The sequence below is a fragment of the Pseudomonas sp. YNh genome (assembly GCF_037993085.1).
In the GTDB taxonomy this organism is placed as follows: Bacteria; Pseudomonadota; Gammaproteobacteria; order Pseudomonadales; family Pseudomonadaceae; genus Aquipseudomonas; species Aquipseudomonas putida.
The window spans coordinates 57,672-100,229 of the sequence record NZ_JBBMRJ010000022.1; the positions used below are offsets into that span (position 1 = coordinate 57,672).

39 protein-coding genes (1 of these 39 cut by a window edge) are annotated in these 42,558 nt (G+C 54.8%); 26 read left to right on the forward strand and 13 right to left on the reverse strand.

The features are described from left to right. The 13 genes from gyrB to WF331_RS20810 form a co-directional block, all read left to right on the forward strand. Window positions 1–1,946 carry the 3' portion of a DNA topoisomerase (ATP-hydrolyzing) subunit B gene (gene gyrB, locus WF331_RS20750; protein WP_016497346.1) on the forward strand. Its footprint begins 475 nt before the window's first position, so only the last 1,946 of its 2,421 coding nucleotides appear in the window; the start codon falls outside the window, past its left edge; its stop codon occupies window positions 1,944–1,946. Window positions 1,947–2,782: 836 nt separating this feature from the next. Next, window positions 2,783–3,421 (forward strand): TnsA endonuclease N-terminal domain-containing protein, encoded by a 639-nt coding sequence (locus WF331_RS20755; protein WP_011953077.1) that lies wholly within the window; start codon window positions 2,783–2,785, stop codon window positions 3,419–3,421. Then, the gene (locus tag WF331_RS20760; protein WP_340623252.1) at window positions 3,402–4,850 is read left to right on the forward strand and encodes a transposase; all 1,449 of its coding nucleotides are present in this window, start codon (window positions 3,402–3,404) and stop codon (window positions 4,848–4,850) included. The genes WF331_RS20755 and WF331_RS20760 overlap by 20 nt, the downstream gene beginning before the upstream one ends. Then, entirely contained in the window at window positions 4,847–5,359 is a 513-nt protein-coding gene (locus tag WF331_RS20765; RefSeq protein WP_340623253.1) for a hypothetical protein, read from the forward strand. Before WF331_RS20760 ends, WF331_RS20765 begins: the two co-directional genes overlap by 4 nt. Next, window positions 5,356–6,315: a TniB family NTP-binding protein gene (locus WF331_RS20770; RefSeq protein ID WP_010951429.1), complete on the forward strand. Its 960-nt coding sequence runs from the start codon at window positions 5,356–5,358 to the stop codon at window positions 6,313–6,315. The genes WF331_RS20765 and WF331_RS20770 overlap by 4 nt, the downstream gene beginning before the upstream one ends. A 75-nt stretch (window positions 6,316–6,390) precedes the next feature. After that, window positions 6,391–8,307 carry a TniQ family protein gene (locus WF331_RS20775; protein ID WP_010951430.1) on the forward strand — a complete coding sequence of 639 codons (1,917 nt, stop codon included), beginning with the start codon at window positions 6,391–6,393 and terminating at the stop codon, window positions 8,305–8,307. A gap of 56 nt (window positions 8,308–8,363) precedes the next feature. Then, on the forward strand, window positions 8,364–8,723 hold the full coding sequence (locus WF331_RS20780) for a histone-like nucleoid-structuring protein, MvaT/MvaU family (protein ID WP_010951431.1): 360 nt from the start codon (window positions 8,364–8,366) through the stop codon (window positions 8,721–8,723). Window positions 8,724–9,368: 645 nt separating this feature from the next. Then, complete coding sequence (locus WF331_RS20785) at window positions 9,369–10,211, forward strand: TIGR04255 family protein (protein WP_010951432.1); 843 nt, start codon at window positions 9,369–9,371, stop codon at window positions 10,209–10,211. Beyond that, a complete protein-coding gene (locus WF331_RS20790) occupies window positions 10,208–10,891 on the forward strand; it encodes a transcriptional regulator (protein ID WP_126404318.1) in 684 nt (227 codons plus the stop codon). Before WF331_RS20785 ends, WF331_RS20790 begins: the two co-directional genes overlap by 4 nt. Window positions 10,892–10,893: 2 nt before the next feature. Beyond that, complete coding sequence (locus tag WF331_RS20795) at window positions 10,894–11,763, forward strand: hypothetical protein (RefSeq protein ID WP_016497350.1); 870 nt, start codon at window positions 10,894–10,896, stop codon at window positions 11,761–11,763. A 310-nt stretch (window positions 11,764–12,073) separates the two neighbouring features. Further along, window positions 12,074–12,997, forward strand: coding sequence for a hypothetical protein (locus WF331_RS20800; RefSeq protein WP_010951435.1), 924 nt, complete (start codon window positions 12,074–12,076; stop codon window positions 12,995–12,997). Window positions 12,998–13,217: 220 nt separating this feature from the next. Beyond that, entirely contained in the window at window positions 13,218–13,427 is a 210-nt protein-coding gene (locus tag WF331_RS20805) for a hypothetical protein (RefSeq protein WP_003298409.1), read from the forward strand. A 14-nt stretch (window positions 13,428–13,441) separates the two neighbouring features. Continuing rightward, window positions 13,442–13,648, forward strand: coding sequence for a hypothetical protein (locus WF331_RS20810; protein WP_003298411.1), 207 nt, complete (start codon window positions 13,442–13,444; stop codon window positions 13,646–13,648). Window positions 13,649–13,791: 143 nt separating this feature from the next. Here WF331_RS20810 and WF331_RS20815 read toward each other — a convergent pair whose 3' ends face one another. Together WF331_RS20815 and WF331_RS20820 are read right to left on the reverse strand one after the other, a co-directional pair. Further along, window positions 13,792–13,920, reverse strand: coding sequence for a hypothetical protein (locus WF331_RS20815; protein ID WP_003253468.1), 129 nt, complete (start codon window positions 13,918–13,920; stop codon window positions 13,792–13,794). Window positions 13,921–14,042: 122 nt separating this feature from the next. Continuing rightward, window positions 14,043–15,740 carry a phosphoethanolamine transferase gene (locus WF331_RS20820; protein WP_003298414.1) on the reverse strand — a complete coding sequence of 566 codons (1,698 nt, stop codon included), beginning with the start codon at window positions 15,738–15,740 and terminating at the stop codon, window positions 14,043–14,045. Between the two features lie 490 nt (window positions 15,741–16,230). Here WF331_RS20820 and WF331_RS20825 point away from each other — a divergent pair, with 490 nt between their 5' ends. From WF331_RS20825 to WF331_RS20835, 3 genes are all read left to right on the forward strand, one after another. Beyond that, window positions 16,231–16,569, forward strand: coding sequence for a zinc ribbon domain-containing protein (locus WF331_RS20825; protein ID WP_079732563.1), 339 nt, complete (start codon window positions 16,231–16,233; stop codon window positions 16,567–16,569). Between the two features lie 54 nt (window positions 16,570–16,623). Further along, on the forward strand, window positions 16,624–17,529 hold the full coding sequence (locus WF331_RS20830) for a cation diffusion facilitator family transporter (RefSeq protein WP_010951438.1): 906 nt from the start codon (window positions 16,624–16,626) through the stop codon (window positions 17,527–17,529). A gap of 157 nt (window positions 17,530–17,686) precedes the next feature. Then, window positions 17,687–18,037 carry a DUF3147 family protein gene (locus tag WF331_RS20835; RefSeq protein ID WP_011953105.1) on the forward strand — a complete coding sequence of 117 codons (351 nt, stop codon included), beginning with the start codon at window positions 17,687–17,689 and terminating at the stop codon, window positions 18,035–18,037. A gap of 32 nt (window positions 18,038–18,069) precedes the next feature. On the opposite strand, the gene WF331_RS20840 is transcribed toward WF331_RS20835, so the two are convergent. Continuing rightward, window positions 18,070–18,396 carry a DUF2790 domain-containing protein gene (locus WF331_RS20840; RefSeq protein ID WP_010951440.1) on the reverse strand — a complete coding sequence of 109 codons (327 nt, stop codon included), beginning with the start codon at window positions 18,394–18,396 and terminating at the stop codon, window positions 18,070–18,072. A gap of 689 nt (window positions 18,397–19,085) precedes the next feature. Between WF331_RS20840 and WF331_RS20845 the strand changes: the two genes are divergently transcribed. Then, window positions 19,086–19,760 carry a heavy metal response regulator transcription factor gene (locus WF331_RS20845; protein ID WP_003253457.1) on the forward strand — a complete coding sequence of 225 codons (675 nt, stop codon included), beginning with the start codon at window positions 19,086–19,088 and terminating at the stop codon, window positions 19,758–19,760. Beyond that, window positions 19,757–21,175, forward strand: a complete 1,419-nt coding sequence (locus tag WF331_RS20850) for a heavy metal sensor histidine kinase (RefSeq protein ID WP_010951441.1) — start codon at window positions 19,757–19,759, stop codon at window positions 21,173–21,175. The genes WF331_RS20845 and WF331_RS20850 overlap by 4 nt, the downstream gene beginning before the upstream one ends. A 57-nt stretch (window positions 21,176–21,232) precedes the next feature. Here WF331_RS20850 and WF331_RS20855 read toward each other — a convergent pair whose 3' ends face one another. Beyond that, a complete protein-coding gene (locus WF331_RS20855) occupies window positions 21,233–21,820 on the reverse strand; it encodes a hypothetical protein (RefSeq protein ID WP_010951442.1) in 588 nt (195 codons plus the stop codon). 266 nt (window positions 21,821–22,086) lie between these two features. Here WF331_RS20855 and WF331_RS20860 point away from each other — a divergent pair, with 266 nt between their 5' ends. Beyond that, window positions 22,087–22,308, forward strand: a complete 222-nt coding sequence (locus WF331_RS20860) for a hypothetical protein (protein WP_010951443.1) — start codon at window positions 22,087–22,089, stop codon at window positions 22,306–22,308. An 82-nt stretch (window positions 22,309–22,390) separates the two neighbouring features. Here the strand turns inward: WF331_RS20860 and WF331_RS20865 are convergent, their stop codons facing one another. Genes WF331_RS20865 through WF331_RS20875 form a run of 3 tightly spaced genes read right to left on the reverse strand, consistent with a single transcriptional unit; the run spans window position 22,391 to window position 25,207 of the window. After that, window positions 22,391–23,845, reverse strand: a complete 1,455-nt coding sequence (locus WF331_RS20865; protein WP_010951444.1) for a phospholipid carrier-dependent glycosyltransferase — start codon at window positions 23,843–23,845, stop codon at window positions 22,391–22,393. Further along, the gene (locus WF331_RS20870; protein ID WP_010951445.1) at window positions 23,839–24,822 is read right to left on the reverse strand and encodes a glycosyltransferase family 2 protein; all 984 of its coding nucleotides are present in this window, start codon (window positions 24,820–24,822) and stop codon (window positions 23,839–23,841) included. The genes WF331_RS20865 and WF331_RS20870 overlap by 7 nt, the downstream gene beginning before the upstream one ends. Beyond that, a complete protein-coding gene (locus WF331_RS20875) occupies window positions 24,788–25,207 on the reverse strand; it encodes a GtrA family protein (RefSeq protein ID WP_010951446.1) in 420 nt (139 codons plus the stop codon). The genes WF331_RS20870 and WF331_RS20875 overlap by 35 nt, the downstream gene beginning before the upstream one ends. A gap of 257 nt (window positions 25,208–25,464) precedes the next feature. On the opposite strand from WF331_RS20875, the gene WF331_RS20880 reads away from it, so the two are divergent. The 4 genes from WF331_RS20880 to WF331_RS20895 all read left to right on the forward strand — a co-directional run bounded on the left by WF331_RS20880 (window position 25,465) and on the right by WF331_RS20895 (window position 29,627). Further along, on the forward strand, window positions 25,465–26,433 hold the full coding sequence (locus tag WF331_RS20880) for a LysR family transcriptional regulator (RefSeq protein ID WP_010951447.1): 969 nt from the start codon (window positions 25,465–25,467) through the stop codon (window positions 26,431–26,433). Between the two features lie 210 nt (window positions 26,434–26,643). Continuing rightward, a complete protein-coding gene (locus WF331_RS20885; RefSeq protein WP_009395904.1) occupies window positions 26,644–27,951 on the forward strand; it encodes an OprO/OprP family phosphate-selective porin in 1,308 nt (435 codons plus the stop codon). 298 nt (window positions 27,952–28,249) lie between these two features. Further along, entirely contained in the window at window positions 28,250–29,275 is a 1,026-nt protein-coding gene (locus WF331_RS20890) for a hypothetical protein (protein ID WP_010951450.1), read from the forward strand. A gap of 127 nt (window positions 29,276–29,402) precedes the next feature. Then, window positions 29,403–29,627, forward strand: a complete 225-nt coding sequence (locus WF331_RS20895; RefSeq protein ID WP_010951451.1) for a hypothetical protein — start codon at window positions 29,403–29,405, stop codon at window positions 29,625–29,627. A gap of 92 nt (window positions 29,628–29,719) precedes the next feature. On the opposite strand, the gene WF331_RS20900 is transcribed toward WF331_RS20895, so the two are convergent. The 5 genes from WF331_RS20900 to WF331_RS20920 form a co-directional block, all read right to left on the reverse strand. Next, window positions 29,720–31,717 (reverse strand): heavy metal translocating P-type ATPase, encoded by a 1,998-nt coding sequence (locus WF331_RS20900; protein WP_041476521.1) that lies wholly within the window; start codon window positions 31,715–31,717, stop codon window positions 29,720–29,722. A 202-nt stretch (window positions 31,718–31,919) separates the two neighbouring features. Next, a complete protein-coding gene (locus tag WF331_RS20905) occupies window positions 31,920–32,243 on the reverse strand; it encodes a DUF2790 domain-containing protein (protein ID WP_003253432.1) in 324 nt (107 codons plus the stop codon). Between the two features lie 162 nt (window positions 32,244–32,405). Continuing rightward, window positions 32,406–35,567, reverse strand: coding sequence for a CusA/CzcA family heavy metal efflux RND transporter (locus tag WF331_RS20910; RefSeq protein WP_010951454.1), 3,162 nt, complete (start codon window positions 35,565–35,567; stop codon window positions 32,406–32,408). Between the two features lie 24 nt (window positions 35,568–35,591). Then, window positions 35,592–36,842 (reverse strand): efflux RND transporter periplasmic adaptor subunit, encoded by a 1,251-nt coding sequence (locus WF331_RS20915; RefSeq protein WP_010951455.1) that lies wholly within the window; start codon window positions 36,840–36,842, stop codon window positions 35,592–35,594. A 68-nt stretch (window positions 36,843–36,910) separates the two neighbouring features. After that, complete coding sequence (locus tag WF331_RS20920; RefSeq protein WP_135002145.1) at window positions 36,911–38,182, reverse strand: TolC family protein; 1,272 nt, start codon at window positions 38,180–38,182, stop codon at window positions 36,911–36,913. A 404-nt stretch (window positions 38,183–38,586) separates the two neighbouring features. Between WF331_RS20920 and WF331_RS20925 the strand changes: the two genes are divergently transcribed. From WF331_RS20925 to WF331_RS20935, 3 genes are all read left to right on the forward strand, one after another. Beyond that, a complete protein-coding gene (locus WF331_RS20925; RefSeq protein WP_003253422.1) occupies window positions 38,587–39,930 on the forward strand; it encodes an OprD family porin in 1,344 nt (447 codons plus the stop codon). Between the two features lie 489 nt (window positions 39,931–40,419). After that, entirely contained in the window at window positions 40,420–41,094 is a 675-nt protein-coding gene (locus WF331_RS20930) for a heavy metal response regulator transcription factor (RefSeq protein WP_003253420.1), read from the forward strand. Between the two features lie 117 nt (window positions 41,095–41,211). After that, complete coding sequence (locus WF331_RS20935) at window positions 41,212–41,535, forward strand: hypothetical protein (protein WP_010951457.1); 324 nt, start codon at window positions 41,212–41,214, stop codon at window positions 41,533–41,535. Window positions 41,536–41,636: 101 nt separating this feature from the next. On the opposite strand, the gene WF331_RS20940 is transcribed toward WF331_RS20935, so the two are convergent. Beyond that, window positions 41,637–42,164, reverse strand: a complete 528-nt coding sequence (locus WF331_RS20940) for a hypothetical protein (RefSeq protein ID WP_340623254.1) — start codon at window positions 42,162–42,164, stop codon at window positions 41,637–41,639. Window positions 42,165–42,558: the final 394 nt, after the last annotated feature.

Here is a 42,558-nt window from a genome sequence, read left to right on the forward strand (position 1 = left end):
TCGGTGAAAGCGAAACCACCGGTACCCACATCCACTTCAAGCCGTCGGCTGAGACCTTCAAGAATATCCACTTCAGCTGGGACATCCTGGCCAAGCGTATTCGCGAGTTGTCGTTCCTCAACTCGGGCGTTGGCATTCTGCTGAAGGATGAGCGCAGCGGTAAGGAAGAGTTTTTCAAGTACGAAGGCGGCCTGCGTGCCTTCGTCGAGTACCTGAACACCAACAAGACGCCAGTCAACTCCCAGGTGTTCCACTTCAGCGTTCAGCGTGAAGACGGCGTGGGCGTGGAAGTTGCTCTGCAGTGGAACGACAGCTTCAACGAAAACCTGCTGTGCTTCACCAACAACATTCCACAGCGCGACGGTGGCACCCACTTGGTGGGCTTCCGTTCTTCGCTGACCCGTAGCCTGAACAGCTACATCGAACAGGAAGGCCTGGCCAAGAAGAACAAGGTGGCGACCACGGGTGACGACGCCCGTGAAGGCCTGACCGCGATCATCTCGGTGAAGGTGCCGGACCCCAAGTTCAGCTCGCAGACCAAAGACAAGCTGGTTTCCTCGGAGGTGAAAACCGCCGTGGAACAGGAGATGAACAAGTACTTCTCTGACTTCCTGCTGGAAAACCCGAACGAGGCCAAGGCCGTCGTTGGCAAGATGATCGACGCCGCTCGTGCGCGTGAAGCGGCACGGAAAGCCCGCGAGATGACTCGCCGCAAAGGTGCGCTGGATATCGCCGGCCTGCCAGGCAAGTTGGCGGACTGCCAGGAGAAGGACCCTGCCCTTTCCGAACTGTACCTGGTGGAGGGTGACTCCGCAGGTGGCTCGGCCAAGCAAGGTCGTAACCGTCGTACCCAGGCGATCTTGCCGCTGAAGGGTAAGATCCTCAACGTCGAGAAAGCACGCTTCGACAAGATGATCTCGTCCCAGGAAGTGGGCACGCTGATCACTGCGCTTGGCTGTGGTATCGGCCGCGAAGAGTACAACATCGACAAGTTGCGTTATCACAACATCATCATCATGACCGATGCTGACGTTGACGGTTCGCACATCCGTACCCTGCTGCTGACCTTCTTCTTCCGTCAGTTGCCGGAACTGGTCGAGCGTGGCTACATCTACATTGCCCAGCCGCCACTGTACAAGGTGAAAAAAGGTAAGCAGGAGCAGTACATCAAGGACGACGAGGCCATGGAAGAGTACATGACCCAGTCGGCCCTGGAAGACGCAAGCCTGCACCTGGACGAGTCGGCCCCAGCGGTTTCTGGCGTGCAGCTGGAAAGCCTGGTGAACGAATTCCGTAGTGTCATGAAGACCCTCAAGCGCCTGTCGCGTTTGTACCCGGAAGAGCTGACCGAGCACTTCGTGTACCTGCCTGAGGTGACCCTGGAGCAGTTGGGTGACCACGCGGTGATGCAAGCCTGGCTGGCCAAGCTGCAGGAGCGTCTGAACTCCAGCCAGAAGTCTGGCCTGGCTTACAACGCGAGCCTGCGTGAAGACAAAGAACGCAACGTATGGCTGCCGGAAGTGGAAATCACCTCCCACGGCCTGGCCAGCTACATCACGTTCAACCGTGACTTCTTTGGCAGCAATGACTACCGGACCGTCGTCAACATCGGTGCCAAGCTCTCCAGCCTGTTGGGTGAAGGTGCTTACGTACAACGTGGTGAACGCCGTAAGGCAATTGTCGAGTTCAAGGAAGGCCTGGACTGGCTGATGAATGAGACCACCAAGCGTCACACCATCCAGCGATACAAAGGGCTGGGTGAGATGAACCCGGACCAGCTGTGGGAAACCACCATGGACCCGACCGTTCGCCGTATGCTCAAGGTCACCATCGAGGATGCGATCGCTGCTGACCAGATCTTCAACACCCTGATGGGTGATGCAGTCGAGCCGCGTCGTGAGTTCATCGAAAGCAACGCGTTGTCGGTGTCGAACCTGGACTTCTGATCAGGTGTAGGTTCACAGAAAAGCTGCACGCTTTCACAAATAGATGACCGGCCGGGCTTCAACCATGGCCCCTGTCGGTCACCATCAAGCCCGCCTTCGCGGGCTTTTTTTTGCCTGGAATTCCTGCCGGGGCGCCCTACTCCGCTCATTGGAAAATGATGCAGATGGGGGGATTTGAGGAAGTGATTTGATGGGGCGCTGGAAGTGCTGAGAGGGTCGGCGGGCGGATCTGAGCAGCAGAGAGATTGAGAGGACTTTAAAACTAATATTTGAACACCTTAATAGTTAATTAAGCGTACGTGTTAAGTATTAATTTGAACAATTTAGTATGGAAATGGAATTTGGTGGAAGTTGCCATTTTGGATTTTTTGTAGATTTCGAAGGGATGTTGGAATAAGATCTATGACCAACTTTTCCGCTTTGCACTGAAGATTTTCAGCCAAATCAGCTGTTTGAAGCGAGAGCTTCAGACCTGATCCAAATTGCTCCAGCGATCACGAAGTGGCCGTTTAGAAATAAAGAGAGCAAGCCGATTGCTTTAGATTCTGATCAGTCATGAGAGTCATGACCAATGAGAGAAAAGGAGACCTGAAAATGTAGAAAAACGCGATCAATCCCGAGAGGACTGACCGCGCTTAGCGAAGCAGACTTGCGTCCTCAGAACCCGCAATGTCTGCTTTTTCGAAGCGACTGTCAATCCTCTCCCATTTTTTCGACCTTAGCGAGGTTACTCGACGGCACAGTGTTGCCTGTCGAAAGGCCTCACTTCGCCCGCCCTGCGCCTTGATTTTTTGGCGCAGCGTCGGCGCTCGTTTCGAGATTTTCGGAGGTGTTTCATGACAGTACGAAAGGTGGTCACGCGGCGGTCCAACCATTACCGCGGCTACTTCCCATCGCTCAAAAATAAAAAGCCTGTGCCCTGGGAGTCCCAGCTCGAAGGCGCTCTTTTTCGGCTTCTTGAGCTGTCTCCTGCGGTCATCGGCTACGTCCCGCAGCCCAGTGAGGAACGTGTTCCATCGCTCCAGGGCTACTTCAAATATTACCCAGACGTACAGGTTTTCCTCGCGGATGGGCGCGAGTGGTGGTTTGAAGTGAAGCCTCACGACCGACTGAAGATTGCCAGCGTCAGGCAGCGACTGGATGCCGCTGAGCGCTACTTCAACGCCACTGCCCGTAACTTTTCGGTGATCACTGAAAAGTTAATTGAAGCTGAACCCCTGGCTACCAATCTTAGAAGGCTGATGTATCACCGGCGCGGTCCAGAGCTTTCGCATCAGGCGTTGGAGGAGGTAATGGCGACCTTCAACGAATGGCCGCCTATGACCGTTGCAGATCTGCTCTACGTGGTTGGTGAGGGGAAAGCCTGGCGCTTGTTAGGCCTTGGGGTGGTGGGCATTGACCTTGATAGGTCAATTGACACTGACTCCCCGGTCTTCCTGCAAGGGGGGCACCGTCATGCAAACCTTTTCCCTTAGGGTGAAATTGGTCGTCATCGTTCGTGGCGTACTGATGGTGCTTGAGAAGAGGCTTATTGACCGGAAGCTGCTCTTTTTCGATGAGCTTGGTGAGCCCACGAAGCTATCCGAGAAGGAGTTCTATGAGGCCTACGAGAAGCGCGAGATCGAGATCTCCGCTGATCAGCCATACCTTGGGAAGGTTCCGTATGTGCGGAACGTCCCTCCAGATATTTCATGCTTCCCCAAAAAACATGGAGATGAGGCATTGCGTCGACGCAAGTATCTGGACGACCTAACTAAGCGCGGTAAATACAAGCTACCGGGTGACGAAGACATGATCAAGAAACTTAGAGATATCGCCAAAAAGATTGGGGATGCGTGCGCACCCTCGGTTTCCACTATTCGACGTTGGGCAGCCAAATACATTGGCCAGAACGTAGTAAAGCTTATCCCTCAGCATGCCAAAAAGGGTCGGGCTGCCGCGATACAGGGAGAGCTCGAAGTTATTCTTGAAGGGGTGATTAATAAAACCTACCTGCAGGATACGATTCCAGCGGTCAGCGTGGTCGTTTCAGAATTCGAAGATCAGATAAAAGAGAGGAACAAAAGTCGTTTGCCTTCGGATCAGCTCAAGATCCCAAGCGGAATGACTGTCCGAAGGTACATCGCCAAGCTGGATCCGTACCTTGTGGATAAGGAGAGGCTCGGAAAACACGCAGCAGACAAGAAGCACCGTGTTGCGGCGGGTGTCCTACGTGTCCATGAGATTTTGGAACGTTGGGAAATTGATCACACCTTGTTGGACGTCCAGCTTGTGGATGAAACCTCGGGGCTGTGCATTGGGCGCCCCTATCTGACGATCGTCCTCGACCGCTTCTCTCGAATGGTGATGGGATATTTGCTCCACCTGTCGGCGCCAAATACGGAAACCGTGCTTCGTGTGATCGAACGCTCAATCCGTCCAAAAGCCGAATTGCTGAAGCGCTTTCCGAAAGTGAGAAATGAATGGTGGGCACGTGGGCTGCCGGCTCGAATAGTCCCAGACAACGCAGCGGAATTTCACGCGGGCGATCTCATCATGGGATTCAACGAGTTGGGTATCGAGATCATGTATCCCGCTTCAAGGGCCCCTCAAAGGAAAGGTGCCGTCGAACGCTTTTTCAGCACACAGAACCTGGGGCTTATCCACAACCTCCCGGGTACCACCTTCTCGAATATCCAGCAGCGTGGCGATTACGACTCGGAGAAGAATGCATGTTTCACGCTCCCTCAATTGGAGGCGGTGGTAGTGAAATGGATCGTCGATGGTTACCACCAGACTCCTCATCGGGGGCTGGACAACAGAACACCGGCTCAAGTCTGGGGACTAGCGAGGCGAACCATGTCATCAGCCTTCCCGTCGACCTGGACTCGTTGGAGTGCATTCTGGCCAAGCGGGCCTCGGTGAAGGTTCACCATTACGGCATCGAGGTTGCCAAAGTGGGCTACCACTCTACGGAACTTGCTGAGCTCCGTATGCGTTTGGCAGACGGAGAAAAGGTAAACGTCCGCTATCGAGACGAAGCCGGGCACGTTTGGGTTCACGACCGCTTCAGAAACTTGTTCTTCAAAGTGCCCGCCAAAGATGAGCGAATGGCCGGTAAGAGCAGGGAGGTGTGGAAGGCTGCCGAGAAAGCGCTGCGAGAAAAATATAATGAGCAGCCTAGCTTCGAGGCTACGCACAGGTGCTACCAGGAAATTATGGAAGATGCAGACGAGGCCCGCCGTTCGCAGACGCTCAGAAAACGACGCGCAGCTGCCATAGCGAAAATCGACAAGGAGGGTCGAGTGACCGAAAGCACGCCTCCACCCAAGGTACTCGCTGAAGTGGAATGGACCGGTGACTCTATTCCTAACATTCCGCCAGCAGCCTTCAAGGTCTCGGTTCGTCGCCCTGCTGGGAGTTCTAAGCCATGAACGCCATCAATCTGTACGAATGCTACGAGCATGGTGAATACAGCTTTACGCTCCGCGATCGTTTTATTCACAGCCCTCAAGTCGAGCGAGCGTTGACGCGACTAGGCGATATCCACGGCGATAGTCGGCGTACCAGAGCAAGTAAAGGGTTGCTGATCCAAGGTCCAAGCGGAGTGGGCAAGAGCACATTGGTCAAGGAGTACATTCGGTCATTGGAGGAATTGGAGAGCCATGACCCACAGAAGCGGACAGTTCTGTTCGTCGAGATGCCTTCGTCTCCAACCAAAAAGAACCTGGCAGCAGCCATTTTGGCAGAGCTGAAGGATCCCTTCGCAGAGGCACGAGGACATTCGGCAGAGGTTAAATTTGCGCGAGTAGTCCTGCTGCTGAAGAACCTTGGCGTGGAGATGTTGGTCCTCGATGAGGCGCAGCACCTGGTCGATTATCGTCGTAATGGTGCGTATGAGGCAGCAGACTGGATCAAGAGTCTGATGAATGAAACCAGTATCGCGTTTGTTCTGATTGGGCTGAAGCGCACCGAAAATCTCCTGCTAGCAAACGAGCAACTGCGACGCAGGTTTTCGGCCACGGTGGCATACGATCGCTTCACCTTCTCCGCTAATACGTCTCTTCATTTCGTGATGTTGTTGCAGGCAATCGAGGGCGAACTGCCTGTTCAAACCATCAGTTTTGTAGAGCCAGCGATGATTAAACGCTTCTACCTGGCTTCCTATGGATTGATCGACTACCTCATCAAGATTGTGGACAGGGCTGTTTGGCTGGTTCAAGTCCAGGACCTTGTCGGGATTGAACTTCCTGTGCTGGCCCAGGCTTTTGAAGACGAGGTTTGGAGCTACGCCACCGAGGATCGAAACCCCTTCAGTGCGAGCTTCAATTTCCAGCCTCTGTTCGGGAAGCGGGAGCCGTTTGAGACGTTCGAAGAGAGCAGTACCTGACGGCCAAGGGCCGGGCTTATCGGCCCGGCTCTACTCCCCTGATTTTTATGTCTTCGATTTCATGGATGTGTAGGAATGTTTGGTCTTTTAATCAACCCACGACCACACCAAGACGAAAGTCTTTTGGGGTACCTGCAGCGCCTGGCGAAAGCCAACGGATTACCCAGAAAGGAACTGCTCACCGCCTTTGCACGAGCCGACGAGACCGATGTTGCGGACTGGCTGCAGATGATGGAAGGACCACTGAGCTGGCCTGCGGTATCTGCTGAGTTTCGTGATCCAAGGCCCAAGGGGGTCAAGTTATGGACGACTCATCACGCTCGTTACTGTCCGATCTGTTTGGGCGAAGCCGGTTATTGGAGAGAAAGCTGGGGCTTGACCCTGGTTACGACGTGTTCTGTCCACGGCACTGAACTCCACGGGCGGTGCCCCAACTGTCTGAAGGAAACCGATCCAAGCGCAATGAGTGCGAATAGTTGCCAAGCGTGTGGCACCTCATTGAGTGGGACCAATTTTGAGATCGCGCCGGCGAGTGATACGGCCGCCTGGCTCACCTCTGGCTTTGAAGATAGGTTTTACGCCGACTCGTTGCCAGCTGACGCGGGATTGGCGGCCCTCACCTACGAACAGTTTCACGAGTTGTCATCGCGTCTCGCTGTCAGAAGTTTGCCTACGGAAAGAACCCAGCCGCTGAAGGTTGCTGATTCGGGTTCGCTAGAGATATCGCGGCTTATGGCAAACGCGGCGGGCGTGGTTCTCATGAACTGGCCTCTCGCATTCAGAGAACTGCTGAGTGGCCTCAAGGCAGTCCATTCCGATAACGAACATTGGACGCTCAGCAGATCGTTCGGCCCGATATACCACGACATCCACCGTGATCTGGATGACTCTTGTTTTGACTTTCTTCGTCGAGAGTTCGAATCATTTCTGCAGCATGCGTGGGAAGCACCGTTAGCGAAGCGAAATCGCAATTTGAGTGAGGAGACGATTGAGAGACATCGTTGGGTGTCGTTCGATTCTGCTGCTGAAGCTTGTGGTCTCGGGGTATCAGTCATAAAACGCCTTCATCAGGAGGGACAAATCGCCTATCGGGAGAAGGTCCATGAAGATCGAGTCTTTACGGTCGTGGACCTGGATCATTTGAAGGCAATCTCGCAGCATCTCCAGGGCGTGGCTGATATGAAAGAAACCTCGACTTTGCTAAGCCTCTGTCGCAATCGGGTTAGGCAGCTGCTAGCTGGTGGTACCCTCCAGTTCTTTGGTGGAGAACCGCGCCCAGGCGAAAGGTGGCTGATTGACTGCCGCTCGATCAACGAATTGATTGATGAGAAGCTGCCTACCAGCTCTGACCAGAGCCTGGTGTCGATCAACTACTTGGCCAAGCATTCTCTGCCCAAGGGGGGTGGGTTGGTCGAGTTGGTTCAGGCAATACGTGCAGGTGAACTTCGCGCTTACGGCCCAGCTGAGAATGGCTCGGTTGCGGTAGGGGCGTGGTTACTCAAGCCGCAAGATTTTGCAGCGTGGCAACAAGCCCGAGCTGAGAACAAGAGTCCGGTCTTTCCCGGCCTGTCGGTAGTCAAGGCTGCTGCGCTGTTAGGCGTCAAAGAACAATGCGCATACGCGTTCGTTCGACTGGGTCTGCTATGGAGCACTGCTGTCGAACGAGGCCGGCGTACGCAATTGATGGTTAAGCCTCAAGCCATCGACAGATTCAGGCGTGGCTATATCTTGGGACCGGAGATTGCGGTGTATTTGGGGAAGTCGACCAGGGAGGCGTTCAAGCACCTTTGGGAGGCCAGGTTTCGCCCCGTTGCGGGGCCATCCATTCCAAACGCGGCTTGCCGGCAGTACGTTTGGGTAAGAAGCAAAAAGCTGATCGATTACCTCGCAAGTGAAGCCGCCCAGATCGACGATCCTGAAGCCATCACGTTTTTATCCACACCGATCGCTCAGCCTCGTGATTGCCGATTCAGGCATGTGGGATCAAGATAGTTAGCACGCTTTCTTTCTTGATTGCTAAAATCATCGAACCCATTTTGGAGAATCTTATGTCCCGTCTCGCTGAATTCCGCCTGCTCGAACAACAGCTCGCAGCCCAACTGGCGGAGCTGGAAGCGCTGAAAAATGACTCTGCCCTGAAGCAGGAAATGGAATTTGAAACGAAGCTGCGCAGTTTGCTCAACGAGTATGGCTACGGCCTGCGCCAAGTGGTGCTGATCCTCGATCCGCAAGCGGTGGCTTCCACTGATATGGCCCCAAAAACCTCTCGGAAACCACGCGAAGTAAAGGTCTACAAGAATCCACACAGCGGAGAGGTTGTTGAGACCAAGGGTGGTAATCAGCGTACGCTTAAGGCCTGGAAAAACGAGTATGGCGCTGAGGTAGTCGAGTCTTGGCTCGCCAATTGATTGCACTGCAGGCGGCTTCTGGCACGAGATGAATCGTGGTGCGCCCCGAATGCAAATTCCCATTCTGGGGCGTGACGAAATTTTCTGCGGGTGGTGGTGACACACAGTTTATGCGCATTAAATAGAGGTCCACTTCAAAAAATGGACTCTCCAAAATGCGGAATGCTCTCGTCTCAATCTCAGTGAACACCATCGCAAGCCTCCTGACTGCGCTTGTGCTTCACTGGATCACCCGTCCTCTTTCCGACCTCTCCATTCAGCCAATCACGGCCTCAAACTCTGGATCCAAGAGCTCTTCGTGCTCTTCGTAGATGAGAAATCTGGACCAGACAGCACGTTTCTGAACCACCCCATCAGAGCAAGCGTTCCCCTGGATTGAGCTATCTGGTGACGATTCGTTGAGTTTCTTCTCACTGCTAGGAAGAGCTCTGATTAAAAATTCGTGCTTCCTCAGAGGCTTAGCGATGGTGTCTGTAGAGGCTTTTCTGGAATGACGAGTAAGCTCCTGATGGAGGCGTTTTCTGCACTCCATCCCTCACGGGGACCGCTTGTCAAATCGAAAGGCCCTGCTATACAGTTCTTGTCAAAGGATTTGTCAAATGATGTAGAATCCGGTCCCTCGTTGGGCGCGGTGGAGGAGTTAACATGTCAGAACGCGAAGGGGTCTTAGCAAGGGCGCCGCTTATCTATGCGTTGAGCGTAATCAGATTTGCCCCGATTCTTAAGCTGCCAAAGCTGATCCCAGACATTCAGCACACGATCCGTCAGAGCCTCCCGGGCTTCTTCCAGATGGTCAAGGGCGTGCCGCCTGGGGTGATGCACAGCGGAGAACCGAATTCTTGGGCGTTCCTTAATCGGGATGCTGACTACGCGTGCGTGCTGGCCATGGATCACATGATCCTGCAAAGCACAAATTATCTTCATTTTGATAACCACTTAGCGCTTTTCCGTGAGTGCATTGAGGCGCTGGTAGGGCAAGCAGGTGCATTGGATATCACCGCTATCGGGATGCGGTACGTCGATAAAATTGAACCAGCTGAAGGTGAGACCCTAGCCGACTACCTTCCGGAAGCCATGCTCCCACTTAAATGCGATGAGCTAGCGGCGCATGGGAAAGTCCCCAAGGAGCAGCTTGGAATCTCTACTACCACCTACCATCTAGATCCGGAGTATCTGCACATCAGATGCTGGCGGCAGACTGGTATGTGGATACCGGAAGATTTGGTCGAGCCGGCCATGGTTTTCGAAATTGCTAAGCAATCGAGGAATTCATCCAAGCATGGTGCTCCTCTGCAAGGTGCATTTGTGCCTGTTAGCGAAAATGGTGCTCTTCTCGATACGGATGCGCATTGGCCGCTGCAGTTAGCCGAACGACTGGGAACCGAGGAGATCTGCACGAGACTCGACGGTTTGCATAAGACTGCTAACTTTGCTTTTAGGACAGTCGCGAAAGATCATGCCTTTGAGGTTTGGGGGAAGGCGAAATGACTACAGCAATGAATGGGCAATGGATTGATCCTACCGGGGCTGCTGTAAGCAGATCTTCTACTTGGGAAAACCCTGAAATTGCTCCGCGTGTAGGTAGCACGACAGCAAACCCTGTATTGGCGATTGCTTTCACAGCGATGCTGGCCGTTTCGGTAGTAGTCGCTCCTGGGACTGCCTCCCTGCCCTATCCACAACTTATCGGCTCAGCAGGCATGAGCTTTCATGGCGTGCATGCTGGTGCCTGGACCGAGGTGGACACCAGCCAGGATGCCAATGTTACCGAAGACGTAGCGCCGGCCTTAATCGAGGAGCTTAGGAGCGACTTCAAGTTGTCAGATAGCTCCATCGCGCAGATCTTCAACGTGTCTCGTCAGACCGTGTACAATTGGCGGACTGGAAAAACCGCCACTGGTTTTCCCGAGAGGCTTGCGGCTTTAACTGAGGCGTTGCGCCAAGTTAACGCCGAAGAAGCGCAGTATCTGCATCGGGTGCTTTTCTATCCAACCGCCGATGGCCGCCTGATTCAGGATGCGCTTTCGGATGAAGCGTGGAATCGAAATGGCGCTAAAGGTGTGTACGGAATGGTTGCGGAGTTGGCTGGCAAGGCGCAGCAGCTACGTGATAGGGACCTCAAAACCATCGCCAGGTTAGAAAAATCGGGCGGTTCGAATTTGGTTTGATTATGGCTGATACACCTGAGCAAGAGATCGTAAGTGCCATTAGCGCTGCTGGTTGGCTGCAAGGAGATACCGTCTCAGGTGACGCCTTGATTGAACACATATCCGAGGAGGTCCTGAAAGGCCAATTCGAGGGGGTGGCTCCAGCTTATTGGATGTTGGCCTCCCATTCCTGCACGGTGCATGCACGCAACCTTTGTGATGCGCCGTGGATAGAGTGGATTGCCGTTAAGGTAAAGAAAAAGGCCTTTGATAAGCAGCTGCACGCCCTCAATCCACGTACGCTGCACCTGCAGCACGCGGAAAAGCAGGTTTTGGAGCTCAAGATTCACAAGCGTGTGTGGACCAAGAGAGCCGTGCTTCCGACGCTCCACCGAAATCCGGTAATCACGCTGAGCGAAGAAAACGGTCAGTATTTCTCATACTGGATGTCCCACCATTACAACCGTATTGCGATGCCGGACGAGTTGGTCAACCGCCTGAAGGCAGACCAAGGTGACGACGGCATGAAGGGCATCGCCGTGCTTGTCGACGATTTCCTCCATCAGAACAACCAATTTTTCGCTAGTGCTTGGGTTTCCTTCAACCCCAAGGGCGAGATTCGCGACCCGGCTGAGCCCTACGAGGTGGTGTTCCGGTTTTTGACCAAACGAGAGCACGCCAGGCGCGCAAATGAGCTGCACGACCAGCTGAATGAATTGCTCGGGGTGGCCAGAAATCTCAACGATGGGCTGTACTTCGGTGGAGCAGACGTCACGGTGCTCCAAGACTTTACCATGCTCGATGCGGAAGACTTCGTGCGGTACAACCTTCACGACTGGCTCAGTGTTGGGGATACCGATGAAGATGAAGAAGGTGCCGATGATGCTGACTGAGCTGCTATCGGCCTCCCCTTTAGGATCTGGGTTTGACCTTAGCTGACCGGCTGCTCTACAAACCAATTGATTTTCTCCGGAGCCGGTGTCACTGTCGCTCCAAGAATAGCCCCCACGCCTCGGGCAGGTCCCAGACCTGTACTGCGCACCAGGGGGTTAGTTGTTTCTAGGGCCCGCCCAGGTCGATCAGGCATGCTTTGGGCGGGCCTCAAACCAGTGGGTGACCACCAAAAGGGTCAGTTAGGCCTACTGCTGCCTATCCTCGCTCGTTACCATCCAGAGACCCTCTATTGATACGGTTTCAGCAAAGATGGATGTCTATAAGGTCCGCATCGAAGACACAGAAAGCAAGATCATCGACAAGGAAGGTTTCGAGGCCGAGACCTTCCGCAGAGATCCATGGTACCAGCCTGGAAGTGCCGGCAAGCTAGCTCAGTTTGCTGTATGCCCGGCATGCGACAACCCTGTCCAGCTGGTTGGGCTGTATGAGCTACCGCCTAACGTGAAGAACCCATTCGGGAAACATGCTACTAAGAGCATTCGCGGCATCGCTCCATTTGATAGTGAGGCCCGTAACGATTGCCCGTACTTCCAGCCTCGCCAGCACAAGAAAACAGAACGAAAAACCAGGTTTGACGGCGTCCCACGGAAGATTCTCAAGCTATTGATCGAACAGTTCGATCGCGTGGTTTACATCCTGGAGAAAGAGACCCAACTGGTCCTTTCCGAGAACGCGTTGAGAGGCATGCTGCAGCGTTACAAGGGAGAGCGTGGCTACCTCTATACCGGCGCGACGCTTCGCAATGTGCCATGGATCTTTGCTTACATGTCGGACGCCACCCGCCTGTTTGGCCAGAAGGTCATTGGAAATGCTGAGCTGGTGAAAGCTATTGCCGCTGAGGTGCCAGGGGCGGAAATCAGCAGCACTGGTCGGCTGGAATCGAAGAAGGTGCCTGGTTCGAAGGCGGCATATTTTGATCTCAAAATGAGTTTCATCCGCCATCGAATCGTCAAAGACAGTGAAGCGTCCGGCTTGGTTGAAAGCATGGAGTTTGTAGTGTCACAGCCTCGCGGAGGTGAGCTTGAGCACATTCACAAGGAAGTCATCAAATTCGATTCGGCTTGGTTCGAATCCCTTATCCGGATGCCGGTTGATCATCCTTATCGCAGAATGGATAGAGTGAAGATGGCCCGGGAGGAACTGGGCGATCTGCTGGAGCTGACTCAGGCCTGAGGAGGCCTGTTGTAAACCACTTTTTTTCACTGTAACCACAGTGGTTTACAGTGAAAAAAAGTGGTTTACAACGTAGCTACGACACGCGCCCTGGCCACTCCCCAGGCCAGCGCGCTCCGCATTGATTCGTTCAGTCGGGCGTCGAACACCTATGCTGCTCGGGGCCTTGCCACGCCGCGGTGTCCTATAATTCATCTTCAGCTGAATGGAGCAAAATGTTGTGAAGCGCACATTCATTGGAATGGTCGAGGCTGGTGAGCCACTGATGAGGCAAGCGCTTGAAGCTATCCGACAGGCCCACGAAGCGGAGGCTGCTGGATTGCCAGACCTTGAGGTACAGCGTCTTCACCCATTGGCAGATTCGCTCTATCAGGCGGTCATTGATTTTCAGCTCCTCAAAGCAGGTAAACCACCGTCGACTATCCAGTGAGGACCTGCCGCTACATGACGAAAAAGATGCCAGCTCTTCTCCCCGACCACCCCATGTATACCGACGCAGTGGATGCGATGAAGCAATACCACGAGGCGCAGGCTTCTGGCTCATCTGCCGAAGAGGTTGAGCGCCTGCGTCAAATCGCAGAATCACAATTTCGGGCTGTCAGCGAGTATCAGCTCAACGCTCTGGGATATCAGTCTCGTCGTCCGCACTGAAGGGATAACCGATCCGGAGGTAGCTTCAGAATCCATCAAGCCAAGCGGAAGACTCACGACGCGGTCCGATTGATCAGCGAGACGGTCGGGAGGGTTTGCACACAGCCCCAAAAAAAAAGCAGCTCCCGAGAGCTGCTTTTTTCTTACTCCCCCTTTTTGTGCTTGTGGGGTTTCAGGTCCGGATGGTCCTTCTGCTTTTCAGGGGTGACTCGCTGCCTTTTGTCCGGAGTGCCATCTTCATTGGTGCGCTTTGGGCCTGGCTTGATGCTCATGCAAAACTTCCTTTTCCGCTTGGGTTGTTGAATGCAGCTATGTAATTAGTCCAGCTTCTCTCAGCTGTCAAAGCAGGCTGGTGCAGAACCGCCTGGCCGATGATCCGGTCCACATCGAACATTCAGAGGCCAGAATAAGAGCCTCCGACAAAGGGCTTACAAGGGGCAGTGAAATCCAGCGCTGAGCGATACGAAGACGTCTGGACGTTCATCATGCCGAGCACGGTGTGGAACAGGTTGTCGTGGCTCAGCGGTGACGTGGTTTGAGCTTTCAAACAACCCACGTTGACCTTTTCGCTCTTCGCGAGCGAGTCAGACATCCAAAGTACCAACGGCACCTTTGTTTGCTCGTCAGGAGCCATCGCGTAAGGCAGCCCGTGTAGATAGAGCCCACCCTCCCCCAGCGATTCGCCGTGGTCCGAAACGTACATCAGCGCAGTGTCGAACTTGGTGTTGGCCGCCAGGATATCGATGAGATTTGCAGTCACATAATCGGTGTAGAGGATTGAGTTGTCGTAGGCATTGACCACCTCCTCCTGCTTACATTTGTCGAGCTCGTTGGTCTCGCACACCGGTGCGAATTTCTTGAATTGCGAGGGGTAGCGCTTGTAGTAGGCCGGGCCGTGACTGCCTTTGTAGTGGAGCACCAGGACAGCATCGCCTTCCTGGCGCTTGATGAAGTCTTGCATCTCCGTGAGCAGCACCCCGTCCTTACACTCCTCGCTGGTGCACAGTTGGGAATCCGCGTGAGAGGCAGCCTTGTGGTTGGGAACCCTGTCGCAGACCCCTTTGCACCCCGAGTTGTTGTCAGTCCACATGACACTGATGCCAGCGCGTTGAAGCACGTCGAGCAGCCCTTCTCGGCTCTTGGCCAAGCCATCTTTGTACTGGGCCTTACCCACGTCCAGGAACATGCATGGCAGCGAGACCGCGGTAGCGGTACCGCAGGAGCTCACGTTCGTGAAGCTAATGACATTTCGCTTTTCTAGTTCCGGATTCGTTTCACGGGAGTAGCCGTTGAGGGAGAAGTTGGCGGAGCGAGCGGTCTCTCCTACTGCCAGTACCAGCAGCCTGGGTTTACGAGCCGCACCCTGTCGATTAACTACCGCATCAGTACCAATGGCCGTCAGCGTTTTAGGTGAGGCCAGCTGACGCTTCAGGTACCCATGGCCAGCCGCAAACAAGTTGGTAGGTACCAGAATCAGCCGGATCTCCCGATTGTTGCGCAGCAAGGAGGCATACGACTGGTACTGACTCAACGCGATGCCAGATAAGGTCAACAGAGCGAGCGACAGAGCAATGAACCTGCTGACCAAAGCTTTGGCCCAAGGCTTGCGCCGGAGGGGAACCCGGGCAATCAGGTAGACGGGCAACACCCCAACCATTGCGACCCAAAGACCGAGCTTCCAATTCAGCAGCTCGGTTGCCTCAGCGACGTCGGTCTCCACAACGTTGGTGAACATTGTGTAATCGATCACGATGCCGTAGGCATTCATGAAGTAACTCGCAAAAGACGCGCTGATCAGTACCAGGCACAGTATGGGTTTGGCCAGCCGCCCCCATGACAGCAAGCTCAGAACGGTAAACACCCATGCGAATACTATGACTGGGAGGCTAGCCGCTAGCTGCCAGTTCACTTCATCGGTTTTGAATACCAGCTTCCAGAGCACGTTCCAGAGCTCAGCGTTCGCGAATAGCAGTAACCAAAAAGTCACCAGGCCGATTAGCAAATTAGTACTGATGCCTTTCTGCCGCGCATTGCGAATAGCAAAGATCCATTTGCTTAACAGGGTGTGAACAATGGATTTGGAAGGTGTCATTATCAAACTCTGGAAGCTGCTTATCCATGGCGGTAGCTATGGAGTTAGCGGGAGCTACAAGGCAAACCGTCGACAGATGCTGAGCGATTGCGCAATGTGCGGAGCGTCAGAGGCCTTAGGCCCCTAGGCGTTGGGGACGCTTAGTATGTGTGAGGCATAGGGATAAAAAGAGAAATGAATCTCGCTGAGCGCATTATTTCCGGGACCTGATAACGACACGATGACCTCGGGATTACAATGCTGACAGAAATCCAATTACTGCTGTTTTGATTGTCATTGATCACGCTATGATCAAAATTAGGGGAATACTACCCACCAAAAGCAATGCTCCGCTCAGCTAGATAAATTTAATTTCACAAACAAAACGGTTTCGTTTTGTCGTAGGCTAATTTTGAACTTTCAATTCAACTTACAAGTCTTTCTCGCGAGCAGAACATAATTTTCAACTTTTGCTCGTTAATATGTCACCCATCAATGAGGGGCGAATACCATGAGCTTTTTCAAAAACATCCTGGGCGGGCACCATGGCCGTGGAAACCACGGTGGAGGCAAGCACCACAGCGGGGGACATGGGGCCGAGCAATATGATCGCCATGGCCGGCAGCAGGGCTGCGACGGCGGTAATCAGGTGTATGACGGCGGGCGCCCTCCCACTCCTGCCCCCATCAAAGATCTGCAGGGCTGCAGGCAGTGCCGGACGGCCAACGATCCGTCAGCACGCTTTTGTCTAAACTGCGGAACACCGCTATCGAGTGGTTGCACCGCCTGCGGCTCGCTGCTGAGTGCAGGAGCAAGATTTTGCAGTCAGTGTGGCCAAGCGACGCTCTAAGGCTAGGTAGACAGGAAGGCCAACGAGACCACAACCCTGCGCAAGGAGAAATACGTGGGTTCAAATCATGACCATGGCAGCGCTGCAGTACGCGAGGGGCATCAGAAGAAGCTAATCATGGCGCTCGGCTTGACTGGCAGCTTCATGATTGCAGAAGTGATCGGTGCGTGGATTACCGGCAGCCTGGCGCTGCTGTCGGACGCATCTCACATGTTCACAGATACTGCCGCCTTGGCGATCTCACTGATTGCACTTCAGATAGCCAAGCGGCCGGCGGATCAGAAAAGAACCTTCGGCTATGCGCGCCTGGAAATTCTGGCTTCGACGTTCAACGCCGTGCTGCTCTTCCTGGTGGCGATGTACATCTTGTATGAGGCCTACCAGCGCTTCTTCATGCCGGCGGAGATCGCTACCGGAGCGATGATGTGGATCGCAATCGCCGGCCTGATCATCAACCTAATTTCGATGCGCCTTCTGGCATCTGCGAGCAACGAAAGCCTCAACGTCAAAGGAGCCTACCTCGAAGTTTGGAGCGACATGCTCGGCTCGCTTGGCGTAATCATCGCGGCACTTATCATCCGCTTCACCGGCTGGACCTGGGTCGACACGATTGTCGCTGTGGCGATCGGCCTTTGGGTTCTGCCGCGGACGTGGCAGTTGCTTCGCGAAAGCCTGGGGATCCTCATGGAGGGTGTCCCGAGGGGGCTCGACGTTACGGCAATCGAGGCCACCATCCTCGGAGTAGATGGCGTGACGGACGTTCATGACTTGCACGTGTGGGCTGTCAGCAGTGGCAGTAACGTGATGACGTCGCACGTAGTGGTTCGGGATTCTGCAGATGGGGATGCTGTGTTGGCGGCCGTCGTGGATGCTGTCAGCGATGCATTCGAAATCCATCACTGCACCATCCAGATCGAGCGGGCAGCTTTCCACGAGAGCGTTCCCTCACCCTCGCACTGACCGATCGGTAAACACCATGCAAACACATCACCCTCCTGGCTGAGGGTGATGTTGCAAAAAAAATGCGGTGAGGGATGCCGTAAACGGCAGGAGCGCTTCAAGGGGGTTGGTGAATGGCTTCGCCTGCCCTCGTCAACAACCTCCAGAAGGCTCAGCGATGGCCTGGATCATCACGAAGTACCTACTCACTGCCGGTATAGTGATTCTCGTGTCAGAGCTGGCGAAACGCAGCGACAAGCTGGGCGGCTTGGTCGCCGCCCTACCCTTGGTCACGGTCGTGACGTTGGTCTGGCTCTATTTAGAGAACCAGAGCATGGAGAAGATCTCCAACCATGCTTGGTACACGTTCTGGTACGTGCTTCCGACCCTGCCGATGTTTATTGCTTTTCCATTGCTGCTACCTAAGCTCGGCTTTTGGCCGACACTGATCAGCAGCATCCTCATCACAATGGCCAGCTTCGGAGGCTTCGCCATACTGCTGCGCCGGTTCGGCATTGAGCTTCTATGATCCGGTGGCCGCAGGGATCATCTTGATGAGTCTTAACGGCTATTAACACACTCGCCCTTCACCAGGTAGCGAACCATGTGCAGTTCGCCTTTCGAGTCTTCGTAGGTCATCATGCTTCTTACATTACCGCAGTACCGCACATTGGGTGATACATACACCAACTTACCAACGTCCAGGTCCATGCCATAGGCGTAGTCTTCTAGTTGAGGCATGGGCTTTTTTACGCGTTGAGCATAATCCGCTGTAGCCTCTCTAGCAGTACGCTCGATGTGTTTATTGATCTCCATACCGCTTTGGGCATTGGCTGTTAGTGATGTAAAGAGCATAAACACGGCGATCGCTGATACAGTAGTGTTCATAAGAAGTCCCTTAATAAAAAAGCGCCCGTAGGGGGGCGCTAAAATTCACCTACCAAAGGAGCGTATGGTTTACAGGTGAATGCACTGGCGCGAACAACTGCTCGGTGCTCTTGCCAAGCTGCTTTGAAATGAGACAATTTCCAAAGCAGCGATGCCTCTTCCGCTGCCCTTAAACTAGCAAAGGAGGCTAACACCAAGATGATCGTGCAATTACAATTTGGACATGTAATAGATTGTAAGATAATTATTCGAGAGAATATCGAGCCGCCACGTGAACTAATTTGCAGAAAGGCGCTGCGGTTTGCGGCCGTGCATGGGGTCTGCCTGCGTGGCGCCCTCGATCCAAGGCCAGTACCAGTCCTTGCAAGCTAACGACCGAAATGCTGCCTGTCCTGGCCGATTCCACCTGCCAGGCGAATCTGTCATACACCGCCGCAGGCCCCAGAATCCGCTATGCTTAGGGGTGGAGCCTGCATGACTGTCAGAAATCTTGCGGCTACATTACAAATTTGTAGGATTTCGCCGCGGCCAGCTTCTTCGCGTTAAGATTCAAGCGTCCTCAGGTGACCCGGCGTATGGACAGAGGTAGCGACTACCACATGCCATACCCTCAGCCAAACTTTCGAACAGCCTGCAACCATAATCTTGGCGGATTAGGCCAACTCCTTCCTCACACCTTGAGATAAGTTATGCGCGTTCTAGTTGTGGAAGACGAAATTAAAACTGCCGAATATCTTCAGCAGGGCCTATCCGAAAGCGGGTATGTCGTAGATATCGTGCACAACGGTGTAGATGCTCTGCACTTGTTCAACACTAATGTCTATTCGTTGGTCCTCCTGGACGTGAACCTCCCGGGTATCGACGGCTGGGACCTGCTGGAAACCATCCGTAAGACCAGCCGGGTCCGCATCATCATGCTGACCGCCCGCGGACGCATCAATGACAAGCTCAAGGGCTTGGACGGCGGCGCGGATGACTACCTTGTGAAGCCATTCGAATTCCCTGAGCTGCTTGCTCGCATCCGTTCGCTGCAACGCCGTGGTGATGAGTTAGTCGAGAAGAGCTCGCTGAAAATTGCCGATCTGGAACTCGACTCCGTCCGCCATCGCGTCTTCCGCGGTGGCACACGCATCGATCTCACCACCAAGGAATTTGCGCTTCTGCACCTGCTCATGAGCCGAACGGGCGAAGCGCTGACTCGCTCTCAGATCATCTCGTTGGTCTGGGATATGAATTTCGATTGCGACACCAATGTCATCGATGTAGCCATCCGGCGCTTGCGCTCGAAGATCGATGACCCGTTTGAAACCAAGCTCATTCACACGCTTCGTGGCGTTGGGTACGTTTTTGAGGAACGCGCATGAGGCCATTCAGCCTGGCTGCAAAGCTGGGGTTAAAAGTTGGGTTGATGAGCGCAGCGTTGCTGCTTCTGTTCGCCACCTTTGGCTATCTGATGGTAGGCAAGGCTCTGGAAAGAAATGCCAGAGCAGACCTGGAAGTAAAGATGGCGGGGATGGCTCACAACCTGTCCACCATCCCGGACATCTCCGGCGTCAACGCGGATGCGCATCAGCTTGTCGATTTGGTCATGGGCCACAACAACCTGTATGTGAGCATATTCGATACCTCACAGAATCAGACTCCCCTGCTCTCGATTGGCTCGAAACAGGTCAATCTGGAGGTGCACAAGTTTCAGCCGGCGGCCCAGCCCAAAGAGCACGAATGGCGTGATACGCAGGACCGTCCTCTGCTGAGTGCTTCTCGAATCATGCGTTTGGGCGATGGAACAGAGGTCAGCGTCTATATGACCATGGACCAGTCATCCAGTGAGGCGCTGCTCGATGCGTTGCTGACCTGGGCCTTGATGATGTCCCCCGTCATCCTCGCACTGATCTTGGCCATTGGCTGGTGGACTGTGCGCAGAGGCCTGCTACCACTGACCAAGTTCCTCAAGATCGCCTCGAAAATCTCAACCGAGAGCCTCGACCATCGCCTTCCAACTGATGGGATGCCGGCAGAACTCAAAATGCTCGCCGACGGCATCAACATCATGCTGGCTCGCCTGGATGATGGGGTTCAGCAGCTCTCGCAGTTTTCTGACGACCTTGCTCACGAACTTCGAGCACCGCTTTCCAACCTGATGGGCAAGGCCCAGGTTGCCTTGACCAGAGAACGATCGCTTTCCGAGTACCGGGAGGTTCTGGAGTCGTGCACAGAAGAGCTGGACCGCATGAGCCGCATGGTTTCCGACATGCTGTTCTTGGCCCAGGTCAGTCATCCAGCATCAATGGTGGAGTTCGAATCCGTCTCCTTGGTCGACGAGGTTCAGCGAGTGTGCGATCTCTTCAGCATTTCAGCAGAAGAAGGCGAGATTCAGCTGCAGATCTCCGGCAGTGATGACGTGGTGCGCGGGAATCGCCTGATGGTTCAACGTGCCGTCTCGAATCTGGTCTCGAACGCGATCCGTTACTGCCCTCGCGGCCGCACGGTCTACGTTAAGGTGCAGCATAGTGCGAGCGGTACGACGTTGAGTGTCGGCAACCCCGGCCGTGGTATTGCCAAGGAACACCACGCGCACTTGTTTGAGCGGTTCTACCGTGTGGACAAGAGCCGAGCACGGAGCGAAGGCGGTACCGGTCTTGGCTTGGCCATTGTGCAGTCGATCATGAGTCTGCACCAGGGATCGGCGAGCGTGGAGGTGACCGAAGAAAACTTCACCTGGTTCCACCTTCACTTTCCGGAAGCCCAGCAAATGCAGCCGGCAATGACCGCCGCTTAAATTGCGCAGACACGATTAGGCCCGTCAATCGACGGGCCTTTTGTTTGCCTCAATGCATCAGTGCCGAAGGACCACAGGGTCCATGGGCGACCGCAGAATCACCGACTTAATAATCTTCTGTTCGTCAGGATTGGCGTTTTTCCACAGGTGTGAGAAGTACTGAGCATTCACTTTCTCTTGAGCACTTACGCTGCCGGCGGCATCGATCAGGCGCATGGTCGAGTAGACACAGATCAGCGCCAGAATGAAGAACGCCGTGGCGACCACCATCACATAACGCTTGGCCAGCACCGGTGCCCGCTTGAGCTCCTGGATAGAGGCGTCCGCCGCCTTTGTCGCTGCTGTAAGCTCCGAGATCAGTGGCTGGATGGCGGTGTCGACTCCGCGGCATGCAGCTGAATACGCTGATGCAGCGGCGCGCAAGGCAACCTCCTCCGCGTTCGACCAAGCCTTCTCCGCCTTTCGCACCTCCTCCTGAATCTGCCGGCCGACAGCGTCCACCTGCTCCACCAGTTCGTTCGACCTCTCCAGAACAGCGCTGGAGGTGCGCGTCTGCGAGGTCAGCTCATCGAGCTGGACAGTGAGTTTTTCAGTGCAGCGGCGAAAGTCACCGATAGCAACTGCCCAGGGCTCTATGTCATTCATGGCTATCTCCTAGGGCGGCCAACAACGCCGCGCTGAATTAACGCGCTAGATATCAAAATTGTAATTTAAGAGAAAATTCGAAGTCGCCCTCGACAGTGCCGAGATAGACATGATCCTTCCAGATTTGAAGATTTAACGCATCCTATCTGCAGCCAAAATTACGGAATTGTAATTATTGACTCACCTTGTCGTTAGCTTCGCGTTCCTAAACTACAAACCAACAAAGGCCGCTAATCAGGTTGGCCTAGTATGAACCGAGGTTCACAATGAAATTTGTCAAATCTATCGCTATTGGCAGCCTGCTGCTGGGTCTCATGGGTACCGCTTACGCTGAAGGCGGCTTCGAGCGAACGAAACAGTTCAACGAGAACTTCCGAACCGAACAGGCTCGCCTATGGAGCGATGACTCTTCGGACCAGAACAAACAACAAGTCGCTCAAGAGCAAAAGAAAGAAAGCAAGGATGGTAAGGAACAAGCCGACAATTAATCGGCGGTTAAATAGGACTTCAAATGACGAAAGAAATCGACAAAAAAGCCAGGGTAAAACCTGGCTTTTTTGTGCTTGGAATTTAGCCTTCGTTCTTGCGAGGCGTTTCCGCATTGCTTTCTCCGGCCAGACCCTCGGCACCTTGTGCGGGGCGTTTCCAATGGCACAGCAGGAGCTGGCTGGCGTTCGCTTCGGTGATCGATGTGCAAGCTAGATCAGCGGGCAGACCATCCTTGCTGTCTCGCAAGCGCCTGGACAGATAGAACGAGCCATCCCGCGGCCACTTGGCAGGATCCTTGATGTTCTCGGACTTCCCGCTGCTGTAAAACTCCGACGAGTATGAGCGGCGGCCAGGATAGATCAGGGGAGCGGAATGAGCAGACTGCACATTGAGCCAGGCTTGAACCACATCCCGCTGATTCTGAGGGCGCTCCTCTAGTACCCCGGCGTAGATGATGCCCGCACCGATGATTGGCAACACCAATGCGCTCGCAGCGGCAGCCCAGGTGGTCTTCGGGCCAACTTCGCTGACCCGTGCAGACAGCAGCAATGCCCACGCTGGCAGCGCGGGTAGCAGGTAGGTCCACAGAATGTTGCCTGCAAATGTGAAGAAGACCGGTGTCGCCAAGGCCCACAGCCAGAGGTAGGCTTTGAAGCGCTGCATCGATCCACGCTTGCGGATCAACAGTGGTAGAAACAAGGCCCATGGCAGTAGCGACAATCCGAGCTGGATCCAGATGCTGCCGTACGGCTTGGCATGAGCACTACCATAGAGGTCCCCTGCCCAGTTACTGACGACGTAGCGGCTCCAGTGCTCACCAACGAAGAAGTACTCCATGAAGCCGGGCGTTTTCATCTCGGCCGCGACATACCATGGCACGGATATACCGAACATGAGTACAAGGCCGCTAATCCAGGGAAGCCTCAGTACCCGTCCCCATTCCTTGTAGATAACGAACCAGGCGAATGCCGGCGCCCCCATAAGCACCAGGGTCAGCGGCCCTTTGGCAAGCAAGCCCAGCCCGAGACCTGCGAACATCAGGTAGGCATCCGCCTTGCTGGCGCACTTCATCCAACGCCAGAAACCGTAGCTGGCCAGCAGAATCGAGAACGACAAAACAGGGTCAGTCAGCACAACACCGCTGGAGACCAGGCCAAGTGTGGTGCTGGAAAAAATAATGGCAGCCCAGATGCCGGCGTTACGAGAAATCTGCTGCGTGCCGAGTTTGATGATGATGAAACAGCTTGCCAGGTGGAGTAGCCACGCTGGGAAGCGCGCAGCGAACTCGTTAACGCCGAAGACCGTCATGCTCGCGGCCTGGGTCCAGAAGGACAACGGAGGCTTGCCCCAGAACGGTACCCCGTAGTCGAACATGGGCGTGATCCAGTCATTCAACTCGACCATCTTGCGAGCCATTTCAGCGTAACGGGCCTCAGATGTGTCCATCAGCGGGTAGATGCCCAGCCCCACCAAACGCAATAGCAAAATCGAACCCAGGACCCACCACAGCGTCCTCTCGTTCTTCAGGTTCAGCATTTCTTACCCTCGATCGAAGCCATCGAAGGGTGGAGTGACACGGGATCTGCCTTGTTGCTGTGCTTCAGGAAATAGAGAGGCCGGCGCTTCACTTCCGCGAGTGTCACGCCCAGGTACTCCCCCACCATGGCGACACCGACGCACATGAATGAAGCCATTCCGACGATCAGGTGATGGATGTCGAAACTGCCTGCCACAAGCGACGCAAGCATGTAGCAGATGCTGGAGACGAAAAGACCGAAACTGATGAGGCTGAAAATGCGCAGTGGTTTGCGAGAGAAGCTGACGATGCTCTCGATGGCCAGATTGAACAGGCCAGCTGCATTCCATTTGGTGCTCCCGGCATGGCGAACAGTGCGATTGTAGGGCAGTTCGATGGTACGAAAGCCTACCCAGCCGATCATGCCTTTGAGAATCCTGGAGCGTTCATCCAGGGCCCGCAGGGCTGCCAGCGGCGCAGGCCCAATCAATCGGAAATCGCTGACATCGGCCGGCATGTCCACCTTCTCCACCAGGCGCTGCATGACCCAGTAGTAAGCCCGGGCACTCATGCGCTTGAACCACGAATCACCGATTCTCAGGTTGCGCTGCATGTTCACCACGTCGTAGCCGCGTTGCCAGTAGTCCACCATGGCCGCGATGAGCTCTGGTGGATCCTGCAGGTCGACATCAATGAAGATCAGCGCACTGCCACGGGCATGGTCTATCCCGGCGCTCAGTGCAGCCTCTTTGCCGAAGTTGCGACTCAGGGACAGGCAACGTACAGATGACCCATCCTGATAGTGGCGAAGAATGTCGGCCGTCCGGTCATTACTGCCGTCGTCGACATAGAGGATTTCGCAGGAGACGGGTAAGCGCTTCACCACGCGGGTGATTCGCTGGTGGAACTCGGGGATGGTTTCCTCTTCCTGGAAGCAAGGGACCACGATGGTTAACAAGGGATCAGGGCGCTCGGGAAAGCGATGTAATGTCTGCATGATTGAATGTCCAAAAACGATGTGCAATGAATCCAAGTGCAGTGAGGCTTAAGGTCACTACGACTTGGGAGATGAGCGGTGACAGATTCGACTTGATGAGGAACCACATACCCACGCCATTGCCGAAGTTTGTGGTTAACGCGACCAGTGCAAACCTGACAGGCTGAAACTTACGAGAGCCATCTGCCACAAAACAGAGCGCCCTATTTCCAATGAAGCTCGCGATTGCGCCAACCATGCCGCCACAGATACTGGCCAGTAACGGAGTAACGAATTCTGTCGTAACCAGCAATAGGAACACCGCATAATGGACTCCCGTTGCTATGAAGCCGATCCCCAGATAACGAATCAGTAAGGTAGTAAGAGGTGGGGTTTGATTTTCCATGCCCAAAGCCTATGGAGGCAAAGGTGAAAAAATAGTGAACTAAATGTAAATGCGTAATTAGCCGAATCTATATATGGTAAGTAACAAGTCGGCGCACTAGGCTAGCACGCTACAATATCAGAGGGATTGCCTGAAAATTACGCTTTCGAAATAAAAGCCTTCCGATAACGCATGCATGACCCGTGGATTACAATGTTGACAAGATAAGGAAACACCGGGTGGCATTGAGATAGATTCCCCGAATTAAGGGGGACCTAATGGTTACACAAAATGAAACATATACAAGCACCGTTGTTCCTTACAGCCCTGACATATTGGATGATTTGCCAATTGATGATCAGCTGGCCGTAGAGTTTTTCGCAACAGCACGTTGTGCCAGTTTCAAACAGGCTGCCCGAGGGCTCAATGTGCCAGTGGTAGGCCTGCGGAAACGCTTGGAGAAACTGGAAGAGCACATTGGTGCTCCCGTGTTTGTCTACAAACACAACAAGCTTGCCCTGACCCGCACAGGCGAGAGGGTCAGCCATTACCTGTGCCAGCTCTTCGGCCCAGACGGCCTTGGCAAGTCCGGTGAAAAGGAAGTCCCCAGGCTTACCATCGCGATCACAGAGCCAGTGCTGAACGACATCGTAAACCGCGATCTAGTCGCCTACGTGCGTGATCATGCCGAAATGCAGCTGGAAATCCATTCAGAATGCACAACGCAGATGCTTTCTGAGTGTGAAGTCGATGTGGGTATCGCTTTGGTGAGCCCAGATGATAAAGGCGCGCTTGATCGCCATCCTACGTATAGGTTTGAACGGCTTGGCCGGATTGGGCACGCCCTGTTCATTTCCAGCCGCTATTCAAGAAGCGTCACCCTTCCAGTGGAGAGCTTGGATTTGCACAACTTCATGCTCGTTGTCCCTTGGGATGAAGAGATCTTGGCGGGCTCACGAAAGTGGGCATCGATAATGGCTGAGCATCAGGGCGGTACCACTCGGGTCAAGAGCTACAACCTATCACGAGGCCTTGTCGTTGGCGGTGCGTGTATTGGAGTGCTGCCCGACTACAGCCGAAAACTGGAGAGAAATATCCTACCCGTGCCGGGTTTCCTGGACGACCTGGAGGAGAAAGATGTCTATCTTGTTATCAAAACGAAGCTTGTCCGCAATCCGCAGGTTTTGGAAATTCGAAGATTGATCAAGAAGAGCTTCTTTGATAAGAAGGACTGGCTTGTTCGGTAACAGTTTTGTTAGGTTTGAAACTCCTCCGTTAACACTACAGAAACACAACTGTCATATTCGCTTGCAACCTAGTCAGAGTGCTTAGAACAAAGGCATCTTGTTACAGCAGGTGACAACCGTGGCCTGCTCCCATCTGCAAGATAAATTTAGGCCGGCGCAGGGCGAAATATAACGTCGGTAGCTAAGCACTTAACATACGAGAGGCAAGCAATGATCCGTTCTTCGAACATGCGGGAAAAGCTGTTGGCTGCCGCAATAATAGGCACATTTTCCTCGCAAGCATTCTCCGGAACAGTAACCACTGACGGAGCTGACATCGTTCTGAAGACCAAGGGCGGTCTTGAAGTATCGACTTCTGACAAGGAATTCAGTTTCAAACTGGGCGGCCGAGTTCAGGCCGACTACGGCCGTTTCGATGGTGTCTTCACCAAGAATGGCGATACCGCTGACGCAGGCTACTTCCGTCGCGCCTACCTTGAGCTCGGTGGCGTGCTGTACCGCGACTGGAAGTATCAGCTCAACTACGACCTTTCCCGCAACACGGGCAACGACTCCGACGGCTACTTCGACGAAGCCAGCCTGACCTACACGGGTTTCAAGCCGGTGCAACTGCGCTTTGGCCGTTTCTACACCGACTTCGGTCTTGAGAAAGCCACCAGTTCGAAGTGGACCACCGCCATGGAGCGGAACCTCTCGTACGACCTGGCGGACTGGATCAACGACAACGCCGGCATGGGTGTTCAAGCCACCAGCACCATCGCTGACATGGCTTATGTTTCCGGTAGCGTTTTCAGCGAAACCAATAACAACTCGGATGGCGACAGCACCAAGCGCTACAACGTACGTGGCGTGTTCGCACCGCTGCACAGTGATGGCAACGTCCTGCACGTCGGTGCTCAGTACGCTTACCGCGACCTCAAAAACAGTGCGGTCGATACCCGGATTCGTTCGCGTCTGGGCGTCCGCGGTGTAGATACCAATGGCGGCGGCGATGCCGGCACCAACGGCAACCGCATGCTGTTTGGCGGTGCTGCTGCACAAGATGGCCTGTGGAAGGACGACTCGGTCTGGGGTCTCGAAGGTGCCTGGGCCACCGGCCCGTTCTCGGTTCAAGCGGAATACCTTCGCCGCAAGCTGAAAGCTGACCAGGCCAACAACGACATGAAGGCCTCCGGTTACTACGCCCAGATGGCTTACACCCTGACCGGCGAGCCGCGTATCTACAAGCTCGATGGTGCCAAGTTCGACACTATCAAACCAGAGAACAAGGAACTGGGGGCCTGGGAAGTCTTCTACCGCTTTGACGATATCAAGGTCGAAGACGGCAACCTGGTCACCGCGGCGGACCAATCGAACGAGCGCAAGGCCAAGAGCCACACGGTGGGTGTGAACTGGTACGTCAACGAGGCGGTGAAAGTCAGTGCCAACTACATCAACGTGCGCACCGACAACAACGAGAACACCGTGGGCGACGACAGCGGCAATGCCATCGTGACCCGCCTGCAATACGTCTTCTGATCCCTCTCATCAGTCTGACGTGAGAAAGCCGGAAGCGCTCAACGTGCTTCCGGCTTTCCTGTTTCTGGAGGTGATCAAGCATGGAGCGCCCTCCTCCTACCTGCTTTCGCTTACCGATGACCGCTCTTGCCAAAGCTCGGCGAATCTGATGTGATTGCCGCGTCGGGCTTTGCATGGTGGCCGTGCAAGCAAATCAAACCTGACTCCTATTCATGATTGAACCTGATTCGACGTCCAGCTTCGCGTCTAACGGCCCTACAAGCGCAGCTACCCCAACGTCGCTCATTAGGGGATAGTCATGCCTGCAAAAAAGCTGCTTCAACCTCTCGCTGCTCAGCTGCACGCCTCGTTCTCGGCTTCTGGCCGCCCGTACTCTCATCTGCACCTCCACCAGCTGTTCCACGCGGCCATCGGCTCCGTTGCACCGCAAGTTGCCATCCAAGACAAGCTGCCAATTCAGGTCTGTCGTGACAACGAGACACGGCAGTACAACCTCTACGCGGCGGTCGAGCGGGCGAAAACGTGCTTAGGATTGACCGATCTTCAAGCAGTCGGTGTGGCTGAAGAAGTCATTGAGGTGCTACGAACTGCGGGAATCGGCGTGAACCAGGTTCGCCTGCTCCTTGACCCCTCCTTCAGCTCGAAGACTCGCAAAAAGGCCTTCAAGGCTCTCTGCAAGAACCTGGATCTGAACGAGCTAGGCGATCGCTTCGTCCCCAAGACTGCCACGTTGGCCATCGCTGCTGGTATTGCGCCGCCTCCCAAAATGTCGTGGAAGGATCGCTTCGCCCTGGCTGCAAATTCCCCCATGCGGGGGCCAAGCGAGCTCATCAGCATGGTCAACCGGGATGAGTGTTATCTGTGGGTATTCCCACCGACTGACCATCATGCGACGGCTCCAGCGACGCATGACCGTTTCTTTGGTGAAAAGACCCACCCGAGCGCAGAAATGGGCATGGGGTTCAGCATCATCGATTCCGGCTGGACCCGCCCCAAGTACCCGCTATCCAGGCAGTCACAAGAGACCTTCATCCAGTATTCGCTTTCTGCGCCGATGTGGTCCTGGCGCGCACAAAGTGACACCTGGCGCCTGGGAAACATCCTGCGTTCAAGAATCCTTGACGGGGCTCCTTGGCATAACGAGCCTCTGAGTGACGTGCTTCCGAGCGGCCTTAAATCCCTGCCCCGGATCTATGGGTGCGAAACCTGCCGAACGCTGTTCATTGAGAATCACAGCGACTACCCGGATGTACCCACTCAGTGCCAATGCGGTGAGGCGAGCAGCACGGGTGACCAAAACGAGTCATCTGCTCTCAATAGCTGATTTTCCTTACGGTGGCGGGCTGAGCCCCCCGTTAGGGATTGGCTATGGGAGCGGGATTCGCTCACCCCAAACCTGAAGGCGCCGCCACCTAACCGAGCGATATGAGCTGAATGCTCGCGGAGTAGATATGCAAAAGAGTAAAAACAAACAGGACACCCTGGCGGCGATCAATGCGCTTGTCGAGATTGCGTATGATCAGGGATTTGCGGACGGACACGGAGTCGGCAATCAAGTCGGTTTCGTAGCCGGTGTCATGAGCCTCAAAGCTGCATTGGCCTGCGGCTTACGGCATGGCTCACCTGAGTGCGGAAAGGCCCTTGAAAGCCTCAAGCGCATCGGGATCGACGAGTGAGAGAAAAGTACGGGTCGTGCGCTGATCGCGCACGACCCGTACTTCTACTTCAGGTCATTTCCCTGCTTAGCTTCATGATTGAAGCTCAGGGATCAGGTGCTTCTGCGGTAGGCCAACAGGCGCAAGGCGTTGAAGACGACCAACAGTGTGGAGCCCTCATGGATCGCAACAGCGGCACCAATGCTCAAGCCCATGATGGTGGACGGAACCAGGATGGCCACAATCCCCAAGCTGACGAACAGATTCTGGTGGATGATCGATCGCGTGTGACGGCTCAGCCCCACCGCAAATGGGAGTTGCCTGATGTCGTCAGCCATAAGCGCGATATCAGCCGTTTCCAGGGCAACATCAGATCCAGCAGCCCCCATTGCGATACCAACGCTCGAACTGGCCATGGCAGGGGCATCATTGACGCCGTCACCCACCATGGCCACCTTGGCGCTAAGGCGCAGGTTTTTGATGGCCTTGACCTTGTCTTCCGGCATCAGGTCTCCCCACGCTTCATCTAAGCCAACTTGTTTGGCTACAGCCTCTGCAACGCGGTTGTGGTCTCCAGAAATCATGACCATGCGTTCGATGCCCATCTCTCTAAGCTTCTGGAGTGCCTCTTTGGCCCCCTCCCGGGGTGTGTCCAATAGCCCGATAGCGCCCAGATCCTTGTCAGCACGCCGTACCACCATGGTGGTACGGCCTGACTGACGTAGACGCTCCGCAGCCTCCAGGGCTGCCTTGCTGAGTGCGGGAATACCATTGGTACCGAACATCTCGACCTTGCCAATCCAGACGAACTGCCCATCAAGCTCAGCACGCACGCCGCGGCCAATCATGTTGCTCATGTTCTTGGCTTGGAATCGGCACCGTGTGCCAATCATCTCTTCACCGTCACGCACAATTGCCGCAGCCAGCGGATGGTCGCTCATCGACTCCACAGCGATGGCGACGTTTAGCAGATCCTCGATCTGCGTGCCGCCTATGGGTATTACATCGGTGATACGTGGGCGCCCTTCGGTCAGGGTACCGGTCTTGTCGAATGCCATGGCATTCAATGATCCAAGCTCTTCAAGTGGCGCACCGCCCTTGATCAGCACGCCACCTCGGGCTGCCCTGGCGATGCCAGAGAGAATGGCGCTTGGTGTAGCGATCGCGAGCGCGCAGGGGCTGGCTGCAACCAGTACGGCCATCGCCCGGTAGAACGAGTCACGGAACGGCTCGTCAAGGAAAATGCCGGCAAATAGCAGCCCGACTACCAGCAGTAAAACCAACGGGACGAATATGCGTTGGAAGCGGTCCGTGAATCGCTGGGTCGGTGACTTCCTGACTTCGGCTTCACTGACCATCTTGATGACCCGCGCCAAGGTACTCTCCGTAGAGCGCCGGGTTACCTCAACCTCGATGAGCGTTTCGCCATTGATGGTACCGGCGAAGACTTTCGAGGCTGCATCCACTGCATCTGGCTTGCTGCGTGCGAGTTCGGCATCAGGAACAGGTTGCTTGTCCACGGGGACGCTCTCACCGGTTACTGGCGCCTGGTTGATACTTGAGGAGCCTACGACTACAAAACCATCGGCCGGCAGGCGGTCATTGGGGCGCACGATGACAACGTCACCGGGAACCAGCAGCTCCACGGGCATCTCCACCGTGCCATTTGCTCTGCGTACGATCGCGGTGGCTGGTGCGAGCTTGGACAGTGCCTCAATCGCTTTCTTGGCCCGCCCCATCGCGTAGCTTTCAAGGGAATGCCCCAGACTGAACAGGAACAGCAGCAGAGCCCCCTCCGCCCAGGCGCCGATGCTCGCGGCACCGACTGCGGCGAGAAGCATCAGCGAGTCGATCTCGAAGCGTTTCTGACGGATGTTGGTAACCGCTTCCTTAGTGGTGAACCATCCACCGAACACGTAGGCCGACACGTACAGAATCAGAGGCAGACGATCAATCAGGCCAAGTTTTCCTGCGAGAGCTCCGGCACCCAGGAGAGCACCACAGATCAGCGCGAAAATCAGCTCTGTGTTCATTCCAAAAATGCCGCCATGCTCATGGCTATGACCTTCATGCCCGGCTTGGTCATCAGGGCGTTCAAGCAAACTCTTCATAACTCGTCCCTTCTGGGGTCAAGGCTTCCAATTGCCCTCTGCAGTTGGGGAGCCGTCTCTGTTGGTTGGCTAAGATCTATTGCACGGTTTGCCCGAGCCCAGGCGTTAACATTTCGAAGCTATGGGGTATCGGGCGTAATAAAAAATGCCAGGCACTGCCTGGCATTTATGAATTCTCTAATTGTTCTGTTCAAATCGTTTACTACTTGTTGTTGATGCATTGCGAATACATCGAGTAACGAACAGTCTTGAGCGTGCCCTGGGAGTCCTCGAAGGTCATCAACCGTGGATAGACCTGGCAGGTACGGGGGTCCTGCGACTGACGTACGAATTTCGCAACGTCTATCTTCATGCCATATTTGTAATCCTGAATCTCTGGCATTGGCTTGCCATTTTTCTCCGCGTACTTGGCCACTGCGGTCTGGTGTTCCTTGGTGTATTGAAGCTGCTTGCTCTCGGAGAAAGTGTTGGCCTGCGAAGCCACCGAGAAAACAACAAGTGCAGCAGCGATAATTAGCTTTTTCATAAAACCCTCTCAATTTCAAAACTTCTCGGGCGTAACCTTAGCAATGCATAGGCATCACCGGCATGACGAGAAACTTACAATTTTGAAAGGTAAGTGCATCTACTTCACTTTAAACAAAAAAGCCCACAACACGTGTTGTGGGCTTCTCTTTAGCGGAGGCTGTTAGCTAACCACTTCGGCCTCGTCGCCGTCTTCATCCTTGCGGTGTGCCCAGTGATACAGGGCAGGCAGTACCAGCAAGGTCAGTGCGGTGGAGGACAGGATCCCGCCAATCACCACCGTCGCCAATGGCCGCTGAACTTCGGCACCGGTGCCGGTGGCCAAAGCCATCGGGATGAAGCCCAGGGACGCTACCAAGGCTGTCATCAGAACAGGTCGCAGACGGGTCAATGCACCTTCATCGACTGCCTGTCTGAGCGTTCGTCCCTCCTCCCTTAGCCCGCGGATGAAGGCAATCATCACCAGGCCGTTCAGTACTGCAACGCCGGACAGTGCAATGAAGCCGACACCTGCCGAGATCGACAGTGGGATGTCCCGCAGCCACAACGCCACAACACCACCGGTGAGTGCGAATGGAATACCGGTGAAGACCAGCATGCCGTCCTTCAGGTTGTTGAACATCAGGAACAACAAGGTCATGACCAGCAGCAAGGCGACTGGAACAACGATCTGCAGGCGTTTGGCAGCCGACTGCAGCTGCTCGAACTGGCCCCCCCAAGTCGTCCAGTAGCCCGCAGGGATTTGCACCTTCTTGTCCAGCGATGCGGTCGCCTCCTCAACGAAGGACCCCAGATCGCGGCCTCGAACGTTGGCGCTGACGATAACCAGACGTTTGCCGTTCTCGCGGCTGATTTGGTTCGGGCCCAGTTGCAGGTCCAGATTGGCGACCTGGGACAGCGGGATGAAGCCGATCTGATTGGCACCCTGTGCCGCATTGGCAGGTACCGGGATCAGCAAGCTGGACATACCCGCTACGTCGGTGCGAACGGTCTCTGGTAGGCGTACTACCATGTCGAACCGACGGTCGCCCTCATACAGCGTGCCGGCCTGACGGCCACCCACGGCGATAGCGATCGAGTTCTGAACATCCGCGATGTTCAGGCCGTAGCGTGCTGCTTTTTCGCGGTCAATGTTGATGGTCAGCACCGGCAGGCCGGATGTCTGCTCAACTTTCACTTCCGATGAGCCCGGGACCGCTTTGAGCGCTGCCGCGATCTTGTTGGCGGTGTTGTTGAGCACGTCCATGTCATCGCCGAAGACTTTCACAGCGACGTCACTACGCACGCCCGAAATCAGCTCGTTGAAACGCAGTTGGATTGGCTGCGACAACTCGTAGTTGCTTCCTGGAACACCCGCTGCGGCCTTCTGCACTTCAGCAATCAGCTCATCACGAGGCTTCTTCGGGTTAGGCCACTGATCCTGAGGCTTGAGCATGATGTAGGCGTCAGAGGCGTTCGGCGGCATCGGGTCAGATGCAATTTCTGCGGTACCCGAGCGTGCGAACATCCGCTCAACTTCAGGCACCTGCGCAATCACCGCTTTCTCCAGACGCTGCTGCATCTCGACAGATTGAGTGAGGCTCGTTCCAGGCACACGCATGGCCTGCATCGCAAAGTCACCCTCACTGAGGCTTGGGATGAACTCGCTACCCATACGACTTGCCAGCAAACCACTGAGCACGACCAAGGCTACTGCGGCCGAGAAAGCGATGTTCCGATGTCCCAGCACCCATTGCAGAACCGGTTCATAGCGCAGTCGAGCTGTGCGCATGACCACGCCTTCCTCTTCCTTCACCTTGCCAGTGACGAACATGGCAATAGCTGCAGGAACAAAGGTAACGGACAGGACCATTGCACCCAGCAGCGCCATCACAACGGTGAAGGCCATCGGGTGGAACATTTTGCCTTCGACGCCGGTGAGGGCGAAGATCGGCAGGTACACCACCATGATGATCAGCTGACCGAAGATCAGCGGCCGGCGAGCTTCTCGCGCCGCGGCAAAGACCTCGTGGAAGCGTTCGGTTTTGGTGAGCATGCGGCCATGCTTATGTTGCGCATGAGCCAGTCGACGGATCGCGTTTTCTACAATAACCACGGCACCGTCGACGATGATGCCGAAGTCGAGTGCCCCCAAACTCATTAAGTTGGCACTGACCTTGTTGTTGAACATGCCTGTGAAGGTGAACAGCATGGACAGCGGAATCACCATCGCGGTGATCAGAGCCGCACGGATGTTGCCGAGGAACAGGAACAGAATGGCGATAACCAGGATCGCGCCTTCCACCAGGTTCTTCTTCACCGTCGCGATGGCTTTTTCAACCAGGTTGGTACGGTCGTAAACAGTCACAGCCACCACGCCCTTTGGCAGGGTGCGGTTGATGTCCGCCAATTTGGCGGCGACAGCTTGAGATACGGTGCGGCTGTTTTCACCAATCAGCATGAACACGGTACCGAGCACGACTTCGCGGCCGTTCTCAGTAGCAGCACCTGTACGGAGCTCTTTACCGATGCTGACGTCAGCAACGCTGCTGATGCGAATCGGTGCACCATCCACACTGGTGATCACGATGTTGGCGATGTCTTCGATATTGCCTACCTGACCCGGTGCACGGATGAGCAACTGTTCACCATTACGCTCGATGTAGCCGGCACCGACGTTGGCGTTGTTACTTTCCAACGCTGCGACCAGGTCATTGAGTGTCAGCTTGTAGGTAGCCAGGCGCTTTGGATCCGGCGCAACCAGGAACTGCTTGGCATAACCGCCGATGGTATTGATCTCGGCCACACCCGGGACGTTACGCAGCTGAGGCTTGATGATCCAGTCCTGGATCACGCGCAGGTCGGTCGGGGTGTACGGCGTACCGTCCTCTTTGACCGCGCCATCTTCGGCTTCAACAGTCCACAGGAAGATCTCGCCGAGGCCGGTAGATACCGGACCCATGACGGCCTCTACACCTTCTGGCAGCTGTTCCTTCGCAACCTGCAGCCGCTCGTTGATCAACTGGCGGGCAAAGAAGATGTCAGTGCCATCCTTGAAGATCACGGTGACCTGAGACAGGCCAGAGCGAGACAGGGAACGGGTCTGCTGAAGGCCCGGGAGACCGGCCATGGCCGTTTCAACTGGAAACGTGATCCGTTGTTCGGTTTCCAAGGGCGAGTAACCAGGCGCTGCAGTGTTGATCTGCACCTGGACGTTGGTGATATCGGGTACCGCATCGATGGGCAGCTTTTGATAGCTGTAGATACCGATACCCGCCATGATCAGAACGGCGATCATTACTACGATGCGCTGCTCGATGGCGAATCTGATGATACGTTCAAACATGAGAAATCATCCTGTCAGTTCGCATCAGTGACCGTGTTCGGCAGAAGCTTTGCCGAGCTCGGACTTGAGTGTGAAGCTGCCACTGGTTGCTACCTGGGCGCCGGCTTCAATACCGTCGATGATTTCCACGTACCCATTGTCGCGGCGACCCAGTTTTACCGGGCGGGTGTCAAAGCCATCTGGGGTGCGTACGAATACCGAAGGTTTGTCTTCAACGGTCTGCACAGCGTGCTCAGGGACCGCTACGGCAACTCGATCGGTCTGGGAGGTGACCGCAATGTTTACGAACAGGCCTGGACGCCAGGCGCCGTTGGGGTTGGTCAAGGTGACGCGGACAGTAGCTGCACGGTTTTGCTCGCCCAGCAGGCTGCCGACATAACCCACCTTCCCTTCGACCTCGACGTTCATGTCAGGCGAAGAGACTTTCACTGCACGGCCAGTCGTGACCTTGCCCAGATCTGTCGGCGGAACTGCGAAGGTCGCCCAGACCTGATTCAGGTCGGAAAGGATGAAGGCGTTGGTCGCCTCGCTGACGACTTCGCCGACGGTCAGGTGTTTCTCCACTACCACGGCGTCGAAGGGAGCGCGGAGCTCGTAACGATTACCGCCAACGGAGTTAACCGAGGCACCGATTGCGCCGACCTTCTGCTTGGCGTTGGCCAAGGAGATCTCCGCTTCTTGCAGCGCTTGGCGTGCTTGGAGGTAGTCTTGCTCTGCAGAGATCTTGTCCTGCCACAGTTGCTTCTCACGTTCGAAGGTCACACGCGCCAGTTCGACGCGACGCTGTGCGGCCTGTTGTTCGCTGCGCAGGTCAGAGATCTGCTGGCTGGCGATTACCGCGAGGACTTGCCCTTTCTTGACCGTCTCGCCCAGGTTGGCCTGGACAGCCTCAACAACGCCAGGAACACGAGGAACCACGTGGGCAGTACGATCTTCGTCGAAGCGAATTTCGCCAGGGAAGCTCACGACGGTACCGAGGTCACGAGGCGCTGCAGCTTCCAGGGCAACACCAGCGGCCTTGATCTGTTCAGCGCTGAGCGTCAGCTTGCCCTCTTCTTCACCGCCCTCTTCGCTGTGGCCTTCTTCACCATGGCCCTCATCACCTTCCTCTTTGGCGGCAGATGCGGCTTTCTTTTCGTCGCCATGGCCATCGTTAGCGCCATGCTCGGCAGTACTGGCGGCCTGCTGTCCGGAACTGTTGTTCCAGGCAAGGCTGCCAAATCCGAGGGCTGCCACAGCGGCTACCGCGAGGGCGATCTTGCGTTTGTTATCCATTGCTACTCCTGCTGATCGTAGGCACCGGCTTGTTCAAGGCTGTGTGCCGAAGAAAATGTTTGGCCCGTTCAGCGAGTGCCGGCGGTTGAGCCGACTTCGCCATAAACCCTTTCCACCTGCGCACGCGCATTGGTCGCCGCTGCCAACGATTCGAGGTATTGGCCACGAGCGACGATCAAGGTGCGCTGGGCATCCAGCACTTCGATGAAACCGAATTTGCCCATCTCGAAGCCGCGGGTTGCGGTCTCTACGGCTTGTTGGGCTGAAGGCAGAATGGTCTTGTCGTAGGACTCGACCTCCTGCATGGCGGTGGACCATTGGTTCAACGCGGTTTGGGTTTCGGTGCGCAGGCGCAGCTCAACAGCATTGCGCTGGTCCCGGGCCTGATCTGCACGACGAGAAGCGGAAAGAATGTTGCCCTGGTTACGATCGAACAGCGGCAAAGGGATAGACAGGCCCACAGTGTTGACCCGCTCGCGCACAGAGCGGTCGTACTGGCTACCTACACTGACAGTAAGGTTCGGGATACGCTGAGCTTTCTCTGAGCCGAGCGAGGCATCGCTCTTGTCTATCTGCACCACGGCCTGACGCATTTCTGCTGTTTGGTCGAGCTTAGCCAGCAGATCTTCAGTGCGAGGTGGCAAGCCCGGGGAGAGGGTTGGCGATTCGAGTCGATCAAACACGGTGACTGAGCTCCCGGTAATTTGAGCGAGCTGTTGGTAAGCGGTCGCTTTTTCCGTTTCTGCACGTCGAACTTGCAGCTGGGCTTCGGCCAGTTGCACTTGAGCGCGGGTCGCCTCCACTGGGGACGACTTACCTGCGCGAACACGGCCATCGACGATGCGAAGACCGCGCTCAGTCAGTTCGAGAGATTGCTTGGCCAGGTCGAGACCTGTCTGGGCCCGCAACGCGGCGTAAAAGGCTTGGACGACATCTGCACGCAGGCCGTTAACGCGACGGTCTAACTCAAGCTGTGCGGCGGTCTGCCCGTATGTGGCGACGTCAACACGAGCCCCCCGCTTACCGCCCAGCTCAAGGGTCTGGCTGAGAGAGACAGTCGTCTGGCTGGTGTTACGACGGGTGTCTTCCACGTCATACGAGATTGTGGGGTTGGGGATAAGCCCGGCCTGCTTGCGAGCACCATCAGCGATCCCAATTTCTTGCCTGGCCGCGGCCAGGTCTGGGTTGGCATCCATGGCCGTCGAAAGCGCCTGGGGCAAGCTGATGCTTTGGGCAAGGGCTGCAGGCGCCATCAACCCAGAGATGACTGCACAGAGTGCAGCGATCTTCCAGGGCGAGACGGGGGTCTTGGGTAAGACATTGCGGTTATACCGGGGCACTTTGATGGTCCTCGTGCACAAACTTCGATAAAGCTTGGCGAGAACGCCGAAACAGCTGCCAAGCCCCACTTGATTAGGTGATGGCACTCTAATGAGCGGTAGCTATCAGAGGGGTGGCTAGAAAATTACAATTTCGTAAGAAAGCTTTGTAATGCCCGTAAATACTGGGAAACCCAACCCGACACGATGATTTCGATACAAGCAACAGAGATGGCAAACACGCGGTGCGAAGGTGCCGAATAACAGGTAGATGACGAAATTGTAATTGTCCTATCACCCTCCCGTTATCTTCGGCCTGCAAATATGAGCTCGCGCTACGCTAGGCGCGCCGCCGGGTCAGAACAACTAACGACACCCGCGCCGGTAAACATAATAAAAACTGCCGTGAATCAAAGGAGCATCGGATGAAAATCAAAGTACCACTGTATTTGGCGGCAGTTTCTGCGCTGTCTGGAAGCTATGCTATTTCGGCACAAGCTGAAGACAAGCCAGAAGGCTTCATTGAAGGCAGCAGCCTTACAGTGTTGAACCGTAACTTCTACTTCAACCGTGATAACCGCGACAGCACCGCCCCCACTTACAACAGTGGCAAGGGCAATACGAACGGCTACTCCGAAGCCTGGGCGCACGCGATCATCAGCAAATTCAACTCCGGGTTTACCCAAGGTACCGTTGGCTTTGGCGTTGATGCCTTTGCCATGATCGGCCTCAAGCTCGACACCGGTGATGGGCGCAACGGCGGCCGTAGCTCCTTCGACGTGCTGCCCGTTGATAACAAGGGTGAAGCTCGCGACGAATACACCAAGGTCGGCGGCGCAGCCAAAGTCCGCTTGTTCGATACCATCGTGAAAGTGGGTGATGTCTTCCCATCGACCCCGGTCGTCGCATCGGGTGACTCTCGCCTGCTGCCAGAGAGTTTCCGCGGTGTGACCGTTGAGAACACCAGCATCCAGGGCCTTACCCTCCAGGGTGGTCGTCTGCATGCGATGAGCCAGCCGGTCTCAAGCAACCTGAACGACAACTTCGTGACGTTCTACGGCGGCCCGGTCAACTCGCCATGGATCGGTTACGGTGGCGGTGACTACTCGATCAACGACAACTGGACTGTGAGCGTCTACGCCAGCCAGCTGAAAGACGTCTGGAATCAGTACTACGCCGGCACAAGCGTGGTTTACCCGCTGAGCGACGATCTGGCGCTGATCGGTGGCTTCAACTACTACAAAGCCGTAGATGAAGGTAAGAAGCGCCTGGGTGAATTCGACAACAACATCTGGAGTGCCAAGGTCGGTGTGCGTTACGGTGCCCACACCCTGGCCCTGTCGCATCAGCGCAACAACGGCGACGACGATTTCGACTACCTGCGTCAGTCGGACTCGATTTTCGTCGACAACTCCATCCAGTACAGCGACTTCAACTCGCCGAAAGAGCGTTCCTGGATGCTGCGCTATGACCTGAACTTCACCAGCTACGGCATTCCAGGCCTGACGTTCATGACGCGCTACGCCAGAGGCTCGGGTGCGGATTACTCGAACGCTAACCAGTTCTACATGCGCACCGACGACAACGGCAACCCGCTCGACAATCAGAAGCGTTGGGAGCGTGACGTCGAAGTCAAATACGTTGTCCAAACCGGTCCGGCAAAAGATCTGTCCTTCCGGTTGCGCCAGGCAACCACGCGTGCCACTGCTTTCGAATCGGATCTGGATGAAACTCGTGTAATCATCGAGTACCCGCTTTCGATTCTGTAATTCGCTAACTGGGCCAGTTATCCATTGGCGGGTCCTGTTAGTAAAACGAGCATTACGCATTCACCTTGAGTGGCTTAAGTGCTCCTTTGGTAAAAGGTGGATATTTGGCGCCCATTGGGCGCCTTTTTTTTGCCTAAAATTCAAGTAGGCGTTCGATTGTACGCATCGCATGCCGGTGAAGTTCATGACTACACCAATGACCAGTCTCTTCAATGTGAGCGACCTCGCCGTCATCTGAGCGGAACGAAGCCAGCACAAAGAAGAAAATAACCCAATACTTCATAAGGTCAAATCACCTGCTGGAGAGAGGGCCCGCAACTGTCAAACCCAAACCGCGACAAGATATACCGCCAGACTATCAACTGTATTACCTAGAAATTACAAATCCGTCATTTGAGCCCCGGCACGCTCATTTTGATTTACCATCCCTTTCAATAATGCCGGCGCGCGTGCGCGGTTAATTGCTCAGTGATATCGAGACAAAATCCCATGCGAATTCTGGTAATTGAGGATGAAGTAAAAACTGCGGAGTATGTGCGTCAAGGTCTGACGGAATGTGGCTATGTCGTAGATTGCGTCCACACCGGGTCAGATGGATTATTCTTGGCTAAGCAGCACGAATATGAGCTGATTATCCTGGATATAAATCTGCCAGAGATGGACGGTTGGCAGGTCCTTGAGTTGTTGCGTCGTAAAAACTGCCCTTCCCGTATCATGATGCTGACGGCGAGAAGCCGGCTGGCGGATAAGGTCCGGGGGCTGGAGAACGGAGCAGATGACTACCTGATCAAGCCATTTGAGTTCCCTGAGCTGCTGGCCCGGGTTCGCGCCTTGATGCGCAGGTCAGATCACCCTGCATCCGTAGAGGTCATTCGCGTCGCTGACCTGGAGCTTGATCAGAGCCGGCACAGGGCATTCAGGGACGGTCAGCGCATTGACCTGACCACGAAAGAATTCGCGTTACTGCATTACCTGATGCGTAATACCGGTGTGGTGCTGAGCCGCACCCAAATTATTTCGCAGGTTTGGGATATGAATTTTGACTGCGACACAAACGTTGTAGAGGTGTCGATTCGAAGACTCAGAGCCAAGATAGATGACCCTTTCGAGACCAAACTGATACATACGCTTCGGGGCGTAGGGTATGTGCTTGAAAAACGATAGTTGCCAAGCTCTCTAGTACCGAAAATCCGCTACATGCTCCCGTCGCTTGCGAACTTGAGGTTTCTGTTTACGATCCGCGGCGCTGATTCCTCACTCAACAAATGAGGTAGGCTGTACATGAGGTATAGCATTGATTATCAGCAGGTTTCGCAAGGACAATCCGATGCCAGCATTGATGCCTGTCCAGCTGACATTGTCTTCAACAGCGACCATGGCCTAGCTCTTATCCCGTGCGTTGGCGATGTTATCAACCTCCCCTCTACGGCGGTCAAAGAAGGGGTTTGCGGCATCGTTAGATCAAGGATTTTCAATTATCTCAGAGGTCCTGAAGAGCTGTACTGTCACGTCAATATTCTCGTTGAGGAGGCGGACATCAATTTCGAAAGTCTCATCTCGGAATACATGCGCAATCAGTCACGTGCTCGCTCGCCTTCTTCATAAAGTCGAAGGCGGGCCAGTCCATTAATGGTTGTGTATGGGTGAGGGTTCAGCAGAGCGAGCGCCTACTGAGCACCAGAGATGAATAGTCACAGCCTAGTGGTTTAACGCGGTACTGCTGGTGTACGCAGGGCCGGACTCATTGTTTTTTGAATGGCGCATTGCAGCACATAGAAATATAAAACCCCGGAAGCAAATACGATTGCGGACAGATAAGCAAACTCAGAGTCTAAAACCCCGGAAACCATATACAATTTAATCGTGATAGAACCCATAATAATTCCGGTACAGTACATGACGCCTGTGAACTGATTGCCCAAAAAACTCAGTATGTCGCTGAAGGCATTGTTCGCACTCAACAGCATTGCTTTCAGTATCGTCCAGCCGAGAACTGGCAGAAAAGCCTTGATCATGAAGGCGAATAACATCGACGATGCAAACAGTTTTATCGGGGTTTCTGCCCACGGCTTGATGGTGCCGTCTACTTCAACGCCGGTATACAAGATGATATTCAGAATAATCGCCATAAGGGTGCATATGCCGAGGCGTATCATTTCCCGCTTAAGCGGGGCCATCATTATCACTGCGTGAATCTTGTTTCCAAAGTATCGTTTTAGTCCTTGGATCGACATTTTTCTTCCTATGCTCTCGGGTATGACGCTGTTGTAGCGTTGTATGACGGTCATGCTTTTACCCGAAGAGAGGTGACGCTTCAACGGTCCTGAATTGCGCAGGGGATCTCATGTCCTTCCCCTGGCTGGGTAGCTTGCTGAGAAATTCTCATCTACCTGCGTGGCAACGATGCGGCCACCCCGCCGCCGTCAGAGCTCTGGAGGACTGGCTGCTGTCAGCAACTCATCGAGTGACGGAACCTTAGCGTTTGCACTGAGGACGAGTGTTCTGGATCGGAGTATGGATACATCAAAGAAAGATTCGCACTCGACTCTTCCGTTTACTTCTCTCTGAATCGCCCCTGGTTTCGTAGACACCTCCAAGCCTCATAATGAGGCCCAAATAGGAGGTGCC

Bases quoted from the DNA above. Each gene is read 5' to 3' on its own strand.
- WF331_RS20755 (WP_011953077.1), top strand. From the start codon at position 2,783: ATGACAGTACGAAAGGTGGTCACGCGGCGGTCCAACCATTACCGCGGC.
- WF331_RS20760 (WP_340623252.1), top strand. From the start codon at position 3,402: ATGCAAACCTTTTCCCTTAGGGTGAAATTGGTCGTCATCGTTCGTGGC.
- WF331_RS20770 (WP_010951429.1), top strand. From the start codon at position 5,356: ATGAACGCCATCAATCTGTACGAATGCTACGAGCATGGTGAATACAGC.
- WF331_RS20775 (WP_010951430.1), top strand. From the start codon at position 6,391: ATGTTTGGTCTTTTAATCAACCCACGACCACACCAAGACGAAAGTCTT.
- WF331_RS20780 (WP_010951431.1), top strand. From the start codon at position 8,364: ATGTCCCGTCTCGCTGAATTCCGCCTGCTCGAACAACAGCTCGCAGCC.
- WF331_RS20785 (WP_010951432.1), top strand. From the start codon at position 9,369: ATGTCAGAACGCGAAGGGGTCTTAGCAAGGGCGCCGCTTATCTATGCG.
- WF331_RS20790 (WP_126404318.1), top strand. From the start codon at position 10,208: ATGACTACAGCAATGAATGGGCAATGGATTGATCCTACCGGGGCTGCT.
- WF331_RS20795 (WP_016497350.1), top strand. From the start codon at position 10,894: ATGGCTGATACACCTGAGCAAGAGATCGTAAGTGCCATTAGCGCTGCT.
- WF331_RS20800 (WP_010951435.1), top strand. From the start codon at position 12,074: ATGGATGTCTATAAGGTCCGCATCGAAGACACAGAAAGCAAGATCATC.
- WF331_RS20810 (WP_003298411.1), top strand. From the start codon at position 13,442: ATGACGAAAAAGATGCCAGCTCTTCTCCCCGACCACCCCATGTATACC.
- WF331_RS20815 (WP_003253468.1), bottom strand. From the start codon at position 13,920: ATGAGCATCAAGCCAGGCCCAAAGCGCACCAATGAAGATGGCACTCCG.
- WF331_RS20820 (WP_003298414.1), bottom strand. From the start codon at position 15,740: ATGACACCTTCCAAATCCATTGTTCACACCCTGTTAAGCAAATGGATC.
- WF331_RS20825 (WP_079732563.1), top strand. From the start codon at position 16,231: ATGAGCTTTTTCAAAAACATCCTGGGCGGGCACCATGGCCGTGGAAAC.
- WF331_RS20835 (WP_011953105.1), top strand. From the start codon at position 17,687: ATGGCCTGGATCATCACGAAGTACCTACTCACTGCCGGTATAGTGATT.
- WF331_RS20840 (WP_010951440.1), bottom strand. From the start codon at position 18,396: ATGAACACTACTGTATCAGCGATCGCCGTGTTTATGCTCTTTACATCA.
- WF331_RS20845 (WP_003253457.1), top strand. From the start codon at position 19,086: ATGCGCGTTCTAGTTGTGGAAGACGAAATTAAAACTGCCGAATATCTT.
- WF331_RS20850 (WP_010951441.1), top strand. From the start codon at position 19,757: ATGAGGCCATTCAGCCTGGCTGCAAAGCTGGGGTTAAAAGTTGGGTTG.
- WF331_RS20855 (WP_010951442.1), bottom strand. From the start codon at position 21,820: ATGAATGACATAGAGCCCTGGGCAGTTGCTATCGGTGACTTTCGCCGC.
- WF331_RS20860 (WP_010951443.1), top strand. From the start codon at position 22,087: ATGAAATTTGTCAAATCTATCGCTATTGGCAGCCTGCTGCTGGGTCTC.
- WF331_RS20865 (WP_010951444.1), bottom strand. From the start codon at position 23,845: ATGCTGAACCTGAAGAACGAGAGGACGCTGTGGTGGGTCCTGGGTTCG.
- WF331_RS20870 (WP_010951445.1), bottom strand. From the start codon at position 24,822: ATGCAGACATTACATCGCTTTCCCGAGCGCCCTGATCCCTTGTTAACC.
- WF331_RS20875 (WP_010951446.1), bottom strand. From the start codon at position 25,207: ATGGAAAATCAAACCCCACCTCTTACTACCTTACTGATTCGTTATCTG.
- WF331_RS20880 (WP_010951447.1), top strand. From the start codon at position 25,465: ATGGTTACACAAAATGAAACATATACAAGCACCGTTGTTCCTTACAGC.
- WF331_RS20885 (WP_009395904.1), top strand. From the start codon at position 26,644: ATGATCCGTTCTTCGAACATGCGGGAAAAGCTGTTGGCTGCCGCAATA.
- WF331_RS20890 (WP_010951450.1), top strand. From the start codon at position 28,250: ATGCCTGCAAAAAAGCTGCTTCAACCTCTCGCTGCTCAGCTGCACGCC.
- WF331_RS20895 (WP_010951451.1), top strand. From the start codon at position 29,403: ATGCAAAAGAGTAAAAACAAACAGGACACCCTGGCGGCGATCAATGCG.
- WF331_RS20900 (WP_041476521.1), bottom strand. From the start codon at position 31,717: ATGAAGAGTTTGCTTGAACGCCCTGATGACCAAGCCGGGCATGAAGGT.
- WF331_RS20905 (WP_003253432.1), bottom strand. From the start codon at position 32,243: ATGAAAAAGCTAATTATCGCTGCTGCACTTGTTGTTTTCTCGGTGGCT.
- WF331_RS20910 (WP_010951454.1), bottom strand. From the start codon at position 35,567: ATGTTTGAACGTATCATCAGATTCGCCATCGAGCAGCGCATCGTAGTA.
- WF331_RS20915 (WP_010951455.1), bottom strand. From the start codon at position 36,842: ATGGATAACAAACGCAAGATCGCCCTCGCGGTAGCCGCTGTGGCAGCC.
- WF331_RS20925 (WP_003253422.1), top strand. From the start codon at position 38,587: ATGAAAATCAAAGTACCACTGTATTTGGCGGCAGTTTCTGCGCTGTCT.
- WF331_RS20930 (WP_003253420.1), top strand. From the start codon at position 40,420: ATGCGAATTCTGGTAATTGAGGATGAAGTAAAAACTGCGGAGTATGTG.
- WF331_RS20935 (WP_010951457.1), top strand. From the start codon at position 41,212: ATGAGGTATAGCATTGATTATCAGCAGGTTTCGCAAGGACAATCCGAT.
- WF331_RS20940 (WP_340623254.1), bottom strand. From the start codon at position 42,164: ATGTCGATCCAAGGACTAAAACGATACTTTGGAAACAAGATTCACGCA.